50 protein-coding genes and 1 pseudogene (2 of these 51 cut by a window edge) are annotated in these 57,671 nt (G+C 46.2%); 5 read left to right on the plus strand and 46 right to left on the minus strand.

Translation table 11 applies throughout. The annotated features are described in order from the left end of the window. From GC096_RS27195 to GC096_RS27250, 12 genes are all read right to left on the minus strand, one after another. On the minus strand, positions 1–363 hold the beginning of the coding sequence (locus tag GC096_RS27195) for an MFS transporter (protein ID WP_171634578.1). The gene continues 891 nt to the left of window position 1, outside the view; only the first 363 of its 1,254 coding nucleotides appear in the window; its start codon is at positions 361–363; its stop codon lies off the left edge, out of view. Positions 364–367: 4 nt separating this feature from the next. Further along, positions 368–982, minus strand: coding sequence for a nitroreductase family protein (locus GC096_RS27200; RefSeq protein WP_171634579.1), 615 nt, complete (start codon positions 980–982; stop codon positions 368–370). A 34-nt stretch (positions 983–1,016) separates the two neighbouring features. Continuing rightward, on the minus strand, positions 1,017–2,069 hold the full coding sequence (locus GC096_RS27205; protein WP_246302993.1) for an ABC transporter substrate-binding protein: 1,053 nt from the start codon (positions 2,067–2,069) through the stop codon (positions 1,017–1,019). Positions 2,070–2,114: 45 nt separating this feature from the next. After that, the gene (locus GC096_RS27210) at positions 2,115–2,450 is read right to left on the minus strand and encodes a 4Fe-4S dicluster domain-containing protein (RefSeq protein WP_171634581.1); all 336 of its coding nucleotides are present in this window, start codon (positions 2,448–2,450) and stop codon (positions 2,115–2,117) included. Beyond that, positions 2,447–4,051, minus strand: a complete 1,605-nt coding sequence (locus GC096_RS27215) for an FAD-dependent oxidoreductase (protein ID WP_171634583.1) — start codon at positions 4,049–4,051, stop codon at positions 2,447–2,449. Before GC096_RS27215 ends, GC096_RS27210 begins: the two co-directional genes overlap by 4 nt. A 180-nt stretch (positions 4,052–4,231) precedes the next feature. Further along, positions 4,232–4,573: a 4Fe-4S dicluster domain-containing protein gene (locus tag GC096_RS27220; protein WP_171634584.1), complete on the minus strand. Its 342-nt coding sequence runs from the start codon at positions 4,571–4,573 to the stop codon at positions 4,232–4,234. Next, a complete protein-coding gene (locus tag GC096_RS27225; protein ID WP_171634586.1) occupies positions 4,570–6,165 on the minus strand; it encodes an FAD-dependent oxidoreductase in 1,596 nt (531 codons plus the stop codon). The genes GC096_RS27220 and GC096_RS27225 overlap by 4 nt, the downstream gene beginning before the upstream one ends. Before the next feature lie 22 nt (positions 6,166–6,187). Further along, complete coding sequence (locus tag GC096_RS27230; RefSeq protein WP_171634588.1) at positions 6,188–7,045, minus strand: ABC transporter permease; 858 nt, start codon at positions 7,043–7,045, stop codon at positions 6,188–6,190. Between the two features lie 42 nt (positions 7,046–7,087). Then, positions 7,088–7,900 carry an ABC transporter permease gene (locus GC096_RS27235; RefSeq protein ID WP_171634590.1) on the minus strand — a complete coding sequence of 271 codons (813 nt, stop codon included), beginning with the start codon at positions 7,898–7,900 and terminating at the stop codon, positions 7,088–7,090. A 21-nt stretch (positions 7,901–7,921) separates the two neighbouring features. Beyond that, on the minus strand, positions 7,922–8,698 hold the full coding sequence (locus GC096_RS27240; RefSeq protein ID WP_056623312.1) for an ABC transporter ATP-binding protein: 777 nt from the start codon (positions 8,696–8,698) through the stop codon (positions 7,922–7,924). 119 nt (positions 8,699–8,817) lie between these two features. Then, entirely contained in the window at positions 8,818–9,708 is an 891-nt protein-coding gene (locus tag GC096_RS27245) for a fumarylacetoacetate hydrolase family protein (protein ID WP_171634591.1), read from the minus strand. A 15-nt stretch (positions 9,709–9,723) separates the two neighbouring features. Beyond that, positions 9,724–10,926: an amidase gene (locus tag GC096_RS27250; RefSeq protein ID WP_171634593.1), complete on the minus strand. Its 1,203-nt coding sequence runs from the start codon at positions 10,924–10,926 to the stop codon at positions 9,724–9,726. A 134-nt stretch (positions 10,927–11,060) separates the two neighbouring features. On the opposite strand from GC096_RS27250, the gene GC096_RS27255 reads away from it, so the two are divergent. Further along, the gene (locus GC096_RS27255) at positions 11,061–12,695 is read left to right on the plus strand and encodes a PucR family transcriptional regulator (RefSeq protein ID WP_171634595.1); all 1,635 of its coding nucleotides are present in this window, start codon (positions 11,061–11,063) and stop codon (positions 12,693–12,695) included. A gap of 22 nt (positions 12,696–12,717) precedes the next feature. On the opposite strand, the gene GC096_RS27260 is transcribed toward GC096_RS27255, so the two are convergent. From GC096_RS27260 to GC096_RS27305, 10 genes are all read right to left on the minus strand, one after another. After that, entirely contained in the window at positions 12,718–13,428 is a 711-nt protein-coding gene (locus GC096_RS27260; protein WP_171634596.1) for a cysteine hydrolase family protein, read from the minus strand. Between the two features lie 4 nt (positions 13,429–13,432). Continuing rightward, positions 13,433–14,473, minus strand: coding sequence for an amidohydrolase family protein (locus tag GC096_RS27265; protein WP_171634598.1), 1,041 nt, complete (start codon positions 14,471–14,473; stop codon positions 13,433–13,435). A 5-nt stretch (positions 14,474–14,478) separates the two neighbouring features. Next, positions 14,479–15,519: a ring-opening amidohydrolase gene (locus GC096_RS27270; protein ID WP_171634600.1), complete on the minus strand. Its 1,041-nt coding sequence runs from the start codon at positions 15,517–15,519 to the stop codon at positions 14,479–14,481. Positions 15,520–15,541: 22 nt separating this feature from the next. Next, positions 15,542–16,339 (minus strand): ABC transporter ATP-binding protein, encoded by a 798-nt coding sequence (locus tag GC096_RS27275; protein ID WP_171634602.1) that lies wholly within the window; start codon positions 16,337–16,339, stop codon positions 15,542–15,544. Then, positions 16,336–17,163, minus strand: coding sequence for an ABC transporter permease (locus GC096_RS27280; RefSeq protein ID WP_171634603.1), 828 nt, complete (start codon positions 17,161–17,163; stop codon positions 16,336–16,338). Before GC096_RS27280 ends, GC096_RS27275 begins: the two co-directional genes overlap by 4 nt. 43 nt (positions 17,164–17,206) lie before the next feature. Beyond that, entirely contained in the window at positions 17,207–18,268 is a 1,062-nt protein-coding gene (locus GC096_RS27285; RefSeq protein ID WP_171634605.1) for an ABC transporter substrate-binding protein, read from the minus strand. A gap of 16 nt (positions 18,269–18,284) precedes the next feature. Beyond that, positions 18,285–19,799: an amidohydrolase family protein gene (locus tag GC096_RS27290; RefSeq protein ID WP_171634606.1), complete on the minus strand. Its 1,515-nt coding sequence runs from the start codon at positions 19,797–19,799 to the stop codon at positions 18,285–18,287. Positions 19,800–20,035: 236 nt separating this feature from the next. Beyond that, positions 20,036–20,884 carry a DUF2935 domain-containing protein gene (locus GC096_RS27295; RefSeq protein ID WP_171634608.1) on the minus strand — a complete coding sequence of 283 codons (849 nt, stop codon included), beginning with the start codon at positions 20,882–20,884 and terminating at the stop codon, positions 20,036–20,038. A gap of 100 nt (positions 20,885–20,984) precedes the next feature. Further along, positions 20,985–22,562, minus strand: a complete 1,578-nt coding sequence (locus GC096_RS27300; protein WP_171634609.1) for an AraC family transcriptional regulator — start codon at positions 22,560–22,562, stop codon at positions 20,985–20,987. Positions 22,563–23,146: 584 nt separating this feature from the next. Continuing rightward, a complete protein-coding gene (locus GC096_RS27305; protein ID WP_171634611.1) occupies positions 23,147–23,887 on the minus strand; it encodes an SDR family oxidoreductase in 741 nt (246 codons plus the stop codon). A 171-nt stretch (positions 23,888–24,058) separates the two neighbouring features. On the opposite strand from GC096_RS27305, the gene GC096_RS27310 reads away from it, so the two are divergent. Continuing rightward, a complete protein-coding gene (locus GC096_RS27310) occupies positions 24,059–24,634 on the plus strand; it encodes a TetR/AcrR family transcriptional regulator (protein WP_171634613.1) in 576 nt (191 codons plus the stop codon). A 132-nt stretch (positions 24,635–24,766) separates the two neighbouring features. Here GC096_RS27310 and GC096_RS27315 read toward each other — a convergent pair whose 3' ends face one another. The 7 genes from GC096_RS27315 to GC096_RS27345 all read right to left on the minus strand — a co-directional run bounded on the left by GC096_RS27315 (position 24,767) and on the right by GC096_RS27345 (position 31,225). Then, positions 24,767–25,843: a Gfo/Idh/MocA family protein gene (locus GC096_RS27315; RefSeq protein WP_171634615.1), complete on the minus strand. Its 1,077-nt coding sequence runs from the start codon at positions 25,841–25,843 to the stop codon at positions 24,767–24,769. A 12-nt stretch (positions 25,844–25,855) separates the two neighbouring features. Beyond that, positions 25,856–26,566: a metallophosphoesterase family protein gene (locus GC096_RS27320; protein ID WP_171634616.1), complete on the minus strand. Its 711-nt coding sequence runs from the start codon at positions 26,564–26,566 to the stop codon at positions 25,856–25,858. A gap of 137 nt (positions 26,567–26,703) precedes the next feature. Beyond that, positions 26,704–27,285: a nitroreductase family protein gene (locus tag GC096_RS27325; protein ID WP_171634618.1), complete on the minus strand. Its 582-nt coding sequence runs from the start codon at positions 27,283–27,285 to the stop codon at positions 26,704–26,706. Continuing rightward, positions 27,266–28,114 carry an ABC transporter ATP-binding protein gene (locus GC096_RS27330; protein WP_171634620.1) on the minus strand — a complete coding sequence of 283 codons (849 nt, stop codon included), beginning with the start codon at positions 28,112–28,114 and terminating at the stop codon, positions 27,266–27,268. Before GC096_RS27330 ends, GC096_RS27325 begins: the two co-directional genes overlap by 20 nt. An 11-nt stretch (positions 28,115–28,125) precedes the next feature. Then, positions 28,126–29,169 carry a FecCD family ABC transporter permease gene (locus tag GC096_RS27335; RefSeq protein WP_171634621.1) on the minus strand — a complete coding sequence of 348 codons (1,044 nt, stop codon included), beginning with the start codon at positions 29,167–29,169 and terminating at the stop codon, positions 28,126–28,128. Then, entirely contained in the window at positions 29,166–30,176 is a 1,011-nt protein-coding gene (locus GC096_RS27340; protein WP_312886352.1) for a FecCD family ABC transporter permease, read from the minus strand. The genes GC096_RS27335 and GC096_RS27340 overlap by 4 nt, the downstream gene beginning before the upstream one ends. A 59-nt stretch (positions 30,177–30,235) precedes the next feature. Next, positions 30,236–31,225 (minus strand): ABC transporter substrate-binding protein, encoded by a 990-nt coding sequence (locus tag GC096_RS27345; protein ID WP_171634623.1) that lies wholly within the window; start codon positions 31,223–31,225, stop codon positions 30,236–30,238. 299 nt (positions 31,226–31,524) lie between these two features. Here GC096_RS27345 and GC096_RS27350 point away from each other — a divergent pair, with 299 nt between their 5' ends. The 3 genes from GC096_RS27350 (at position 31,525) to GC096_RS27360 (ending at position 33,813) form a co-directional block, all read left to right on the plus strand. Then, entirely contained in the window at positions 31,525–31,857 is a 333-nt protein-coding gene (locus GC096_RS27350) for a PadR family transcriptional regulator (protein WP_171634625.1), read from the plus strand. After that, on the plus strand, positions 31,854–33,182 hold the full coding sequence (locus GC096_RS27355; RefSeq protein ID WP_171634626.1) for an FtsW/RodA/SpoVE family cell cycle protein: 1,329 nt from the start codon (positions 31,854–31,856) through the stop codon (positions 33,180–33,182). Before GC096_RS27350 ends, GC096_RS27355 begins: the two co-directional genes overlap by 4 nt. A gap of 109 nt (positions 33,183–33,291) precedes the next feature. Then, positions 33,292–33,813 (plus strand): hypothetical protein, encoded by a 522-nt coding sequence (locus tag GC096_RS27360; RefSeq protein WP_171634846.1) that lies wholly within the window; start codon positions 33,292–33,294, stop codon positions 33,811–33,813. Positions 33,814–34,151: 338 nt separating this feature from the next. Here GC096_RS27360 and GC096_RS27365 read toward each other — a convergent pair whose 3' ends face one another. The 17 genes and pseudogenes from GC096_RS27365 to GC096_RS27440 all read right to left on the minus strand — a co-directional run. Continuing rightward, a complete protein-coding gene (locus GC096_RS27365) occupies positions 34,152–34,355 on the minus strand; it encodes a hypothetical protein (protein WP_171634628.1) in 204 nt (67 codons plus the stop codon). A gap of 60 nt (positions 34,356–34,415) precedes the next feature. After that, entirely contained in the window at positions 34,416–35,798 is a 1,383-nt protein-coding gene (locus GC096_RS27370) for a serine hydrolase domain-containing protein (protein ID WP_171634629.1), read from the minus strand. A gap of 558 nt (positions 35,799–36,356) precedes the next feature. Then, positions 36,357–36,698, minus strand: coding sequence for a DUF1801 domain-containing protein (locus GC096_RS27375; protein ID WP_171634631.1), 342 nt, complete (start codon positions 36,696–36,698; stop codon positions 36,357–36,359). Beyond that, positions 36,695–37,156: a YciI family protein gene (locus GC096_RS27380; protein ID WP_171634633.1), complete on the minus strand. Its 462-nt coding sequence runs from the start codon at positions 37,154–37,156 to the stop codon at positions 36,695–36,697. The genes GC096_RS27375 and GC096_RS27380 overlap by 4 nt, the downstream gene beginning before the upstream one ends. After that, entirely contained in the window at positions 37,157–38,419 is a 1,263-nt protein-coding gene (locus GC096_RS27385) for an RNA polymerase sigma factor (protein ID WP_171634634.1), read from the minus strand. Next, positions 38,416–38,850 carry a YciI family protein gene (locus GC096_RS27390; protein WP_171634636.1) on the minus strand — a complete coding sequence of 145 codons (435 nt, stop codon included), beginning with the start codon at positions 38,848–38,850 and terminating at the stop codon, positions 38,416–38,418. Before GC096_RS27390 ends, GC096_RS27385 begins: the two co-directional genes overlap by 4 nt. Positions 38,851–38,885: 35 nt before the next feature. Beyond that, complete coding sequence (locus GC096_RS27395) at positions 38,886–39,698, minus strand: alpha/beta fold hydrolase (RefSeq protein ID WP_171634637.1); 813 nt, start codon at positions 39,696–39,698, stop codon at positions 38,886–38,888. 201 nt (positions 39,699–39,899) lie between these two features. Continuing rightward, positions 39,900–40,691 carry a Nif3-like dinuclear metal center hexameric protein gene (locus GC096_RS27400; protein WP_171634639.1) on the minus strand — a complete coding sequence of 264 codons (792 nt, stop codon included), beginning with the start codon at positions 40,689–40,691 and terminating at the stop codon, positions 39,900–39,902. A 33-nt stretch (positions 40,692–40,724) separates the two neighbouring features. Beyond that, positions 40,725–41,240: a DUF402 domain-containing protein gene (locus GC096_RS27405; protein WP_171634641.1), complete on the minus strand. Its 516-nt coding sequence runs from the start codon at positions 41,238–41,240 to the stop codon at positions 40,725–40,727. 12 nt (positions 41,241–41,252) lie between these two features. Then, on the minus strand, positions 41,253–41,780 hold the full coding sequence (locus GC096_RS27410) for a hypothetical protein (protein WP_171634642.1): 528 nt from the start codon (positions 41,778–41,780) through the stop codon (positions 41,253–41,255). A 57-nt stretch (positions 41,781–41,837) separates the two neighbouring features. After that, a complete protein-coding gene (locus tag GC096_RS27415) occupies positions 41,838–43,187 on the minus strand; it encodes an ABC transporter substrate-binding protein (RefSeq protein WP_246302995.1) in 1,350 nt (449 codons plus the stop codon). Positions 43,188–43,211: 24 nt separating this feature from the next. Further along, positions 43,212–45,578, minus strand: coding sequence for a bifunctional diguanylate cyclase/phosphodiesterase (locus tag GC096_RS27420; RefSeq protein ID WP_171634644.1), 2,367 nt, complete (start codon positions 45,576–45,578; stop codon positions 43,212–43,214). A 182-nt stretch (positions 45,579–45,760) separates the two neighbouring features. Continuing rightward, a complete protein-coding gene (locus tag GC096_RS38885; RefSeq protein ID WP_246303013.1) occupies positions 45,761–46,375 on the minus strand; it encodes a vWA domain-containing protein in 615 nt (204 codons plus the stop codon). A gap of 129 nt (positions 46,376–46,504) precedes the next feature. Continuing rightward, positions 46,505–47,017, minus strand: a pseudogene (locus tag GC096_RS38890) (TerD family protein); the annotation flags it as partial. Positions 47,018–47,437: 420 nt separating this feature from the next. Further along, positions 47,438–49,750, minus strand: coding sequence for a helix-turn-helix domain-containing protein (locus tag GC096_RS27430; protein WP_171634647.1), 2,313 nt, complete (start codon positions 49,748–49,750; stop codon positions 47,438–47,440). Positions 49,751–49,824: 74 nt separating this feature from the next. After that, positions 49,825–52,554 carry a discoidin domain-containing protein gene (locus GC096_RS27435; protein ID WP_171634649.1) on the minus strand — a complete coding sequence of 910 codons (2,730 nt, stop codon included), beginning with the start codon at positions 52,552–52,554 and terminating at the stop codon, positions 49,825–49,827. Positions 52,555–52,632: 78 nt separating this feature from the next. Continuing rightward, a protein-coding gene (locus GC096_RS27440) for an S-layer homology domain-containing protein (RefSeq protein WP_171634651.1) crosses the window boundary here: on the minus strand, positions 52,633–57,671 show its 3' portion. 388 nt of this gene lie beyond the right edge of the window; the window shows 5,039 of its 5,427 coding nt (coding positions 389–5,427); the start codon falls outside the window, past its right edge; it ends in the stop codon at positions 52,633–52,635.

Raw genomic sequence — 57,671 nt, forward strand, 5'->3', positions numbered from 1 at the left:
CACCATGGTGAATGGCAGGATGCCAGTGAAGCAGCCCTGTGCCAATCGCAGCAGTGCCAGCTGCCAAGGCTCGGTGGCCAATGACATGCAAGCCGTAACGAGGGTCATTCCGAATCCGGACCAGAGCATCACAGGCTTACGCCCGTAGCGATCTCCGATGCGACCGAGGAAAGGCATAAGAAGCATCATGATCATGAAATTTGCCGAAAATATCGCACCTGACCATATGTAAAGCGAATCCCCGCTCACATGCCCAATATCCTGAAGGAAGCTGGGCAAGAGGGGAACGAACATGCCGTGCGCGGTCGATACAAGCAATTGTACAGAGAGCAACGCTGCAAACTGCCGGTTCCACGAGTCCATCGAACTAGAAAGAGCCTTCGATGATACTCTCGCTCAATGCGCGTCGTCCATTCGGCAACTCACGCTGTTGAAAGTCTTCTGCCAACGTTTCACGTGCTCCACGGTAACCTAAAGCAATCACGGCATGAAGCTCATACTCCGCTGGAATTTGAAGTACTTCACGTGCCTTTTCTCTCTCATAGCCGCCAACAGCGCGTGTAGCCAGACCTAACAAGTGCGCTTGAAAAGCAATCGATGCCCAAGCTGCACCTGCATCAAACGCATGTGCACCACTAGGTTCACCATCCTGACGGAACTTGTTAGACAAGATCAGCAACAGCACAGGAGCATGCTTCGTCCACAATTGATTGTTCGGCTTAATAAACGATTGAAACTTCTGTTTCTGCTCCTCTGTTTGGGCGACTACGAATCGCCACGGCTGCAGATTCGAGCTGGATGGTGCCCAGCGCGCAGCCTCCAGAATCGTATATAATGTCTCTCGTGTTACTTCCTTCTCTTCAAAAGCACGCGACGACCAACGATTCAGAAACAGCGAATGAACAGGATAATCCGCCTTACGATTGGCCTCCACTTCAGGGGTTAAAACTGCTTGATTATCTACTTGTGCTGATACAGTCATGTCATCATTCCCTTTCCGAATAGGCGTGTCGCCTTTATTTAAGTAACCACTGATTCAAATCGAAATCCTTCTCCGCTAGCTTTTCATCAACCAAGAATTTCTTCGTTCCATCAAGCAGCTTCACACCATCATCCTTAAAATTAACCTCTTTAATCGTCTCAATCGGTGTAACCTTCTTGTTTAATTCCGGTGTGAACCCATTTAACTGAGATAAGAATTGGTAATATTCATCCGGTTTGGATTGCAGATCCTTGAGCGCTTTCTCCCTAGCTGCATTCCACACCTTCGGGAAATCAGGGAATTTCTTCAGGTAGTCCTCGGACACAACCGTAATGCTGCCTCCGATCAAATTCGGATGCTTAGTGGCATCATCAATCAATGGGAATCCATTCTCAATTTGTTTCAAAGCAAAGATCGCACTATTCGTCATCGCGTCCACTTCACCACGGGACAACGCTGCTTCACCATCCGGGCGCAGCATATGGATGAACTTCACGTCGGGCACATTTTGTTCTTTTACAAGGCCGGCAATATAGCGGTGCATGAAGGAACCTTTTTGAATTGCTATCGTTTTACCTTTCAAATCAGCAATCGTTGTTGGTCCACCTTTTTTACCAATCAAATAACCTATATTGTCTGTTGAGTTCTGGGTAATTGCTCTCGTCTTCGCTCCAGTCGAACGAGCAAGTATCGCTGGCGTATCGCCCAAGCTGCCAAAATCCAATCTGCCACTGATTAGCGACTCGCTTTGGTCAGGTCCGTTTGGGAAAGCTACCGGCTTGACCTCAGTGATACCGTACTTTTTGAGCTCCTCTTGGATAATCCCTTTATATAAGCCCCAGCCCTCTGCACCACCTGGGAAATTCAGCTTGTTCGTGCCAATGTATCCGTAATTGATCACTGCTGGTGGTTGTACCTTGGCTGCCCCGCCACTTGTCGCTGCTGCACTGGCACCAGCTGTCTTGGCGCCTCCATCCGAATTGCCACAGGCCGCTAAGAAAGCGACCATGGCTGCTAATATCATAACCAAATGTGTGGTACGGAAAAGTCCGAATCCCCTTTTACTTGTCTTCTGTCTCTCTATCATCTTTCATTCTCCTTTCAAATTGACCACGAGAGGGCACCCACTGTCTTACCCAATAGAAGTTAGTTTCGCTAATTCATACATATAAGGATGCTCGGCAACAGGCTTACGCCCTTTCCCCCAGCCAACTTTCTCCCGATAACCACCAAAGAAACCTTGTTCATCTAAACTCTCTTCACTCACATGCATTGGTCCTTCAGCATCCGGCGCTACATAGAGCGCATCCGCTGGGCAATACAGCTCGCACATGAAACAGGTTTGGCAGTCGCTTTGCCGAGCAATGACCGGAATCCCATTTTCCACACGATCAAATACATTCGTCGGACATACCGACACGCAGAGGTTGCATTCTACACATTTGGACTCGCTGACTAATTCAATCATGGTGTAACAGCCTCCTTGTTCACTTCAGCTTTTTGCGTCCATACCTGATCCAGCCCTCCGCTAATTAAACGGTACCCTTGCGCAGCATCAATCTCTGGGAAATCCTCACGTTTATGCATCCCTCTCGTTTCCGTACGTTCGCGTGCCGTGTTGTACATAAGACGGGCCGTAGCTGTCATAGCCGCCGCTTCACGATGACGAACACCTGCTATATCTAACGTCGTCACACGTTCACGTAAATCATTCCAAACTCCATCCAGACGGTTGATTGAGCCTTCCAACCCTTTCTGGGTACGGAACAAATTGCGGTCATACGGCGTGACTTCCTCTTGTACCGCTTGAATGGCTTCGCCTGTTTTGCTTAAAATCTGACCCGATCCCGACTTCGTGAAAGTTGTCGTTGAGACGCTTTTCAGTGTACGATTATCTGCTTTATCTCCAAGATCCTTAGCAAATTTCGCAGCACCTTCTCCTGCAAATGAACCGGAAGACATCGCCCAAGCCGCATTATGGCTGCCACCGCCTGTGAAACCTCCACAGATCAGTTCACGCGTCGCTGCATCGCCAGCCGCATATAAGCCTGGAACAATCGTTGAACATTGCTCATCCACGATTCGAATACCGCCTGTTCCACGCACCGTGCCTTCTAAGCGAAGGGTAACAGGGAACTTATCTTTGAATGGATCGATGCCAAGTCGATCAAAAGGCAAGAAGAAATTCGTTTGATTCACACGCAGTAAGGGACGAATTTCTTCCGGCGCTTGATCCAAGCTGGCGTAAACCTGACGGCCTTGCAGCAAATTGCGCGCAATGATTGAGCGGCCACGTTGTGATCCTGCACCTTCTACAATGGAGCCATCTTCGTAGTAGAAGGAGGCATATCGGTAGTAAGCTGTTTTGGTTACGGAAGAGAAGGTTGGGCAGATTGCGTAGGCATTCGAAAATTCCATCCCTGAGAAGTCCGCGCCGGCTTCAGCAGCCAATAAATAACCATCCCCTGTTAACACGTTCGTACCTAATGCTTTGCTCAAAAATGCACAACCGCCTGTCGCAATCACTACCGCTCCTGCACGCACCGTCCAGGTCTCCCCACTCTGCGTTCTCACGCCAGTTGCACCGCCAACGCCGTGCTCATCGGCAAGCAATTGGAGCACGGGACTGTGATCGAGGATTTTCACACCTGCTTTTTGAACCAATTTACGCATCAGCTTCATGTATTCAGGCCCTTGCAAACCGCGTTTATACGGATCGCCGATTTCATCCTTCGGAAACGGATACCCCAAGGAGCCTAGCTTATTCATGTTCTCATAAGTCCGATCGAGCACCCGGTTCATCCAAGGAACCTCTGCCAGCTTACCGCCTAACAGATAGCGACTCGCTCTGGCTTCTTCTCGCAGCTTCTCGTCCGGCTTAACATACCAAACCCCCGTACCCGATGGTGCTGTTGCTCCACTCGTTCCACAATACCCTTTATCCACCAAGATGACCTTGGAGCCATTCGTTGCAGCCGTTAAGGCCGCCCACGTTCCCGCAGGACCTCCACCAATTACCAACACATCCGCAATAAGTCGCAAATCATTATCTTCTAAAACCTTTGCCATCTACGTGACCTCCTCTAATATGAAAATAAAAAGAGGCATCCCTTATATAAAGGAACGCCTCCGTGTGTACGGTTGGACAGGATATGCAATTGTATGTCGACAAAACCAAGTTGTTTACTATGATTAAACACATAGTAGCACCGTATTTCATTGCCGTCAACACTATTTATTACAATCAACCTATCGTCTTGAAGGTAAAATGCGATCGATAAACGGGGTTGTATCCAACTCCGCCAACGTTGTTCGCCCCTTGCCCCAGCCGAGTGTTTCTCGCCAGCTGCCCAGCAGATTGGCCTCTACCAACTCCGCTTCTGTCGGCACTTCCTCCAAAGGGGAGTCAAACGGAGATACATAGAGAGCATCTACAGGACAATACGCCTCACAAATAAAACAAGTCTGGCAATCTTCCTGCCTTGCGATGCTCGGAATGCCATCTATCCCTTTATCAAACACGTTGGTCGGACACACCTTCACGCATAGCGTGCAACCCACACACCGTTCCGTACTTACGAATTCAATCATCGTGTCGCAACCCCCTGATCCGCCGTCAGCTCTTTGCGCAGCTCAATCTCATCAATACCAGAGACTATCAGGCGGTACTGCTGCGCAGGGTCTGTATCCGGATACTCCTCAAGCGAATGCAAGCCCCGCGTCTCCTTGCGTGCTAGCGCAGCGGTGTACATCCATCTCGCTGTCGCAATCATCGCAGCGACTTCGCGTGCGCGAACCCGACCCTGCACCGTCGGGTTCAAGGCCGTCCCCCGCAAGCTCGCCCACAGATCGTCCAATCGCGCCAGCGATTGACGGATCACGGGCTCACTGCGGAAATAATTGATGTCCAGCGGAAAGACCTCCCGCTGGACTGCCTCGACCAAGCCCCTCGCATCGAGGATGCGATCGGGGGCTGCATCAGGGTCGACCAGGCCGTAGCGGCCCGCTGGTCGCAAATCTCTAGCGCTGCGCCCGAGCGTCAGCGCATGCTTCGCAGCTCCGGCACCTGCCCACGTGCCGGAGGAGATCGCCCAGGAGGCGTTGAACGCGCCTCCGCCTGACTTCGCACCCGTGACGCGCTCACGGGTGGCCGCATCGCCGGCGGCATATAGGCCCGGAACCGTTGAGGCGCAGCTCTCATCGGTGAGGCGTATGCCGCCCGTCCCGCGGACGGTTCCCTCATAGCGAAGCGTGAGCGGGAACCGCTCTGTGAAGGGATCGATGCCTGCGCGATCCAAGGGCACGAAGAAAATCGCGTGCGATTTGCGCAGAATTTGCTGCTTTTCTTCCGTATCCGCGTGGTTTAGCACCGCGTACACCGGGCCTTTGCTCAGCATTTTGGGCAGAAAATCCCCTGCTCTCGGGCCACCGCCTTGCAGCACCGTGCCATCCTCCGATGTATAGGTCGCCCAGTTCAGCAAGCGGCCACGAGTCACCGTGCCGAAGGCTGCGCTAGGCGCATACTGACGCGTGAATTCCATGCCAGATAGCTCGGCACCGAGCTCCGTCGCCATCAGAACACCCTCTCCAGTTAGGACGTTACAACCTAACCCCTTGCTTAGAAAAGCACATCCGCCCGTTGCAATCACGACGGCATTCGCTCGAATTTCCCATTCCGAATCATCCAAGCGTGAAAGGCCACGCGCTCCTCCAACCCCATGCTCATCAACGAGCAGCTCTAAGGCTGGCGATTGATCAAGAATCTTCACACCTGCCCGACTGACCTGACGACGCATTAGCTTCATGTACTCCGGTCCTTGCAAGTGATCGCGCAAAGGAACACCCTGCTCATCACGGCGAAACGGATAGCCCCACTTCTCCACTAACAATAAGCTTTCATACACTTGATCTAGCACGCGGTGAATCCAGGCAGGCTCTGCCAAATACCCACTTTCTTTGTAACGCTGCTGAACTGCCTTCTCTCTCAACTCAGGATCTGGCGGCAGGTACAACAAATTCGTGCCTCCTGGTGCGGTAGCTCCGCTGGATCCTAGGAATCCTTTGTCTACGAGGATGACCTTCGCATGCTGCTGGGCTGCGCTCCAAGCTGCCCATGCCCCGGCGGGACCTCCGCCGATGACTAGAACATCGGCTTCTAATTTCGTAATTTTGCCCGAGCTCATCGCAATCCCTCCTTGATGTATCCTAACCTTGGAAGCTGTCACGCCAGCTTAGCCATCTTCTTTCTAACCAGCGTACAAGTGAATCCACGACTTTACCGATCACCGCAAAAATGATGACCCCTACGAAAATAAGCTCAGCGCTTGAATTTTGTTTACCATAGTTAATGAGGAAGCCTATACCTTCCTGCGAGCCGATCAACTCTGCTACGACGAGGCCTAGCCAAGAAATAGCAACAGATAGGCGTACACCTAGCAGAATGCCAGGTAAAGCAGCAGGGAGGATCAAGCGGAAAATTTGCTTAGACTTGCTAAAATTCAGCACTTTAGCGACCTCGAATAATTTGTGATCCACATTTCGAATGCCGAGAAAGGTATAGATATACATTGGAAAAAAGGCACCATTCGCAATGATCACGATTTTCGACACCTCGCCAAAACCAAACCAAAGTATGATTAACGGCGCAATCGCGAGATGCGGAATCATGCGCAGCATTTGAAAGGAAGGATCCAGCATGAACTCCAGCTTTTGAACAAAACCAACAAGAAAGCCGAAAAGCAGCCCGATGGATCCTCCAATTAGAAAACCTATGGCCGCTCGTTGCAACGAAATCGACAGATGCTGAGACAGCTCCCCTGAAGCGATTAATGAACGAAATTCCGCGGCAATTTGTAACGGCGTGGGTAAAAAGGACGGCGAAAACAACCCCAAATCCCCTGATACTTGCCAGATGACAAGGAGTAATACGGGCACGATCGCGCCGATGACGAAATCGTTCACTCTCTCCCACAACCATTTGATCCGAACAAACTCTAACTTCTGACTTTTCGATTTCCCAATGCCATGCGTAGCTTGGCTTAGTGTCTCGACACGATTGCTCATCCCTTCTCCCCCTTAGCTTTGTGCGGTATATCCCTTTCGTGATCAGTGCCCTTTATAGCTGTCTTGCCAGCTAAGCCATTTGCGTTCAAGCAGCCTCACAGCGGAGTCCGCAACGATACCGAAAACGGCAAATATGAGAATACCAACGAACACGACAGGTGTTTTGGAAAATTGCCGCGCATCCGACATCATATACCCGATCCCTGCGGTCGATCCCATTAATTCAGCTACAACAAGTCCAAGCCATGACACACCTAATGAGATCCGAACACCTAGTAAAATATGAGGCAGCGCTCCGGGAATCGTTAACCGGATAATTTGCTTCCATTTGCTAAACCCTAACACGCGTGTCACATCGAAAAGTTTGTTGTCCACGCCACGAATACCCAAGAAAGCATTAATATAGAGTGGAAAAAAGGCCCCTTTGGCAATGAGAAGTACCTTGGCCGTTTCACCAATTCCAAACCACAAAATAAATAAGGGCGCGATCGCCAAATGAGGCACCATGCGGAGCATTTGAACCGTAGGATCTAGCGCTTTCTCCGTTCTACGAAATAAACCAACGAGAATGCCGAAGGCAAGACCTAAAGAACCGCCAAGCAGGAAACCTGAAAGTGCCCGGAGGACACTAATTTTAATATTGTCATAGAGCTCACCCGTTTGAATGAGTCGAATGCCCGCGTTCATAATGCGAAGCGGCGTTGGAAATAGCAAGGATGAAATCACACCCAAATGGCCTAGAAGCTGCCAAGTAAGCAGTACGAGTAAAGGTACCGAAGCACCAAGAAGCACGCGATGTAAGCGTTGCTTGTATCTCTGTTGATCAACACCTGCCAATTGTCCTTGTTGGCTCATTGAGATCTCCCCCTTTCTCCCTTAAATGCCCGAACTATCTATTAGTTCTAGCTCTTCGATTTTCTCGAATTCACTAAGTACCTTAAGCCTCAGCTCCTGAAAAGACGTCGTCGTCTTCTTTCTCGGAATCGGCAGATCGATGGGCACGATGTTCCTGATGGCGCCAGGCCGCGGTTTGAGAATCACGACACGATTGGCTAAGTAGATCGCTTCATCAATATCATGCGTGACGAAAATCATCGTCGTTTTATTTTTTTGCCAAATATCAATCAACACTTCCTGCATGTGCGTTCGGGTAAAAGCATCTAGAGCACCGAACGGCTCGTCAAGCAGCAGCACTTTCGGATTGCGGAGTAAGGCTCTCGCTATGGCTACACGTTGCGCCATTCCACCAGAAAGCTCTTTCGGAAACGACTTCTGAAAGCCTTCCAGACGAACGAGTTTAATCAGTTCATCCACTTTCTTGCGCACTTCAGGGTCTCTCAGCGAAAGGTCAGCGGCAATATTCTTCTCGACATTCAACCATGGAAACAACCTTGGCTCTTGGAAAATGAAGCCCTTGTCAATGCCTGGACCTTGGATCACCTGACCGCCCAGTTGAACTTCGCCGGTATGCGTAACATCCAGTCCAGCGATGATCTTGAGCAGCGTGCTTTTGCCGCAGCCGCTGGGTCCTATGACTGTAATAAATTCTCCCTCTTTCACTTGCAGCTGAATATTGTGCAAGGCTTGAACAGACCCTTTGCTGGACTGAAAAGTTTTGTTCACATGCTCGAGTTTCAACAACGGTTGGCTCATCAGGTTCAACTCCTCTTTTAATAAAAAAAAAGACACTTTTCTCCCTAAAGAGAATAGCGTCTCCGTTTATACGGTGGTCACATTTCTAGAGTACCACTCTGGATGAAACTTCGTCAATATTATTTTCTTATATTCCTATAAGTTTTATCGGATATACAAACCATGTTCACCAATGCCTCGAAGCCATCTACATGGCACTCCACCTTATCACCGTTCCGAATCACGACAGGACCAGGGGTACCCGTCAGAATCACATCACCTGGAAGCAAGGTCATGAAGGACGAATGAAACGCTACCGTGAACCATGGACGAAACTTCATGTTGAACACACGGTTTCGATGCTGCGACTCCTCGTTTAGAATGGTCGCTACTTCTAGATCGAGAATCTCCGGTATTTCATCGGTCGTAATCATTTGGGGACCTATACTGAGGAAGGTGTCGTAGCTTTTGGCACGCGTTAGAAATCTCGGATTCCTCGCATGGATATCCGCAGCTGTCATATCTAACGCAGTAGTGAATCCTGCAACGAAGGAAGGGGCTTCGGCCTCTGTAATGTTGCGGCACTCTTTGCCAATAATGATCGCCAACTCGGCCTCAGCGGTAATCACGCCAGCATCTGTTGGCAGGATAATGGCATCTCCTGGACCGATAAGGGTCGTTGACGGCTTCATAAAACCCACTGGCTCTTCATCTAAAGCAACGTCTTTCAGTTCTTCTTCATGAAGAACATAATTCATCCCGATTCCCCAAATTTTTCCTGGGTTACGAATTAAGGGCGCAAAATTTGCCTCGCCGTAAGTAATCGCCGGCATTTGAGTGAGTTGATGTTCACCCCCCTCTCGATACCAGTCTGTTAAATCACGTAGCCTACCGCTTATTAGCAGTCCAGTGATGGTTATAGGCCAGCTCGCTTCAGAACTGCGATTGATCGTTTCGATCGTAACGAGCCCGTGAGGCGCATAAATGGCGGCATGTTCATTGTCATGAAGTCGTAAAGTCGTCAATTTCATTGGCTTTTTCCCCCCTTATACTCTGGCATGAGCAACTAGCTCAATTTTCGGGTTCTTAACGAATTCGTTCACCCATTTAAGCAGCTTTACATCTTGGTTCTTTCCAGCTATAACGGATAGACCAATAGAAAAACCACGACTCGATTCCAATGGAATGTGTAACTGGGGGAGACCACTCAAACCTGCTATGCACGTAAGCTGTAAGGTACTCAGTCTTACATGGGACAGCTCATTTTCGCTCATCCCTTTTTTCGGCGCTTCCCCTGGTGCAGTTGGAATAATAAGCAACCCGTCATCGGAAAGCAGCTTTTCCATGGCGGCTTGGATATCATCTCGCTTCCTCAGGTTAGCTTCTCGATCTCCTAGCGCTTGCTGCTTCGCCCATTCGAATCTCCCTCGAATGTCTGGAGCGAAATCAGGCTGCTCTTGTTCGATCCAGTCACCGTGATTCTGCCATATTTCACATCCCTGAATGACGCGGAACGTATTCATCCACTCGGTTATGCCATTGGCTGAAATTCGTTTCCACTCACATTGTAAACCCATCTCCTCGATGCCCTGAATCCAAGCTTCAGGCAGTCCTTCGAATCGAGGGGAGGCCAATGCCCACGCTTCTTCCGGGAATATCACACGTTGGAAAGTGGTCTCCGATCCACTCGTTTCAATTAGAGCCTCGCCTGCATGCAGCATCGTTTTGGCATCATTGGCAAACCACCCCACAGTATCAAAACTTTGTGCCAGTGGAATAACGCCTTCGGTTGATACGATCCCCTGCGTTGGGCGGAAGCCGTAAATCCCGCAATACGATGCCGGAATGCGAACCGATCCTGCCGTATCCGTCCCTAGCGCAAAATCGACTAATCCCGCAGCAACAGCTACCGCTGAACCACTGGAAGATCCGCCTGGCAGGCAATCCGGGGACCTCGGATTTACTGGCGTACCATAGTGTATATTTTCACCACTCAGGCTAAACATCAGTTCATCCGTGTTCGTAATCCCTGTCATTTGAGCACCAGCTTGAAGCAATTGCGCAATACTCCTTGAAGTACGTTCTGCTGGAGAATGGGTGCGGAGCCAATCTGGATTTCCAGCTCCCGAAACATGCCCTTTGATGGCAAATACATCTTTCACTGCGAATGTTTTTCCTTTCAGCACTCCAATTCCCGTCGGCTCCAATTGTGTTTCCCTTGTTACGAAAGCTCCGTATTCATTCTCCATATTATAAATGACCTCCTTATTCGCATCGTTAAGCCATGTTCAATGTGCACATCCAATTGAATGATAGATAGGCACGTTCAACCATAGAAATTTATGTTATATTAGTTTACATACAAAATAGTGGAGGTATTAGGATGGCAATCACGGTTGATGCAATTATGAAATTGCCTATCTTTAAAAGCACTCGCCTTGTCGGAGGATCCCTTGGATTAGGCAGAGAGGTTGCTAGCGCAAATATTGCTGATTCACCTGATATTGCTAATTGGGTCAGACCACATCAGCTTCTCCTGACAACGGCTTATCACTATAAAGATGATCCAGAAGGGTTAATCCCTTTCCTTCATCAGCTGCATGCCAACCAATGCTCCGGCTTAGCCATTAAGACCAAACGATACGTAGATACACTGCCTAAGCGTCTGATCGAAGAAGCCGATCGACTCCATTTCCCATTGATTGAGCTTCCCAATAACATGCTGCTAGGGGACGTCATTAATCAAATTCTAGAGAATGTCCTCAATGAAAAGCAGCATGATCTCCAAAAAACACTCGAGGTTCACAGCCGATTCTCTGACTTATATCTCAAAGGGGCCAGTATGTCAGATATTGCGCAAACCTTATCATTACTAATCAGAGGATCCGTGCTTATTTTAAATTCTCGCTACGAACCTACTGGTTTTTCCGATTCTATCAAACGAAAAATTAAGTCAGCTGAGTTTCTTGATCCAATTCGGATCGCTTTGAAGAATGCATCGTTCCAAGAAAATACGCTAACCTCTGTGACCTGGGACCGAACTCACTCGGCGGACATTTATCCTGTCTATATCAGTGGAATTCGCAAGAGCTTCATCTGCGTCCTTGATGCTGCCTCACGCTCTCCACACCCGTTCTACACGATGCCACTCGAGCAAGCCTCGCATATTGTGGCTTATGAGCATATGAAGCAAGACGCTCTGGCCGAGGGCGAAAAGCGGCTTCGCCGACAATTTTTCAGCGATTGGCTGGACAATCGGTTAAGCAAGGATGAAGTGCTAAATCGTGTCAAATCCTATCCCATTGTAGATAAAGCACATTATCTGATTTGCATATGCGAAGCAGATGCCACGCCTGATGGGCATCTCCTGACTGACTTGGAATTGAATGCAAGATGCGAACGCTGGCTGTTTCAAACCACCGAATTTCTAGAAGATTATCCTGGGCAAGCCATTTGCGAGATCAAAGATAAGGGCATAATCATTATCCTGCCGATCCTAATCGACAGCAGCGCATTTGATGAAAAAGAATATGTGGACATCTTCCGTAAATTACAACATCGGTTGCTTGGAGAAAATCAACATACGACGTTCTCCTTTGGGATTAGCAATCCCATCGACCAAATTGCGAAGATTCCTCAAGCCTTTCTCGAAGCCAAGCAAACCTTAGATATCGGCTATACCCTTAAGAAAAAGGAATTTATTCATACCTATCGCACACAACAAGTTACAGAGCTCATCCGTTCTGTTCCGGATAACAAGCTGCATGATTTCTACTCATCTTGTCTTGGCGAGCTCACTTCCTCCGATCAGCCAGAGCGTCAGGAATTGTTACATACACTTGAAGTTTTTCTAAATCACGAAAGCTCGATTGCAGAGACTGCCAAAACCATGTTTTTGCATCGAAACACGGTACAAAATCGAATTAGCCGGTGTGAAGCTTTATTAAATATGTCAGTCAAAGATCCAATCGACACGCTCAAGCTCCGTATCGCGCTTGTCATCCATCGCTTAATTTAAGGCGTGGATGGCAGCATGCGCATTACCATTTATCGATCCAGCCGCTCGTTCCATCAGCATGAAGTTCGATGGGCTCTGGTATACGTTCATTCTCATATTTATCCTGACGAATCCGTTCAACCCAATGCTCAAGCTCATAGGCATGACCTTGTTCAGCGAATTCAGCCGCAGTTAGAATACGCGAACCCATCCCTCTCAAATCTTCTAAATTAGCCTGCTGTATCTCAGGTGTTTTGGAAGAAGTAGCATCCGAAATGATAACAGTCTCATAATCGTAGGCATTAGCATCATAAGCTGTCGTTCGTACGCAATTCGGAGTCGTTGTACCAATGATCACGACTCCTCGTATCCCCAAACGTCTCAAGATCAAATCAAGTGATGTTTGAAAAAATGCGCTCCAACGCGGTTTATACAATAAATAATCACCTTGCTGGGGCTGAATTTCTTTGCAGTAGTCCGCCCCTTTGGGACCCGTACTGCCAGGAGCCATCGATCTGCCCGTATTCGCCCATTGTTCCCAACGCGTAATTTCAATGTCGCTGCCATCATCGCGATAAGTTCTTTTGATATAAAAAATAGGCATCTTCTCCGTGCGACAGGTATCAATCACCTGACGGCAGGCAGGAAGGCTTTCTTGCGCCATTTTGATACAGTGCGGTGAAGTAGGGTCGACAAAGGCATTCTCCATATCGATAATCAATAGTGCCCATTCGGGACGTTGAATCGCATTCATTTGTCTACCTCCTAGCTAACAAGTCTGGGGATGTTAGGATTTCTCTGCACCGCTCAGGAGCTTCGGCATGAGTTAAGAGCTCGTAAATAGAACTCGCTTTGTATTTATAAGTAAAATCATAGCTGGATAACGCCGTGTGCAAACGACCTTCTACAGGCTGAGAAATGAGCGCATCCATAATCGTCTCCACTTCCTTCGGTTCATAGAAGCGCAAGATATACGCAAGCATTTGTGCGTAGTGGAGCATATTGCCACTACCAAATGGATTAAAAAAGTCTCCGATATTATCACTGCCAAGTCGTATTTGCACGCCTTCCTGAAGCAGCATCTTCACCCTCGTTAACGATCGCGTGGCGATAGCAGTTGGGCAAATCGTCACTTTCACATCTGCCTTGGCTGTCAGTTTGGCCGCGAGTTGAGCTGCTGCCTCAGATACATTAGCAAGGGAACTGCAATGAATGGCTGTAACCCGGCCCTGCCATCCTCGCTGAATGGTGTGTTCCGCTAGAAATGGCTGCAAAAAGTGCTCTTCTTTGCCTGTTTCATCGGTGTGAAATTCAATAAATTCCGCATTCTCTGCTTCCGCTATTTCAAAAATTTTCGTGATATGCTGCTTCCCGTCTTGATCCATGGTCGTATGTCCGCCAATACCATGGGCACCCATGCGCAAGGCTTCATGCAACAAACCCTCTGACTCCGGAAAGCGGTCAAACCCTTCCTGCGCAAATGCGACAGCATCAATGGCGATTCGATCCTTATAGATCTCACGAAGCTCGAGGATCGCCTCCATGCCTTTAAGTCCTACAATCGGATCGACATCTACATGTGTTCGCAGATATACCGTTCCATAACGGATCATATTTTCAATGATTGCGGAGGCTCTTGCTTTGATATCTTCAACGGTGAAGGATGCTTTCGCCTCACGTGTCCAAGCGGCCCTCTCAGAAGCAGGAGCATCTCTATATACGAATGGTGGAACGATTCCGCCTTTATCGATATGTGCATGATAATTCATAAGCCCTTTGATCGTGATCGGATTGGACATGTTGGTCACTCCTCTTCTGCACGTACGACGACTGAAATGAGATTTGCACCTTGTGGACCTTGATGCTCTGAACCTGCCGAACAAAGAATCATCGTATCGCCAACAAAACTGCCAACCACGGAGTTCGCAACAGCTTTGGCCAGAATGCCAGCGTGCATCGAGAGAGCATCCGTGTGCATCGTATGTCGGCGATCACGTACGCTGCCAAGCGCATCTGCCCCGCAATTCACGAACACGTTAGCAACACGCGACTGTTCCTTCTTGGAAAGCATCGGATTCGCATCCAGCCCTGCGGAGCGCAGCGCAGCACCCAGCCCCTCTAAATCAAGGGAATCCGCCATCATCCCTGATCCAATAAACAATTGACTGCTCGAATGTTTCGTATTGCCCATTAGAATTACTCGACAAGCGACTTGCTCTTGACCAGCAGACACGGAAGCTTTCATTGAATATAGGGAATGGTCTGCATTGATTTTGCTTTCTGTTAGAACTTCTCGATCGACTTCTCCCAAGGCAACTGCAACTCCAAGTGCCGATGAAGCCTTAGAACGAGCGCCGCCTACACCCCATGGGCACTTGATTTCAACGCAATGTATATCAGCTAAATCAGTAATGCCTGCATCGTTCATCGCTGCGATAACAGCTTCGGATACTAGATCTGTTTGCTTCAAAGTGCCAATTTCCTCTGGCAACAGCGCTCTTGTCGAAGCTACGCCAAATGCGAACCTTTTCTCACTATGGGCGGCAGCAGCCCCCGACTCTCTACTAATAAATAAAGAATAGTGGGGTGACATTAAGCCGCCAGTCTTCCCAATCATCATCATTGGAATGCGATCGAACACGTCAGCTTTACTCCAACCCAATCTCTCAGAAAGCAGCACTTCAAATGCTAGAGTTGCATAGCCACGTGCATAGCCATCTCCCTCTGTTTGAGCAATAATGCCTTTAATTTCACTCGCTTGAATAGCGCCTGTATTCAAAAGTTTCTCAAGCTCCGACACATCTCCCGGATGAGTCATTGCACAACGAATCAAATCATAATTCATAGGATCAACACTCCTTCATCAATTAAACTTCAGATAAGATGCCTTCATTTTTGAAAATTTCACGTACATTCTGCACATATTGGGCAAACTTCGGGTTACTGCGTGTTCGAATGCCTCTAGGTTTCTCTAGGTCTATCTCAATATCTTTAACTATGGCGCCTGGGCGTTCTGACATGACCAAGACACGATCCGACAGAAATACAGCTTCTTCAATACTGTGTGTGATGAATAACACGGTAAACCCGAATTCTGCTGCAATTTTCAGCAAATCATACATCATTTGTTCACGAGTCAGCGCGTCCAAAGCACCAAAGGGTTCATCCATCAGAAGGAGCTTCGGCTCTTGAATTAAGGCACGGCAGATGGCTGCACGCTGACGCATACCGCCGGAAAGCTCGTTGGGATACTTATCTTCAAATCCCTTCAAACCAACCGATGCCAACAATTCGAGCGCCCGTGCTCGGTTCGTCTTATTCCCACTGCGATGCAGCCATGTGATGTTATGAATCTCCATAGGCAGTAAGACGTTGCCAAGGATCGTTCTCCATTCCTGAAGCAGGTCTTTCTGAAAAACAACAGCGTTGCCGCTCGTAGGTCCCGTAACTTTCTCACCATTCATCATAATCGTGCCTTCAGAAGGCGTATCGAGCCCCGCAATGAGATTCATTAATGTACTTTTACCGCAGCCACTAGGGCCAACAATGGAAACGAAGGAGGAACGTTCTATGGTTAAAGACACTTTAGATAAGGCTTGAACATTGCCTGTTCGAGTTTGGTACGTTTTATCAACGCCGTTGAGGATAATTTCTTTGCCTCTCATTCCGATTTCCCCCTTTGGCCTTTATTCCAAGGTATTGCGACACGTTCAATCAAATCCATCCCGTAGAATAAACCAATTCCTATGATTGCCAGCATGAAGAGTGTACAAAATTCAAGCGTCGTGTCCAGCTGCGAGTTCGCCATGAGTTGTAGATAACCTAAACCTTTATCCGACGCGACGAATTCCGCAACGACCGCACCTACAACGGCTAAGGTAATCCCAACCTTAAATCCGCCAAAAATATTAGGCAACGCCTTTGGAAGACGGAAGTAAAGGAAGATTTGCCACTTGGAAGCTCGAAGCGACCTTGCAAGATCATGCATTTCTTTATCCATCGATTGCATCCCCACAACCGAGTTAATGATGATGGGAAACACTGAGATCATAAAGGCGATGATGACCTTAGTCTTCATATCAAAACCTAACCAAATGATTAACAAGGGAGCCAACGACACCATCGGAATACAATGCACACCAATCAGAATGGGGTAAATCGTATTTTTAAAATATTTGGAATGAACAATCAAGATCGCGATCGGGATACCTACTGCTACACTCATCAGGAATCCGAGAAGCACCTCTTGCAAAGTAACCAAGCTATGGCGAATTAGCATCCCTGTTTCCTGACTGAAGCGTACGGCAATATCCCAGGGTGAAGGTAAGATATACTTAGGGATCGTGAAGAAGACATATAGCAACTGCCACACAATCACCATACCCATCAGGGTAAGAATAACGGAGAGCCACTGCGGAATCCCTTGCCATTTTAATTTATTCGTGGTTTTTACATGCCCAATTTGCAGGAATACTTCTTCTTTAGCCATAGGTCTGCCTCCATTCGATTCATGAGATATGTCGCCTTTATATTTACTTTTTAGGCAAATACTCATTGGTGAAATATTGGTTAATATCTACTTTTTTCGTAATAAAGCCCGTATCCTCAAGTAAAGTTAGTGTTTGCTGCATCTTCTTCTCATCCATCCAACCAATTGGTTGTGTAGGTGAAACTTCGATTAGTTCGGCTGTACGATTGATTTGTGCCAGTGTTACTTTTACATCCAAGACATCTGGGAAATGTTTCTTCAGAATTTGAACCGATTCTTCACGGTTTTTCAACGTATATTCAAACGCCTCACTGATCGCAGCAAGAAAACGTTTCGTTGTATTTGGATTTGCTTTTAGGAAATCCGTATTGGCAATCATCGTCAAACCAGGAATATCAAAGCCGTAGTCAGACAACAACAATGTATCCAACTTCTCCTCGGATTTCAGTTCAAATTTCGGATAATCATTACTTGCGAATACCTCTGCTGCCTGCACTTGTTTGGTCAAAAACAACCCGCTAATGCCAGACGAATCGACCTTCACTTGTGTAACTTTCGATGCATCGACACCTTGGCTTTCCATAAACTTTGGAAACACTTTACTGAACGTAGACGTCGTATTCATGGCAATTTTTCTACCTTCTAAATCTTTCGGCGTCTTAATCGGTGAACCTGGGAACGAAACGATCATTAGGGGCGACTTCGTCATAAAGGATCCAATCATTTGGACCTTCATATTTTCAGCCAATCCTTGTGCAGGCTCGACGCCAGAGTTAATCCCGAATTCTTCTTTCCCTAAGGAAACTGTTTTCAGGGTATCCGCAGATCCATTTCCTTCCAGCACATTCACTTTAAGTCCGTACTTTTCATAAAATCCTTTATCAATGGCCACGAAGAATGGTGCAAACTCACCTTTGATTTTCCAGTTCAAACGTAAGGTCACTTCGCTCTTTTCCGCTGGTGGAAGCTGAATCGCATTGCCGCTAATCGCTGCCGGTGTGCTCACTGGCTGACTAACTGGCTTAGCTTCCTTTCCACAGCCCACCACGATTGAAAACAAACTGACAGCAACTAAGGCACCGAGTAATTGCGTATTTTTTTTCATATGATTACCTCCTGATTTATAATCCAATTTTCCGGGGATTGCCCACCCAGTTCTCTCTCACTATGCCTCTCGAGGCTTCTGCCGACTCCTGAACTATATGAAATAAAGCACCAGCTTGCTTAAGCTTTTCTGCTGACTCCACCAATACCACATCCATGTTCTTCTGAGCTCGTTCAAGCTTGTTTCTCCACGCTCGAAGTGGAACACCATCTTTGATTTTCCAATTGCCATCGATCATGACAGCCTCTACCGAACGCCCTGTTTCGTAATACACGAGTTCTTTAAATAATTCTTCTGGAGTAGTCACTCGGAAGCTTTCGGGACGATACGCGATCCAATCTGCTGGCTCACCTACGCTCAACCTCCCTTTACCAAGAACCTCAGGAAATAAAGTAGATACTGAAATTTGACTTTCATACGCATCTTGTGCGCCCCACCAATCAGAAGCGTTGTCTCCATCTAGCCTGCTTAACCTCGCAGCCGTTCGCATTAACTCATAAGGACTGGAAGTCCCACAGTTATCTCCATCTGACCCTAAGAATACTTGTACACCATTTCTCCTATAAGTTTGCAATGGACTAATACCTGACCCTAGATGCATATTGCTTGTTGGGCAATGCACGATGTGACTGCCATTCCTAGCAATTCGTTCGCATTCCTCATCAGCTAGCCATATCGCATGCACCAGAGATGTCTTAGGACCAAGCAAGCCGTATCCATCTAGCATGGTGGGAAGACTAATATCTCGTTCTTTGCCATATGACCACTGTGTATGTGATTCCAGTAGGTGCGTTTGCCAGCCGATGTCTAACTCTCTCATCAAGCTTGCCGTCATTGCTAACGTATCCTTCGTACAGCGCTGCGGTCCATCAACCCCCAGTGCGACCTGGATATCCCTCGAGCCCTGCAACCTGACACTACTTTCTCTGAGCAGTCGCTCATAGTTGCGAATCTCGTCAGCTGGCCTAGCGCTAGCGGTTGCTCTCACTGAACTCATCTGCATCTGATTAGGCAATGTCTCCAAATAGGGAATATCTGAAAACATAGGGGCAATGACAGCTTTCATCCCGATATCTCTGTAAGCCTGGATCGCTGCTTCCATGCCTTCCCTTGTAGGAAAAGGACGCTGTGAGAAATGATCAACCGTCCGAGCATATCCCCAACTGATTAATTCAGAAGCATGAAGCAGTGTCGCATCATAAATGAGATCAAGCGAACGATCTGTTCCTAGAGCTATCACTTCTAACATATATAAATCTAATGTTCGACGATCTACGGTTCGTTTCAGTAAACCTGTGTAGGAATGCGCATGCGCATTAGTAAAGGCTGGTGTCAGATAAGCTCCCTTGGCATCCCAGGTCCTTTCTTCAGGGACCTCACCGCAACCACTAAGTTCAACCCCTCTTCCTAGTTGAACTATTTTTCCCTGATGGATCCTGATCCCACCTGTCTGGAACTCCCATTCACCATAGGCATCTTCCAACAATAGGGTGGCATTATAGATAATTGTTGTCTCTTGAGAGTCAGTCATGTTGTTCCACTCCTTGCTACAAGGATTTTATTTAATGTTATGTTTCATTACATTAATAACGTGATTAGTAGGTGTGTTCCATGTAATTACTATAGATTATTGAATATCATGTCACAATATATAACATGCACATAGATCAGTTAGATTTCATGTGCACAATGACGGTCATAGCTGGACGCAGCAAAAAGCCACCTGCAATTGTAATTGCAAGTGGCTTTCTTTGAATCCCCTTTCGTTTAATGACCCGCAGGCTCCTCCCGCATCCCCATGACTGGTTTGCCTGTTAAGCACTGCTCGAACATATCAATGATCGCCAGAAAGCGTTCCGCCTCACGAAATACGTGATCCGCCAGCAAAGGATGGATAATGCTCTTGATTTTGCAGGCTTCAATTAAATCGCGGGCTGTCTTTTTGAAATCACGCAGGGCAACGACGGATACACGATTCTGATCAAGGAACTGATCCAACAGCGGCTCGGTTTGGGATTGAGGCCTCATCCCGCTTAAATCTATGGCTTGAAAGAGGAGTTGGTCAAAATCATGACTAAAATTCCGCGCTTGTTCCACTAACTGGCGTTCGGATGGGTCCAGCAGATGACCAATAAATTTGGCGTGATCCGCCATGATTCGCAAGAAGAATATGTTTTCATCAATAATCGAGTCGGGTAACGGTTCTAAGCGTCCTGTGTTTAATTCGTGTAAACGATTCCGAAAATAGTTAGCCTCACGGCTCGTATGGTCGACTAGTAAAGGGAAGTTATTACCTCCAGGCAGCTTGCATTGGATGATGAGCCCGAGAACTTTTCGTTTGAATGCCCAAATATGTGCAGCAGCCGAAGAAACTTCCGTATTGAATCGTCGAATTTGTTCCGGGTCTGTCAACTCGTTATATGCGTGGGATCGGCCCTCGATATGCTCAAAGATATGATAATAATGATTCGCTTCTTGAATCAACGTCGTATCCTCACATCGAAAACCCAGTTTGAGAAACAAGGAATGCTCCTTCATAATACGTGACCAGAACCGAATCTCATCCAATGAACGCATCACGAACTCATTTGACAATGCAGGCACTCTCCTCACCATGATGTTCTCCTATCCCATGTATAATGAGCAGATGTTGTACATATGCTACGTCACCTCAATTAGGACAACACAAGTGCGGTATTCATTGGTTCCTATACCTTCAGACATGCCATTTCAGCAAATCATCGAGGATTTGGTTTTGGCCGCTAGGGGCCCAGCTCATACTTATCCAATTCGGAATCACGCGAACCTGATTGTTCTGCACAGCCTTCATCGCATCCCAAGAGGTCCCTTTGAACATATTCGTGTACAGATTAGCCTCCTCTAACGAAGTAAGTCGTTTATCAATCAGCAGAAAATCCGTATCAAATGACGGCATGATTTCTACCGCAAACTCCTTGGTTCTCTCGTTCAATGGGACACAACTACCAGGCTTTAACCCAAGCTCTGAATATAGTAAGTGACTTAATGGATGGTCAACTAGGCCGTGTACGCGAATTTTTTGACTATATAATCGGATGACGGACACACTTTGTAGACCAATCGTATTCCTTAACGCGTCTTTCGTGAACTTCACCCGTAGATCCAATTGACTGAACGTTTGCTGAGCTTCTTTTTCCCGTCCAACCAATTCAGCAATCCGTACAAAATACGCCCGCCAATCCATTGAATAATCCACCATGACGGTAGGTGCTATAAGCTTTAACTGATCGTGAAGCGGAAGATGCCTGTAATCTGCGATAATTAATTCTGGTCGATAGTTACGCAACTCTTCAAGTTGAACTTGTGTAAGCCTCCTATTCTCCTCGACACCTAACTCCAAATGTCGGTAGCCATTTAATTCGTAAGTGTCCTCTACCCCAAGGTCCCGCAAACAATCCTTATACCGGAAGCACGATGCTACAGCCACCTTCAATTGTTTCCTTTTTATATACATCGTAGGCGAAATCCCCACGCTATTCTTAAACATGCGGCTAAAATAAAACTCATTCCCGAATCCAACAGCTGTTGAAATATCTTTAATCGAGGGATCGGGCCGTTGCAATAATTCTTTCGAAGAATCGATACGAATGTGATTTAAATATTCGACAGGTGATATCTTCTTGGCTTTCTTAAAGCTTCTCGAGTAAGAAGTTGGCGTCAAACCTGCGATGTCTGACAATGTATCTAGTTTAATTTTGTGATTAAAATGCTTGTACATATAGGTGATGCTTTGATCAATTCCTTTGGACGCATCCTCAAGTTCAAGTGGTTCTTGCGCTTCCTCCGGCATGGCTTGGATCAGACTTTGAAATTTGAGCTGAATACTTGGATCCTTAACTGACTTAGATCGGCATTCTTCATATAGCAGAACTATGCTTTCGAGGTGCTGCTTCTCCTGTTTCAGTTGTAATTTGCCCGTCTGAAAGAGCGAAGGATCGGTTGCCGCATTAAGACAATGCCAGCTGCCTCTCTTTTTGGAAAATGTCATGCGTCTAATGATTAGGACGTAGAACTCAATAAAATCCGACTCCAACATCACTTCAAGTGGCTTGTTTCCAACTAAATAAAAGGTCTGATTCGGCCTGATCGGAATGGCTTGATTATCGACGCAAAGAATGCCTCTGCCCTGTGTTACAACAAATAACATATCGCCTGGGATATTTTTTTTATACAGCGTGTTCCGTTTGTGGAATCGACGTTTACGTAGAGATGAAAGCATTAAAAGGGAATATTCCTGTCCTTGAACCGGCAGCATATGGAGCTTTAACCCCTTTCACGGTCAGAATCTGTGGTGAGAATGATTTTCAGTAGACTTAGTATAAATGGTTTCCATTTACTTGAAAAGGGGTTATTGCTCGTCGGGGCACCGCGATTAGCTGGATAAACTACAGTTATTTTTGTGAATCCGGGTCGAAATTAATAAATAACTGGAAAAAATGTAGGTATTCCCTTCATTTCGAGCTCTTTTGGATGATATGCCGGAAAATAGCTACATAATATCCATCTAAATGATGATTTCGCCGAAAAAGTCGCGAAATAGCTGGATGAAATCCAGTTATTTCGTTGGGGCGGGCCAGCTGGGGTAGAGCGGCGGCGGGAGTCTGTGTATGGTGGTGATGGATGTGGGAGTTGTGTGGGATGAATGTGTGGGTTGGATGGATGTGATGTGTTAGTTGCGAATGATGTGCGGGATATGCGGGAAATAAAAAAAGTGACCCACAGCAAAGGGCTGAGGGTCTAAGTTTATATATTTAAAAGGGGGTCGAGTTTTATTATAGCCCTACTACATGAATACCAGATGAATATAATATTTCAATTATATTACAATTTTACTTATGTTTAAGCTAACGCAGTTGGTCTAACCATAATTTCGCTGATGAGTGTATCATCGGGCTCATTAATCGCAAACGCAATGGCTCTTGCTATACTGTTGGGAGAAATCCCTAAGCCACTTATTTGATTGGCGATCGCTTGCACTTCCGGGCTGGTAATGGTGTCAAAAAGTTCCGTCTTCGTCAGACCTGGCGCAATCACGGTCGATCTAATACCTGAAGTCGCTGACTCTTCCAGACGAAGTCCCTCCGAAATGGCTCTCACGGCAAACTTCGTGGCCGCGTATACAGCTGATGTCGGGGACACTTGATAACCGGAAGTAGAAGATAGGTTGATGATATGACCCGACCGCTGCTCCCGCATGGTAGGTAATACCGTGGCGATACCGTATAAAACGCCTTTGATATTCACATCAATCATGTGATCCCACTCGTCTACTCGTAATTCATTCATTCTGGAACTTGGCATGACCCCTGCATTGTTCACCAGTACATCAATTCGGCCATACGCACTTAAAGCAAACTTGGCCAAATTCTGCATATCTTCAGCAGAAGCGACGTCTGCTTTTACAGATACAGCTTCGCCGCCCCCCTCTTTAATTTCATTCACAATCGTATGCAAGCGTTCCTCTCTTCTTGCAGCCAATACCACCTTTGCGCCGCTTTGGGCCAACAATTTCGCTGTAGCTTCACCTATTCCGCTGGACGCTCCCGTAATAATAACTACTTTATTTTGAATGTTTTCCATGGTTATATGCTCCCCTACTTTCGATATTGAACGCGTGTTGAATATTTAACGGCCGTTGATTAATATTATAGACAGAAGCACGGATTACTCAATGGTTGATTGATGCGTAATTGTTTCATATACAACAACACTTGTAGAAATGTTGATTAACTGAAGGGGGCAACAAAAGAAATGGAGTCCGTTGGTAAGACCGACCGCCGTATTCTCCGAACCAAGCAGTCCATAACGAAGTCGTTTCTGGAGCTTTTTTCGGAAAAGGATTTTGAACAAATCACCATAAACGAAATCGCGGAGCGAGCCAATGTTAACCGCGGCACCGTTTATTTGCATTACAGTGATAAATACGATCTTTTGGACAGATGCATTGAAGACCACATCAACGAATTGATCTCATTGTGTCAAAAACGGGAGAACGATACGGTTAGTCAAGAAATGGTACAAGAGCCTCAACCGGTTTTTGAATACTTTCGTGACCATTTCCCGTTTTTCTCAGCCATGTTTTCCAATCAGAGGGCTTTTCTATTCCGGGAGCAATTGCTCAAATTTATCTCAGTCAATCTAATGGTTAAAATGGAAAGGCCAGACAGCACGCCGATTATTGACAATGAGATCAAAGCCCAATTCATGGCCTCTGCTTTTATTGGCATTGTGGAATGGTGGATACGTCATCACATGCCGCAATCCACACAATTTATGGCCGATCAGGTTCGCAATTTATTTGAAAATAACCAAGTTTACCCGAAGTAGCCTGGAATGGCTACAGAGTTCTGTCAAACTAAAATTAAAAAAGCCACGAATCTATTTACACGATTCGGGGCTATACGGCAAGCCAACTACCTGCTGGAACTCAGCTTTTCTGCTAACGCATTCGTTTGAGTCTCACTCCGCCCAGGGTTGCGTCGTCGTTGTCAGTTCCTCGCCCGATTCAATAGCGGATTGCATCATGATCGATACATAATGGTCCTGCATCGCCTCTGCCAAGTCATAACAAGATGGCCCACCCTGTACATAGTCCGCCATTCGAGTCAAACTAGTAGCAATCGCAATCTCATCATCGGATAAACGCCCGGGAACGACTGGGTTTTCGTACACCCAATCTTCACCCGCGATAATCCCTTGGTGATAATATCCTTCCAAGTTACCGTTATGACCGGTATCGACTCTACGGAAATTGCCAGTGATAGGTGTTTTAAAATCCCTCAAATACCGGAACGTTTCATCCAATAATTCGCCACGGTTTCCGCGAACAAGGACACGATTTTGGCGAATCCAAGAGAAATACTGATCACCTGTAAAATCAAACAGCGCCAGTTGGTTTCCAAAACGAAGCGTAGCGATATCCTGCACCGAGTTGCCAATCTCTTCACTTTCCGGAGGCCCATTACGCCCCGGACCTTTCACGATTTCAGAGGTAAATCTCTGTCCGCTAATAATGGCGTTCTCGAATTGAATGCCAAGCAACTTTCGGATCAGACTGATGCCATGATAACCGTGAGCGGCCGATACTTGCACCTGAGAAACGTCACCTAGTTTACCTGATCTCACGAAAGCAATACGTGCAGCATGCATCGGTTGATACACATATTGTTCGGCCACCTGTACGCGCCCCTTTAGCTTGGACACCGACTGGTACAAGTCAATCATACCCGAGATGTCATTAGCCGGAGGTGTTTCTGTCAATACGGGTATGTTCCTTTCTGCCAGCTCCAGTGTGCAGCCAGGCATGGCATCCCTCGAAACGCAAACAACCACGAATAGGAGCGGTCCGCTTGAAACGAAAGATTCCATGTCTCGGTAGGTTTTCACACCCCATTTCTCCTCGATTTCCCTGCCTCGTTCCTCATCACGGACTAGCATCGCACGGACGGCGAAACGGTGAGGCTGCATTTGCGCAATGCGCAAATAAAATTCAGCTCTCCACCCTCGCCCTACAAGTCCAAATTCGATTAAAGACATAACGGTCATCCCTCACTTTACGTTGTACACCACTTGACTTGGCAGTTCTAGACAATTCAATTGTCCACCATAAACGGCGCCACCATCGATGCCAATAATACGATTTACACCAAAATAAACATGATAATTATCCGAATCGCCGTGCAGTGTATCGGTGGATGAATGGCCGAAAACCACAATTTTTTCACCACTATACCCAGTATGAAATTCGCCACGAATCCACATCAGAGTAAATGGATCCGTTTCCGAAACAGGCACTCCTGGCTGCACACCTGCATGGACAAATATATAGTCATCCGTTTCGATATAGTGCTCCAGTTTCGTTATGAATGCCAAGTGCTCTGATAATATATCCGACTGCAGTTCTGGTTTAGTAAACGACTCCGCGTTCTCATCGAGGGCATAATCACCTTCCGTAAACCCATAGCTTTGTAAAGTCATATCGCCGCCATTGATTTGTGCCCAGCGTTTCCATGTCCGTTCATCCTGCGTCGTCAATGCTTTGATCATTAAATCCTCGTGGTTCCCTTTTAACACTCGCGCTCCGGCCTCTTTTAAAGCCATAACTCGTTCAATGACACCCTTGGCGTCTGGCCCTCGATCCACATAATCGCCTAGCAAAATCAGTTGATCTTGTTCGGAGTTGTATTGCGCGGCTGCTAGTAAAGCTTCGAACTTGGCAAGTTCGCCATGAATATCGCTAATGACAAGTATTCTTTTCATCTGTATCCCCTTGGTGTCTGGTTAAAGTCCCTTTATTATAAAAGGTCAAAAGCCGATCTGCAATTATCGAAAAACCCCCGAATCGCCTTAAGCGTTTCGAGGGTTTTTCTGGGGATGACTTTTACTATTTTCCTATCCTATTTAGAATCAATGATCGTCAACATGTCCTCCGCTGACTTACGAGGCTGAACCTTCGGAATGGAGGCTGGATATCCGACATGCAGAACGCCGACGATTTTCTCATCAGCCTCTAAGCCAACGACTTGCTGGAACTCGGCTTCATAGTTATAGTTGTTCGTTTTCCACACGACGCCGAGCCCTTGCTCCCAGGCTGCCAGTTGGAAGTTTTGGATGAGGGCGCAGACGGCGCCGTAATCTTCATCCCATTGCTTCTGACGTGTATCTTCTTTCAGAATCACAACGAGATGCGCGGGAATTTTCATGAAATCGTTCCATTTGGGTATCCCGTGTTTTTCTCTCATCTCATCATCATCATAGGATTGGAGCATCGCATCTGCTAATACCTGACGTCCATCTCCTTTGTACAAAACGAAACGCCAAGGTTGTCTGTTCCCATGATTAGGTGCCCAAACGGCTACATTCAATAACTCAAGCAGCAATTCGTCCGAAACGGGATCCTGTTTAAAATCGCGTATCGTTCTTCTTTCTTTAATTAAAGCGGTCACGGTTCCCAGTGGTTTAACTTCGGATAAGCTCATGCTTCACTTCCTCCTCTATTTTCTTAGGTATGAGCTTGTCGGATTTCCGGCCTTTTCCTTTCGGAATGCACATTGGCGTACCGAAGAACGGATCCCCGATAATTTCACATTCCATGCCAAATACATGCCGGACAAGCTCCGAATGAATGACATCCTCTGGCTTACCTTGGGCAAAGACGGATTTGTCTTTGATCGCCACGAGATGATGCGCATAGCGACAAGCGAGATTGAGATCATGGAGAACCATGACAATCGTGCGCTGTTCACGTTCATTCAGTTCAAACAACAGATCCAAAATATCAACCTGGTGAGCCATATCCAAATACGTTGTCGGTTCATCCAACAGGATGGTTTGAGTCCCTTGTGCGAGCGTCATCGCGATCCACGCCCGCTGACGCTGTCCACCGGACAAGGAATCCACCGCGGTTTCCGCCAATTCCGTTGTTTTGGTAACCGCCAAAGCCTCATTCACACAGCGCTCATCTTCATCTGACCACGATTTCAGCCAATTCTGGTACGGGTATCGGCCTTGCTTCACCAACTGAAATACCGTTAACCCTTCCGGGGCAATCGGGCCTTGCGGTAAGATCGATAAGCGCTTCGCGATTTCTTTGGTTGGAATTTCCGCGATATGCTTGCCATCCAGAATGATTTCGCCATTGGTTGGCTTCATTAAACGAGCCATCGCACGCAGGAGTGTGGATTTCCCACAGCCATTAGAACCAATCAATACCGTAATCTTACCTTTGGGAATAGACAGATTCAGCTGCTCAATAATATTTTCGTTGCCATAGGTCAAATTGAGATTTCTGGTCTCCAAGGTTGGCACGCTCTTCACTCCTATCTTGAATTTCGCTTGGTGTACAGCAAATAGATGAAAAATGGTGCCCCTACGGCTGCCGTAAATACACCGACTGGCACATCGTGCGGTAGAAAGAACGTTCTTCCCGCTAGATCAGCCAACATCACAATGGCGCCTCCGAGTAGTGCCGAGACGGGTAAAAGACTGTCAAAGCTCGAACCTACCCATTTCCGTGCCATATGCGGTGCGATTAAGCCAATGAATCCGATCGCGCCGGCTACGGAAACAGCTGATCCCGCCAGCGCCACGCTAATAAACAGCAATAATAAGCGGTTGGCCTCGACTGCGCTTCCTGCACTTGCTGCTACATCATCCCCGAGCTGCCCAATATTGACATGACGAGCTAATAGAAAAGCTATCGGAATCAAGATCACCGTCCATGGCAAGACCGTCATCACATTTTCCCAATTCGACGCATAAACCGATCCTGTCAGCCATAAGTAGGCTGTGCCGGGATCGTTCTTCGGACTAAACACAATCATCATCGTCGTCCCAGCCGACATGAGCGAAGACATCCCGATGCCGACCAGAATGAGGCGGATGGGTGTGACCCCTTTTTTCCAAGCAAGCATATACAAAATGACTGAAACAACCGCAGCACCCAGCATAGCCGACACTGGCAACCACCGAATGCTGATCATGCCATTGAAATACGTAAGGAATATGACCGCAGCTACTGATGCTCCACCGGTTACGCCCATCATATCTGGCGAAGCCAATGGATTCCGAATGATTCCCTGCATGATCGCCCCCGCCGCAGCCAATGCAGAACCAACTAACATGGAAATGACAATTCGCGGTAGGCGGAGCTTTTGGACGACCAACGCGTGATCATCGGCGCCAATGCCAATGACACTTTTGACCACATCGATCGGAGATATGTACATTTCTCCCATCCCCGTGCTTACAATCGCAATCACCACACAAACCACGAGTAACAAGAGGGATATCTTTAACGCTTTTTTTTCGACTAAATAAGAAATCTCACCGCGTCGCAATCGAACCGGAACATGACCCTTCATGATTTGATAAGCCCCCTTCGCGCAATATAAATAAAGAATGGGGCACCAATTACGGCTGTCATAACGCCTACAGGCATTTCCTCAGGAATCATTATAAATCTTGCAGCCAAATCCGCCAGGATGAGCAGAATGGCTCCTAGTACGGCACAATAAGGAATGACCCAACGATGATCGACACCGATGAAAAACCGAGAAATATGCGGTATAACAATCCCAATAAATCCGATTGGACCCGCAACCGACACCGAGCAGCCCGCCAGTACGACAATCAAAATGCCTGCGGCTGATTTGACCCAAAGCGTCTTTTGACCCAAACCTTTGGCCGTATCCTCACCCATGAGAAGTAAATTCATATCTCGCGCGATGAACCATGCAGCTACCCAGCATATCGCCATGAAAGGGATTACTGTGATCAACATATCCGGAGATCGTCCCGCAATAGTACCCGTCAGCCAGAACAACACGGTGCTAAGGACCTGCTGGTTTAGTACTAAGATGCCTTGTGTAAAAGATGAGAAGAGAGCGGTCATAGCTGCGCCTGCAAGAACAATTTTGAGTGGCGTCAATCCATCTCGGCCAAAGGAACCCAAGATATACACGGATAAAGCACCCACTGCCGCTCCGATAAAAGAGATCCACATCAATGCTTGCAACGATGAAATTTGTAAGGCAACCGCTCCAATCACAACGAACATCGTTGCTCCCGCATTAACCCCGAGTACACTCGGCGATGCCAGCGGATTGCGCGTTAACGTTTGCATCAAGACGCCCGCGATCGCTAAGCTTGCACCAATGGCAGCGGCAATACAAGCCCGAGGCACACGCGTTGTTCGAAGAATGATTTGGTCATTGATATTCTCGTCGTAATGAAAGATGGAAGCCCAAGCCGTATGCCAGTCAAACTGCGTCGCACCGAATAGAATGCTAGAAGTAAAGCTGCCTAGTAGAATAAGGACCAGCGCGAATAGTCCGGCAGTTTTCCATAAACTTGTATTCATAAGGTTCATGATGGTCTCCTTGGAATTCACAAAGGAATGAACATAACGTTCATTCCTGCGTGTTTCAACTATTTAATATCAAAATATTTGTAGAGATCCGCTAGCATCGCTTTCGCTGCCATTGAGCCCCCAGATAAGTTCCATGTAATCGTGTCTACTTTGTAATATTTACCGTTCTTCACGCCTTTTAGATTTTTCCAAAGTGGATGAGAAGTCCAATCGTTGAGCGCCTTCTCTACCGTAGGCTCATTTACGTTCAGACGTGTAATATCAAAAATGTAATCCCCATCTAACTGCGACATTTGCTCTTTCGAGGCAATATTAACGACAGCCTTGCCTTCAACAATTTGAGCCTTCGGACGCGGTAGCCCGAGTTCCTTGAAGATTGTCCCTGCAAACCCAGTTGAATAAAAACGAGCGCTGCCGTCTCTCTCAAATCGGATGATCGATACCTCGGATTTTGCCAGTTTGTCTCCAGCTTTTTGCTTAAACTCTGCAACGCTTTTATCCCAATCCGCTAGAATCTTAGCGCCTTCTTGTTCTTTATTAAGGGCATCCGCAGCCATCTTCAAATTCGCTTTCCAATCAAAGAGCTCCTCCATAATGATCGTAGGCGCAATACTTTCCAGTTGCGGATAAATTTTCTCGTGACGTGTTTTTTGACCAATAATCAAGTCTGGTTTCAGCGCTACGATAGCCTCGACATTAGGCTGATTTTCTTCACCCAAATCCTTAACGCCTTCCATTTTGGATCTCAAAAAGTTGTACCATGGCTTTTCTTCCCATGACTCAACTGAACCGACTGGCTTAACACCCAAGTCTGTAATAATATCTGTCATGCCATTGAACAGAACGACAATTCGCTCTGGTTTCTTCTTCAAAGTAACTGTACCCATCGCGTGCTTGATTGTTTTCTCTACTTCAGCTGCAGCAGTTGCTTTAGCCGCTTCTGGTGACGCCGTCGTACTACTGGCATTTCCGCCTGTTGTTGCCCCGCTGCCACAAGCCGTAACGGCTAGTGCTAGCAACAGCACGATCATCATTTTTAAAGATTTCATTCGATTTCTTCCTCCTTGTACAGCAGAGCACACACTGGTGATGAACAAGCCATCTATTTAGAATGCTAATGCTGACTCCCTATTTTATAATTGATAATAATTCTCAGTCTCAATTATAAAGGGCTGAAAAAACATTGTACATATCCGATTATATCCGATTCGTGTACTGAATTTGTCTTAGCTGGGATGTTCAGAACTAAGATATATGGTAAAAGTTGCTAAATATTGATTTCCGTTTTATACTCATACATAGATATACGATGCATAGATATTCAATACATATGGTAAGGAGCATCTACATGAAAATCAGTAAAGAGCTTATGAAAGGAAGCACTGTCATTCTGATTCTTACTCTTTTGGATCGCAAAGATATGTACGGCTACGAGATGACCAAAGAGATGGAGAAACATTCGGATGGCGTATTCACATTAAAAGAAGGCACACTCTATCCTATTCTTCACACGTTGGAATCCGAAGGCTTTGTTGAAGCCTATTGGGACGAGAAAGACGGACGTAAGCGAAAGTATTATCGCCTCACGAAGCAAGGTAAAGGTGAGCTCAATATCAAGAAGCAGGAATGGTCGCTTTTTCGCAATACGGTAGATCGTGTACTTGGGGAGGGAGGCGTATGAATAACTTTCGTCATCATGAGGAGATCACTTCGTTCTTGAAACAGGTTTGTCGCAAAATTAAAGCGAAAGAGGTCCATCCCGAAGTTCGTCTGGAGCTGGAGAGTCATTTACAGGAGTTAATTGAGGAGAAACTAAGTAGTGGAATTGATTTAGATACGGCCGTTAGAGAAGCTATTTCTCAAATGGGGACGCCTGATGTAATCGGGCAGCAGTTTCATCTTGCCCATCGGCCTCGTTTTAATTGGGGATTGCTTGCTATTATCGTAGTACTTATGGCAGTCGGGTTAGTAGCTATATTTTCTGCACAAACCGCCTCTTATCGTCAAAATCTCAGTTCACTTGCTATGAAACAGGTACTGTTTTTTAGCATAGGCTCATGCTTGATGTTGTTGATCGGCTTTAGCAACTATCGTAAATTAGCTAGATACTCTTGGCTCCTCTATATAGGTACAATTTCTTTACTTTTCTATGCATTACTAACTATGAATGAGGCAGGACTTAGGGGATTTGTAGGTTGGCGATCTATTCAATTGAATATCTCTTCGTTAGCTCCCTACTTGCTTCTCATCGCTATAGCTGGTATCTGGAGCACACCACAAAGAATTGTTGCGAACGAATCTGAAGTGCGGACATTCCTTCTGAAAAGTTGGATCAACGTAGGAACCGTTTGGCTGCCAAGCTTGCTCATTTTATATACACATTCTATAGCAAATTTCGTTCTATTCATTATTGGATGTCTGAGCTTGTTACTGGTTTTGAGAAAAAGAAGAACTATCCTCGCTGCGCATTGTAGCATTCTTGCCGTTGCCTTTTGTTATTTCTTGTATAGTCAATCCTATAAAATAAATCGACTTTTGGCTTTTATCCATCCAGATGAAGATCAACGAGGAATCAATTTTCAGCTTACGCAATCCAAAATGGCTATCCAATCCGCTGGTTGGTGGGGACACGGATTTGGTGCGCCATTTAGCATGTTGCCTACCCTTCAGACCGAAATGATGTTTCCTTTTCTCATCTACTGTTTCGGTTGGGGCGCTGGCATTGTATTGGTAATGATGGTAGTCCTATTCGTCCAGCAAGCCATTAGCGTTTCACGAAAGGTAAAAGATCCTTATGGAAAAGCTATCGTATCTACCCTATTGGCTTTGTTTACAACGCAATTTGCGTGGAGTATGCTGATGTCGATCGGTCTAGCACCCTATAGCTCATTTCAACTTCCATTCATCAGCTATAGCGGATTACTAGTTATTCTTCAATTTGTAGCCATCGGTCTCATGCTTAGTGTATATCGACGTAAAGACCTCGGGGCTTGGCAGCTTACATAGGCGTGCAGCTCGCAGTTCTTTTTTTCGACCACTCAGCAACTATCCCTTACCAATTTGTCCTACAGACATATACTTAAGAGAATAACCTATGGGGAGGTTCTGTGTGACTATGAAATCAGACCGTCTCACCATCATTATTGAAAAAGGAAAAAAACGTATCATTACGCAATCGCCGATTCATGGCATCGATAGACTGGTATTCGTTATCAACCATCAATTTACAAATGCCCCGAACACGACGCAGCTCGCAAGTGGTGCAGGCCGCAGCAGTGCCGCTGGCAGTAACGCCGCCATTAAATCACCGCACAGTCAACAGCAGCAAAGCGTTGGGGCCGGTGGCAAAGCCAAGAACCGGATAGGCGCCAAAGGCAAGTTATCCAGCAGCAAAGGCCTCGCCGAAATCCGTCGCAAAGGCAAAGAAATCATCGTTGTCATTAACGATCAAATCGTTAAACTCCCCAAACATGCTGCAAATGCATCAGCCACTCAAGTGGCAAGCGGAGCTGGCAAGTACAGCACGAGTGGGACTAACTCCGCCATCGAAAGTCCGGGTACGAAGCAGCAGGATGCCGTCGGTGGGAACGGGAAGGCTTCTAACACATTGGCTAGCAAGCGTAGGAAGAAGAAGTAGCTAAAAGGAGCTAAGCGACTAGCGCTTAGCTTCTTTGCTGTGTGCTGCTAGAGCGGGACAGTTTTATGGGCCCTTGGCGCGCTCTAGCAGCACAGATTAATTCGAATTTGCCGAACTAATCTCACTGTCCACGTCTTTAAATATGAATTAGTCCGAAAAAACCCAACTAAACCGCCCCAAACAACGCTCTAGCGAAGAAAACGGCTAATTAGTTCGGCAAATTCGGACTATTAGTCTCTTTTTACAAGTAATCCTCGTTTTAATTCGGAAATATCGGACTAAAGCAGCTTCTGTCTGGCGATGAGCTAAAGTGGTCAGCAGTCAAGTAGGGAGGTTAATCATCTATTCAGAAAATAGTCATAGTAAGCACCTTGGATTAGCAGCACAACATCCCCAAATACGCCCACACTAAAAAACAAGAAATAGTATGTCGCCTTTGATATTTCTTTGTTAAATAGCTCCTTAAAAGCTTGAATAACCAATCTTTCGAATTTGAACCAACTTAGTATCCAGCCTACAATAAGAAATGTCATAATTGTCATTGGTCGTGTAACCTCCTAGTAATTATTGTTCCAGCCATCCCTACTCCTTTCCACGCACGCTTAATTCTTACACCCAAATGTATCCCCACAAGTGCCAATCTCCGATCTTTGTCCCAGTAATAAAGCCTCTTCTAGATTCTTAAGTTGACTGTTCGGAGGTAGAGGGTTCTGTGATTGGATCGACTTGATAACTGCATTCTCCACCATGAGTAAGGGTAATAAAAAGTCAATATTTCTAATGGACAAGTGACTTTGAAAAACGACGACGATATCCTGCTCTGGAAGAACGCATATATATTGCCCAAACATCCCTTTAGCCGCATATCCGCCAAACGTATTCATCCACCATTGATACCCGTATCCATTTGATTCCTGGCCGACATTTGTATCTATTTGTTTAGATGTGGATGTTTTCACCCAGTCCAGTGGGACAATCTGTCGGTCATTCCAAACACCATTATTCAAAAATAAATAGCCGAACTTCGCCACATCCCTAGCTGTAAGCCGCAAATTCCCAGGTACACCGTCACGTAATGTATCCCATTTGTAGTTACGGATCCCCAATGGTTCAAAAAGCTTCTTAGCTGCATAAGTATCTGTACCCATGCCTGTTGACTTGTTAATGATTTCTGAAAGCAGGAGCGACTCTCCTGTGCTGTAATTAAATACGCTTCCCGGTTCATTCACTATCGGCTTATCTAACAAGAACTTTACCGGTTCTAGACTACGGAACATTTCGCCTGCTGGATCAAGATCTGTAGACGGATTATTCCACTCATCCCATTTGAAACCACCTGACATCTTGAGGAGATCCCCGACGGTAATCGATTCTTTCTTCTCATCTATGGGTTGAGTTCGATACTCAGGAAAGAAATCCATGACCTTCGCATCTAATCCAGCTATATACCCTTCATGAATCGCAATACCAACCAAGGCGGAAATGACGCTTTTCGTCGCTGAATAAAGGTCATAATAGCCATCTTTCCCCTTATTCGGCGCATACAATTCTGTAATTAAATAACCATTCTTGATGATAAGCACGTTATCAAAAGTACTATGTACACTCTGTTTGTAGCCCATGGTTTGTTTCATCGTTTGGTACAAATAATTAGAATCCATGCCTTGCTCTTCCGGCGTCGAGATCCGCCACTCATCCCCTGGCCAATACTTGGTTGGAGGAACAGTTGTTGGATGATCCCAAGCCACATACAAGCATAACCCTGCTAGCACATAAAACGTAACGGAAACCTTCACTAGCCTTCGTAATTTTATCGCATATGTGCAAAAAAAGATCGCCGCAGCGACTTTAGCTACACTTTGAACATTCGACGAAAACCCAGAACCACTAAAGACAATTGAAATAACCAAGGTGGTTAAGACAAGTATTTTAAACCATAGTGGCTCTTTCAAAAATTGCTTATACATGAACTTAAAGCGCTGCATGATCGCGAATCCCCTTCCTCTCATGGAATTCACCTTACTAGGCATCACCCATTTACCTAATTATGCCATTACCTCAAGCATGAAAGCTACAACTACTTCCAATATTTGCTACTCTGCTAGAACTACTTCTACTTCTACTTCTACTTCTACTTCTACTTCTACTTCTTCTTCTACTTCTACTTCTACTTCTACTTCTACTTCTATTTCTATTTCTACTTCTACTCTCACTTCCACCATACCCCCTGCAGCAACCGAGCCTCTGCCCAACTCTCTACGTCGGCCAAATCAAATTAAATGGATTTTATGTAGCTATTTTTGCTGTTTCTACTCATATAGCAGTAATAGATGGGTTTTATGTAGTTAATTTCCGCCAAAAGCCTGCATACCGCTAGTTCTGCTTATATTAACTGTACATTTTCCATCTATTCACGGAATCTCAGGAAATTCGGCAAAATTAACTGTAGGTTTTCCATTTATCCCCTACATTGCCGCCCAGTTGGCCCCACAAAGTAAAAAGAAGCCGCCGCGCAGCGCGAAGCGAGCTCCTTTTTGGCGAAACTACAGTGACGCGGCCGCCTGGCTTAGCAGCGACTGCAGCTGCTCGGAATCAAGCGATTGTCCTTGGCGCAGCTTCACGGTCTTTCTTTCTGGAGGACCTTCAAACAAGGCCTCCGGAAACGCGACTCCGCTAGCGTTAAAGATCGTAAAACTTACGGCATCCTTGGATGTGGAGATGACAGCGGCATATTTGCCATTTTTCAAAAAATGAGGCTTCTTGTATTGTATACGTTCCGTCGCATCCGGTATGGACTGCAGCACAACCTCACGCAATTGCGTGGACAGTTCCTGCTGCCATGGTTCTTTTAGCATGTCGATAAATTCGGTTACTTCCTGGTTCATTTCGCATTCACTCCTTCGAATTTTTCTCTCGTTTGTAGTATGTACCGTAGATCTTGTAAATCAGCCTCCATGACCTGCCGACTAGGCTCCCTTATGAAACTGGAACGCTCTTCGAGCTTCCGCAATTCGAGCTCATACTTGCCACGGTCCGCAGGAATCGGCATTTGGAGCGCCCAGTGCAGAGCATCTTCCTCCGAGCTGACATCGATCAGGGTATATTCCGCTAGGAGCTCTTGATGAATGGGAAAAGGTCCCACCAGTAGCTCCGGCTCCCCGCCTTGTGATGGATAACAGATGCGAATTCCAGCCCAGCTTGGCTGAAGCTCCTCTTCTGCAAGCAGCACGCCCGCCATGGCTAATGACTTCTTGTAGGCCTTCATTTGATCAATGTAGGTTTGGCTTTGTTTGACTCTCGCTTCCGAGAATCCTGTTGCCTTCACCATCAATATATAGCGCAACTAGCGTTCCCCTCCTTCACATTCGGCCGCCCGCTTCATTAAAACAGAACGTTCTCGCTCATTCCTCGTCATAGATGCGGCTCGTTCAAATTCCACCCGGGCTTCGTCCACCCGCCCCAGCTTCACTAGAAGATCACCGCGTACGCTCGGCAGCAGATGGTACCCTTGTAAGGAAGGTTCAGCCTTCAGTTCATCAACTAGCTGCAATCCAAAAGCCGGTCCAAACGCCATCGAAATCGCGACTGCTCGGTTTAATTCGACGATTGGCGAAGGAGCTACGCGCGATAGCGCTTCGTAGAGAGCGGCAATTCGGACCCAATCCGTCTCTGCTGCAGTCACCGCCTGCGCATGGCAGGCGGCAATAGCAGCTTGGAGCGAATAGGGGCCAAGGGGCCTTCCGATCTTGCGGCTGCGATCTAGAGCAGCCAAACCACGGCGGATCAGCAGCTGATCCCACATCCCCCGATTTTGATCCATAAGAAGGATGGGTTCCCCCTTGGCGTTTACCCTGGTTTTTAACCTCGAAGATTGAATCTCCATTAAGGCAACCAGTCCGTGAACCTCCGGTTCCATCGGGCTAATCTCGGCAATCATGCGTCCCAGTCTTAGTGCCTCCTGACACAGGACCGGACGAATCCACTGTTCCCCGGAGGTTGCCGAGTATCCTTCGTTAAACATCAAATAAATAACCTCTAGTACAGCAGTCAGACGGTCTTGGCGCTCTTCCGCTGATGGCACCTCGAAAGGGACTTTCTCGGCACTCAGAGTTCGCTTCGCTCGGACAATTCGCTGAGCAATCGTGGCTTCAGCGACAAGGAATGAACGTGCGATTTCATCAGTGGTTAGCCCGCATAGAAGCCGAAGCGTCAGAGCCACTCTAGCGTCCTGAGATAACACGGGATGGCAGGTCATGTAGATGAGACGAAGCAGATCGTCGCCGATCTCACCGTCCAAAGCCTGATCAATGTCTTCAATCGTATATAAATCCATACTTTGTGCGATCTCTACATACTTCTGATCACGTAATTTATGCCTGCGCATATCATCAATCGCGCGTCGCTTGGCAGTCGTCATCAGCCAAGCACCAGGCTTGTCTGGAATTCCGATGTCCGGCCATCGATCGAGGGCAATTAACAGCGCATCTTGCGCAAGATCCTCCGCTAGTCCCACGTCCCGCGTCATTCGCGTTAACCCTGCGATAATTTTAGCTGACTCGATTCGCCATATCGCATCGATCGTTCGATGTGTAAGAGATAAGCTCACGCCTTGTTCTGCTCCTGCGCTTGCTTGCGAAGTGCTGCATCTTTCTCTCGCATTTCCAGATCATCCGTAATCTCCTCCATTTCGAACACCTGTCTGAGTTCAATTTCACCTTGCCCGAATCCGTGGGGATCTGGCATGCGAAGTGCCCACTCTATCGCTTCTTCCCTTGATTTGACTTCAATCAGCGTATAGCCCGCGATCATTTCTTTCGCTTCTGTAAACGGACCATCCACTACCTTCGGTTTGGCCCCCGGCTCCGGATAGGAAATCCGTATTCCGCTCGAGCTAGGTTGTAGTCCATCAGCAGCCAGTAAAACACCGGCTTTCACTAATTCCTCGTTATACTTTTGCATCGCCTCAATAAGTTCCTGGCTTGGTCTAGCCCCTGCCTCTGAATCTGTTGTTGCTTTCACGATCATCATAAATCTCATCTGTGTTCTCCTCCTATTATTGTGATGTACTACGCTTATTTTCCGCCTAAAAAGAAATCCTTAAGAGCCATCGAAATGAGTTTCGCATTGAGTTTCTTCGTATGTCCAAGCCCTTTCTTACTAAGTAGCTGCGCATTAGGCAGTACGTCTGCCAGTTCCTGTGCGCCGTGGCGCAGTGAAGCTGGACTCTCAATACCTTCGAGCACAAGCGTTGGCATCGTGACGGTTCGCCATACTTCTCTTGGCAGTGGCTTTCCCTCGAAATAGCCGTCCAACAAAGCCGCATCATAAGGAAGTGTGTGTGCCACAGCCATGAGATTGGACCATACGGATCGCATCATTCGCATCATACTCACAACGAACGAAGGAGCACCCATCCCCTGTGTCATGAAATACTTGATAGCCTCCGCCCGCTGATTAGCAGCAATGAGCTTCGTAACGTGCTGCACGAAATCTTTTGGCGCTCTACGATCCGTGGCTTTCACTACAAATGGGGGTTCATGCAACACTAATTTCGTTATCTTGGCCCCCCTCGCTGCTGCCTGAAGCGCAAGCACCGCCCCAGAGGACAATCCCCATACATACGCAGAACCGCCAGCCTCATCAATCATCGCCTGCAGATCTTCGAACTCCCTCTCCGTCTCATAGGGCTGGGTATCTCCGCTATCCCCACGACCACGACGATCGTAGTTATACACGGTGAAGTGCTGCGAAAGCAACTTCGCCAGCTCCACCTGGCCGGGGAATTTGCGGTAGCTGAATGCACCTGCTACCAAAATGAGCGCAGGGCCTTGCCCCTCTCTGTCGTAAGCGATTTTGGTGCCGTCCTTCGAAGTCGTTATGTGCATGTTCAACCTCCTTTTCTTTCTAACAAATTTGCTCTCTATATGGACGACGAATAGATTTCGATGAAATCGACACAACGAAAAACTTTTTTTGAAAAATATAATTAAATTCTCTAAGTAACAGGAAAACCCTTCCTATTCTCGCCTAAATTAAAAACAGCCTAAGACACCTAAGTGCCCTAGACTGCTTCTATTTCATCTTTATCAAATCCGCTGAACCGCAAGCGGGCACTCAATGAAAGTAACTTGCACCTCAGGAAACGCCTCGCGTACCATCTCTACGACGGTCTGCATCCCTGCTTCTTCGCTCTTCTGGTGCCCCGTTACGATCAGTGCCTTCGCCAGTCCCATATCCGCGGCGTCCCTCACATATTCGTTCGTTTCCCATTCATTGGCCTCGCCAACAATCAGCAACTCGATATCCTGACTTCCAAGGAACTTGATATGAGAATGACCACCGGACGCTCCTGGCAGTAGGCCCATACGTTTTACGGACAGATCCGGATCCCCGGCCACTAGCATATGTTCTATGCCTAGTTTACTTTTCAGATGAGCAACAATGGTGCGTACGGTATGCACTTCATCAGGAGGCAATATCAGCAGCTTCATATTCTCAGGACTTGCATACGATTCCCATTCTAACTGCTTCAACATGCCTACCTGAATACCGTCTGGTCTATAGCTATGTACGTAATCGTGCAAGCGAAAAATCGCAATACCCGATTCCTTGATGAGCGCGCGCTTCTTTTCATACACAGGATCCCCGCTTAACCACTCGCCTTCATCCAAATGGTTGTAATACGTCGGTTCGTGGGTGATGATGAGATCGACACCTGTTTCGACAGCTTGCTTAATTGCCGCATACGTCGTCATAAATACAACAGCCACTTTCCGAACTTCCGCATCCATCCGTCCGCTTTTCAGCGTATCTACTGTCTTCTCTAGTTGTCCAACGGGTTCAATCAGGCGATCTAGCACCATTTCCACCGTAATCATGATAAGTGAAACCTCCCCATCGTTTCGTAATCCTTACCTGCATGACCTAGGAATACAATTCATGAACTTTTCGAGATAACCATCAAACGGAAATTCCTTTTTCTGGGCCTTTTCCTTCAATGCCACTAGCTCTTGCTCGGCTTGCTGAATCAGATCAACGGGATACCCGAATTGAATCGCATGGGCTGCGAATTCATCTTCATCAACTACCTGCCAGACACCATTTCTTCTCACGTAATCTAAGTCCAAATCGACAAAAGAAACGGTGTTCCCCTTCATCACTGCCGGCTGATTGATATTACAATAAAACTGTTCTAATCTGCCGTCAACAACTTCAGCACTAACTGTAAACCAAGAATCAAAAGAGAAAAATTCAATAGACCAATTATCAATCGTAAATACACTTTGCTTCGTGTAATGATGCAGCTGTCTTCCATACTCACCGAGAACAACAATATGCGAATCTGTCTTTTCTAGTAAGGTTGTGTTCCATTCGTAATGGAGACGATTGCCATATTTTAATGCCTGAATCGTGATTTGATTTGCCATTGTTTCATCCTTTTACGTTTCGATCAGCGATCTGATTTCCCCCATGATCGGATCAGGGAGCGGTTCATTCATCAGTCTGATAAGAATGTCTTTATTAGCACCGACTTCTTTCAAATAGGACAGCAATATCGCCGCCTTCGCACTCCTATTCATCAGAGCATAGGCAACGAACCAGACTTCAGGGCTGCCAACTTGAATACCGTTCCACGTAGCGCTCGGAATGGAGGGAAGTCTGCATAGACCTAAATCCGTGTAGATCGAGAGCCTTCCTATAATCTCTACCTGAGGTGCATCACTATGTACGACTAGCTTATAGTCCGTGCCAAATGGGTAATCCCCACTCGTTATTTCTTCGATGTGCTCGTGCTGCAACGCATTCTTGACCTGATCTTTCGGGGCATCAACCATGACATCCCAGTCACCCACCGTGTTGGTTAAACCAAGGCTTAGCATTAAGCCGCTGCCACCTAACGAGTAACGAATGCCGGATTGATCTAAGGTTTGAGTTACAGTAACTAGGTTCCCTATATCTGGAATCACTTGTGGCTCTCCTTTTTAAAAAATAACCGAATACACTTTCTTCTATTCTACCACGTTTCACTTCTTGTTCAATTCAATCCCCGTAGTTCGCTTCTGTTCCTTCCAAAAAGCATCCCACTTACTTAGCGTTTCCTCGATCGTGGCATTCCCTGACAGCAGTGCCTGCCCCGATTCCATCGCTACCTTGTCCCAGTTGCTGTTGCCTGGATATTGGTAAGGCGGTTTGAAGAGAAGGAAAGTATCTGGCTTGAGTGTCATATCGAGCAAGGTTTTATAGGGACCCGTTTGAAAAAATGCATCAGAAACCGCGGAGGTGTGAATCGGTATCAGGCCGTATTTTTTGGATAATTCCGTATTTTGCTTAGCTCCGGAAAGAAAAGCAATCAGCTTCCATGCTTCCTCTTTATGTTTGGAATACGAGGCAATTCCCCAGCCGGCTCCGCCTACACTGACAAGCGCATTCCCTTTAGGGCCTATTGGCAGGGGGGCCGTGGCCCACGTTCCTGGCTGCATTTTATCTTGTATCGTTTGAATAACATCCGGATCCTGGAGCAATATCCCTGTCACACTTGAGGTGAACGCCTCCACCTGTTCTTGGAATCCCCAATAAATCGAATCGGGTGGCGAAGCTTCCTTATACAGGTTCAGATATAATTCCATCGCTTTCACCGATTCAGGTGTGGTGTAAATCGTCGACCCGTCATTCAGAAATTGACCATCCTCCAGATTTACGCGATCACCATTATAAGCCCGGATCAACGTATCTGAGATAGAAATCGACCCTTTCGCGCCACGAAAAGAAAAGCCATACTGATTCTTAGCAGGGTCTGTTAATTTTTTACTCGTTTCATACATCTCTTCCCAGGAAGAAGGTGGTTTAAGGCCCGCAGCCTCCAGCCAATCCTTCCTGTAAAACATTTGGCGTTGATACAAGCCGTTCGCTATAAAGTAATTCTTACGTCCCACAACTGAGATCGACTTGGCTGCATTCGACAGCGTATTGAGTTCATCCCAAGTGGACATGTAGGTGTTTAAAGGATCAATGTAGCCTTGGCTCGCCAAATCAGCGACATTAATATCTCTGACTTCCATAACGTCGAGCTCTTGCTTCACATTCAGCATCGTCTTGATGGTAATATCCGCCTGCGAAAATGGAGGTGATATTAGTTCCACACGGATATTGGGGTTTTGGCTTTCGAATTGGGTAAGTAAGCTTTTTAAAATCACCGTTCGACTCGGATTCGTCAAGCTCTCGATCATGCGCAGCGTTACTTTCGTGTCGCCCGATGGTGATGAACTTGGCAAGGGATGCTCCTGACTGGAACACCCCATTACGAAGATCATAAGTACAATCCAACTCATGGCAATTAACCGATTCTTCCTTTCCCGTTGTTTCATTCTCATCATGGTTTCCCCCTCACGCTCAAATGGTTAGCCATTATGTAATAATTCCCCAGTTGTGTCAAACACCTTTCTCTCTGCCAGCAGTTCTGCACATTCGCTTGTCGGAATGGGACGGCTGTATATGTAACCCTGAATCTCATCGCAATTGCAGGCTTGTAATAAAGCTACTTGTTCCATAGACTCAACGCCCTCGGCTGTCACTCGCAAATTCAAACTGTGCGCCATAATGATGATCGCTCCGACGATAGCACGTTCTTTCTCATTGCTTACAATGTCATCCAGAAAGGATTTATCAATTTTCAACCGTTGAATCGGGAAGTTTTTCAAATAATTTAAGGAAGAATAGCCTGTACCGAAATCATCAATTGAAATTTTCACCCCTAAGGCATACAAGCCCTGCAAGGTTAAAATAACCTGCTCCACATCTTGCATCGCAATAGATTCCGTAATTTCCAACTCCAAATATTGCGGCTCCAAGCCTGTTTCCTCCAGGATCTGTGCAACGGTTTGGATAATCTCTGAATTCTGGAACTGGTGAATCGATAAGTTGACAGCTACATGCACCTTAGGGAGTCCTGCATCCTGCCAGGCTTTGTTTTGCTTACACGCTGTGTATAGAATCCATTTGCCAATGGGCACGATGAGCCGTGAGTACTCAGCAATTGGAATAAACTCCGATGGTGGAATGAAACCATGCTTCGGATGCTTCCATCTGGCTAGTGTTTCAACCCCGATGATACACCCCGAATCTAGTTCGATTTGAGGCTGATAATAGAGTGACAACTCATCCCGTTCTATCGCATGGCGTAAATCTCTTTCTAAAGAAAGTTTCTCATATGTATTTTTTTCCATCGCGGTGTTATAAAACTTATGATTATTTCTGCCGCTTTCCTTCGCACTGTACATCGCAGTATCCGCGTGCTTGGTTAGACTTTGGATATCTTTTCCATCCTGCGGATACATACTAACCCCTATACTAACAGAGACATGAAGCTCTTTCTCTTCATAATAGACAGGCTTCTGAATCTGAAAGGTGATCTCTTGGATAATAGTCAATATCGCATCTGGATCCCCAGCGTTCGGTATCAGCACCAGAAATTCGTCCCCGCCAAACCGAGCGACGGTACATGATTTATCCAGCGTAACTTCTAGTCGGCGCGCTGTTTCGATGAGCAGTTTGTCGCCAGCTTCATGACCAAATGTATCATTAATAATTTTGAACCTGTCCAAATCCAGAAAAAGAACGGTAAATTCCAGCTTATGTTGTCGCGCTAACTGAATTTCTTTCTCAATAATCTCCATAAACAACTTCCGATTTGCTAAGTCCGTCAAGTGATCGTGGTAAGCCATATATCGGATTTTCTTCGCATTCCGCCGCCTCTGCAAGTAGTAGTTAAATAAGTAGGTAATGATCGCAATTCCGATCATACTAATCAACATACTATTGCCAATGGTGTTCGCATCTTTAAATAATTCAGAGCCCGGGATCACAGCTTGTACAGTCCAATCACTGGCCGCTAATTTCTCAGCGACGACCAGTTGCATCTCTCCATTCACCTTGACCGTTTTACTTTCGGAAGGATGTCCCGCTTGAATGGGATTCGCTTCGAACAGATTAGGAATTCGATAGAAGTCTCCTTCAATTTCTGAGTTCGTCCTCGTCAACAATTGATTATCTGGATTCAGAATGACCATCTCTCCACTTGGTATATCACCTATGGAACGCTTCAATACCTCAGAGCTGATCTCAATGAGAAGCACATATTTCATACCTGAACTCAATTTAATGAGCCGATTGATAGCAAACGAGGGTTGTCCTAAATCCGAGTAACCGTATCTTTTCGTAGGGAGCCATCCAATTTCACCATTGGCAATAACCGCCCTCTGGAACCACGCTTCCTTACTATACTCGATTAATTCCGCATGCAGCGTATCCGTTGTAATTTCCTTCAGCTTCGGATCCACCGGGATCACGTGAATATTCGTGATATCACTTTTGCTAAAGAATCGAATGGAGAAGCTCTCCACAATTTTATTCCTAGCCACGAATTTCTCGTTCTGACTTGTCGCTGCACTCCCATATATGCCCAGTTGATTCAACATTTCCTCATCGGTCAAAATATTAAAGGTTAAATCCTCGTAATTTCGAAAAATGATATTTAACGTGTCTCTGGATTGCGCAACCGTTTGCTTGGTGGTTGAGGTCACCTTGTCTATGACAATTTGCTGCGAATGGGAGTACGAAAAAAAACTGAATCCAACAAAGAGGATCGCTGTGCCGCCAACTGCCCAGACTAACAGCTTCAGACCCACCGACTGTACGCCCGGAGCCTTGCGGAACAAGTTAAAATCACGCCGCCATTGTCTAGCGAGCCTGGATAATAATTGTATCAAAAGGAAAGTCAACTCCTGTCTACTCTACCGTTACTGAACTAGAACCTTAACTAGAACCTATCATAACCTATAAATGTTTAATATCTATATAGAAAATCATTAATAATGTATTAGCTACATGCAAAAAGGACCACCCTGTGTTGGGGTAGCCCTTGAAATTGCGTTGTTAGGGTCCGGTTCCGTCAACTCCGAATAACCCTTTTATCCTTCGCTGCCTTAAGCCATAATGGAAATTCATTCAGCAGCTGATTGTATAAATCTTCGTCCGATATCTTAGCAATATCCTTGATGTGAATGAAATTAGCGTTGTCTACGATTCGACCTTCCATCGTATCCAGCTTCTTCAAGACTTCGAAATCGGAATCTCCAATTCCGACAAATTGCCAAAACAGTGGTTTGAGAGAGGCTTCCACTATTACTTTTTTAATTGATTTTACAACGCCGCCATCATTAATAAAGATAACAAATGCTGGAAGCGGCGAATCCTCTTCGACGGTATATTTACGAATAACATCTTTCATGACAGGAGGTTCGTTATTACGACCAAACTTATGGATATCTCTGTTATTCAAAATATTTTTTAACACATATTGATCAAAATCCCGCTCCGTTGCAGCAGACAATCGACTAAATTCGTTGTCATACACCCAAATGTCCAGTGCCGCATTATCATCAAATTTACATGCTACCGCCAGTATCCGTTCTACAACCTCCTGAACTGTCCCGTTCTTATACAAGTGTTGCATAGATCCAGAGATGTCGAGCACTAAACCAACTCTTGCAGCAACATTGTTCATTTTTTTCTTCTCTAATGTGATTTGGACAAGCTTCTTGCGTAGATCGATAGTTGAAAGGGCAGGTTTCTTTACGATTTCAACCGTTTCTTTCACTTCCTCCTCCTCGATCACTAAACCAAAGTTCGTACATAACGCCGCTAATCCGCCAAAAAAACCACTGCCAATCGCATTAAACTTCCATTCCCCATTGTGCCTATATAACTCCCCAACGACTATCGCTGTTTCTTTGGACAAGTCTGATCCATATTCATACCGAAATAATTCCTCGTTACGATCGGCATCTATTAATCTTACATACCTATTGGAGACATCTTGCATGCTGTATCCGAACTTTTCACCTTCATGAATGGTTAATGAAAAAGCAATTCTTGCCGTACTTTCTGGAATCTTCGACAAACATAAAGAGATCGCTTCTTTGTCTGGTCCACTAGCTTGACCATGCGTCACTCCCCCGTTTAGCGCAGCCGGATTCCCGTAAAAAATAAAGTCTTCATCTTTTTCGCACCGGTTATTTGCCGATAGTACAAAACAGGAAGAATCTATGCTCAATTTGGAATCTGCTGACCATCCAAATTGCAATGTTAAGTTTGATAACCCTTTTCCCTTGGTTACATCGATCTTTTGTCCTTTTGACAGAAGCATGTATGTATCTCCTTCACACTGAAGAGTGTAATCATATTTTCAACAGTACCATACAATAGTGAACTCTCAAATACTATTTATTCTGTGCTAGGGTAGCATAACAGACGCTAGATAGATTAACTGGAAAACCTCCATCTATTTTCGGCGCATTTTGCTCATAATTCGATTTAAATGGAAAACATGTAGCTAATTCTTCTCATTAAGCTCAATCCGCACAATACGGAACAAATTAGCTGTAGGAAATCCATTTATTTGGTAAATTCGCCGAGATTCGGCTGAATTAACGACATAAAATCCATCTAGTTTGTGGGGGAGGTCGAGTTAACGGGGGTGAGGATATCGCAGGGCGGGGGACGGAGGTGAGCGGGTATCGTATGGGTGAAACAAAGAAGCCACGATGCTAGCATCGCGGCCACTTCATTAAACAATTTGCGACGGTTCTCGCTTCAACATGTGTTCTCGATACTCGGTTGGTGTTAATCCTGTGTATTTTTTAAACGTCCGCAGGAAGCTCCTCGTATTCGCATACCCCACTGCATCCGATACATCATTTACTTTAATCGACTTATCTTTCAATAGCTCCATGGCCGCCTTGATGCGAATCTCAATCATATAATCGATAAAATTACTCTCTGTGTGATCCTTAAACAATCTGCTGATATAAGGCGGAGTCAGATGAAACATGCTGGCCAGTCGTTCCAAAGACAGATCATGCTCTTGATAATGCGTACGAATATACGCTAGCATTCGCTCAATCGTCTCATTCTTCCCGCGTTGGCTGCGCTTTTCCTCTATTTGTGAGGCCAAGCCCTCGAGAATATCGCCGACCAGTTGTTCCGCTTCCTTCCAGTTCTCACACTTTGCGATACGCTCATAAATGCTGCTTAATGGCCCCATCGATATTTCCGGTTCAATGCCAATCGCACTTACGGTTTGCAGTGACTTCATCATGAGATCGTAACACAGCTGCCTGATCAGCTCCGGTGGAAGATTACTTTCGACAGCTGCACGGAACGTATCTGACAAATAAGTAAGCATCTTACTGCGATCGGTCTGCCTTAAAGCTTCCATGACTGGGTCAGACATGCGGCTGAGCTTGTAATAATCTTGTCGGTCTGGTGGCTGTAAATCGTCTACAGATATCACCGAGTGCTTACCAAAAATCATTTTATAGAGTAGTGCCTTTTGTGATTCATCGAACGAACGTGGTATCTCCTGCATATCCATACGGCATGTGCCTACGCCAACCGTCACTGACAAACCGAATTGTTTTTTCATAATATCGAGAATCAATTCAAGAATGACCAATGTCCGCAAATGATTTTGCTCGGGGTCACCTTCAGCAAAGCTTAACAAGACAGCCGCCCTGCCGCCTCCTAAGTCAATAGCTGCTCCCGCATGCTCTGATCGAATCAGCTCTTCCGTAACATTACAGAACATATAGGTGTACAAGGCTTCGTCACGTGGTGACAGTTGTTCGCCATCTTTGCTAATTTCTGCTGTACACACAAGGAAGCGCTCCGGGTACATGCGTATCCCCTGAAACTCCAAATGATGATACACCGCATGGAAATCAGAACGACTGCCATTCAATAGCTCCATCATGATCTTCCATTTGAGCATTGGCTTCGAGTCCCTTACATGCTGCTCCAAGTGCTCACGGTCTGTTAGGATTTCATCGAAAATATGCTCTAAGCTGCTGAGTCCAATGCTCTCGGTCCCCTGCCCTCTTCCCTGCTTCATACCGGACATCTTGCCTGCTAATCGGTCTAACGGCTTAAAGGTCCAGCGATTCACATAGAATAAGGCAGACAACGCGAGGCCGAACATGATAAGGGCAAAAATGAGCAGCAGATTGCGTGTAACTTTAAGGGGTTCAAATACCGTCGATTCCGGCATAATGCTGACAACTTTCCATCCCGTATATGCACTTGTCCGATAAAAAACAGACTGCTGCACGCCATCCAATTTAACGTTAAACGAACCGCTATCCGAATCTGTTAGTATCGTAGTGATATAGGGTAACGACTTCATATTGCGGTAAAGCTGAGTTTTATCGTCATGCGTAACGACGTTCCCTTCTGCATCCAGAATGAAGAAATGACCAGGATGACCATCCTCATAGATCGTCTTAATCATTTGGAACAATTCATTCTCTTGAATACTAATGGCCATGAGACCCTTCCTAAATCCGGGACTGCTGAGAGCAGGGAAACTGCGGACCAAAGTAATTACATCCTTTGTTTTTTGACCATCCCATACTTTCTGCGTCGACAACCACTTGAAATATTCCGGCATATCCAAATATTGCGCTAACCAATTAAACTCTGTCGAGGCTTGTTTTAAAAAGGTTGCTTCGGTCATTAAGTCTCCGCTGACATGAGAATAAGCAAAAACTGAGGAGTAATTCGGATTATTCGCGATAAAATCCTTCAGCCTTGTCGTCAGTGTGTAATGGATACTGTATCTTTGTGCATCATCACTATAGCTATTATTCATAAAATAAATAAACTCCAACCCCTCGGCCATGGAGAGCAAATCCTTTTCCGTCTGACGGAAGGCACCCTCGATCTTAGAGTCGACTTGTTTCAATAGTGCCAGATTCGTATCTTTCAAATCCTTTTGCAGCCTACCCACTGTCCCCGTATAGGACAGCCAGAACGTTAGGCTGATAATAAAGAGGAATACGATGCCATAAATCATCATGGCCTTTGCAGAAATACTGTTTCTCATGGCAGGCCTCCATTCGGTCGTGCACTTGTTCTTATTGTATCATTAACACGACCTTTAGGAGGGATAATCATCCATTAATTGATGGAATTCACAGTTACGTTCACCAGAGAGTAGATAAACAAAGGTGCCCCTGTAAGAGGTACGCTTACAACTCCCGAAACTGCAGCGACATATTTATAGCTTCCATCAATGCCAACAATTGTTACTCCTGGTTCAGTCGTCTCAATAACGGCTGTTCGTGAATTGGTACTTGTCGTTTGCCAACTGGCATCCCATAAAGATGTGATGTATCTATTCTTATTCTCATCCCAGAATTGATAGCCATAGTAAGGATTGGCAATGCCCGGTACCACACCTAAATAGTTTGCATCTTTTAACACTCTAATCAATGTATAGTAACCGTAATAACTCTCCTTAGGCTTACCATTCCAGTCGATCAATCCTAAGTTATGCTCCAAGTTATTCGTCTCCGTGCCATCATCGGTAAAATCATACCAGTGCATAGTACGAATGCCGTTTGCAATGGCATGCATATAAGCTCTGGCCAAATAATTACGTTGGGTCGCACGATCTACTTTTTTCAAGTAGCTTCCGCCTGTGTAAGTGCTCCACCCTAGCTCTGTAATAACGATTGGTTTGTCTCCATCACCATGGCTCGTCATCGTGTCTTTCAATTGCTGCAGCGTGTCGAGCAGCTTCTCCGGAGTACCTTGATCAAGTCCAGGTACAGCTGGATATTCATATTTGACATAAGGATGGACATCCATGACATCGAAATAGGTCTTCACTAAAGCACCATTCTGCCCATCGGAATTATAGAAATCGTCCAGCCAATTCAAACCTTTGGTGGCATCTAAACGATCGAGACCCGCAAGTGCAGGCTCTACAAGTAAGCTCTTGCTGCTGATAGCTTTCAAGCTATCATGGTTTATTTTGAGTTGATTTGCTACAGAAGCCGGATTTCGATTGGCAAGATCAGGTTCATTATAGGTCGAGAATGTATAGACGCCTCCATTATTATCCGCCTCAACATAGCTCGGTCCATGATAGAAGTAGTGGAAATTCAATCCACTTTTACCATACAAGGTTTTCATCGCAGCACTGTGATCCCACCATCTGTTCTTGTTGATACCTCCAAGATCTCTAAGCAAACGCAATTTCGTCATCAAAAAGAGATCTTCCGTCTCACCATGATGCATATAGTTTCCTCCCCCATAGGGAGCATCATTGATGGCGAATATATCTCCGACTTTGTCACCTCCAAGCACAGATGGTGTTGTTATTTTCAACGTCTGCACATCACGCCTTTCAACGCCCGTCGATTGGAAGGGGGTCACTGCTACATAATAGGTCGTCTCGGGCTTCAAAGCGAAATAAGGTAGAAATTTGCCTAATTGTTCAATGGACTTTGCTTCAGCTGTAAACTTAGGCTTTAATCCCAATGTACTAGTAAAAGGTGAGGTCTCCACGTAGACACCATATTTGTTCACATTATTAACCACACTGTTGTAACTGGACCAATCGAGATACATCGTGCTGTAATTTTTGAGATTAGCCGTGAACTCTACTTGGTCCGGTGTGGCCTGCTTAGGAAGTGACGCATCATAAAGCTTCCACCCCCAGATGGCGATTTCTCCCACCGTCAGGATTTCCGAATTATTCGCGTTATGCATAATGATTTTGACATATTTGGCAAACTGACCAGGAACGCCGTAGCTTGGTGTATTCACGAACACATTGGCCGTACGGCTGCTTGTATTCGTAGTGTAACTGAGGGATGTGTAATTCACACCATCTGTGCTGACGAGAACTTCATACCCGTCCATGAACTTATTGCCCCCCGATGCCAAGGTCCATACGTCAATTTTCCCGATTTGATACACATCGTTTAAGTTAAATACAACCGCACCGAATTTCCCTTTGGAGCCCCAGGTCGAGTTGGTCGTTGAAGCTGCATCGGATTCCGTGCTAGAGCCGTCGATTAAATCCGGCTGTCCCCCTACCGTGTCATTCTTGGATCCATCGTTATCAAACTTGATTAAATCGCCATCTGTAATGAATGGATACTCGGTTAACCACGTGTAAGAAGCACCTGTTGCAATTTTCGGCTTGGACGTATTGTAGGTGCCGGAAGCTCTCAAATAGTTATTGCTGAGTATCGCCATAGGCTCAAGTGCATCTCCATAAACCGCCACTTCACCTAACCTCATGACTTGCTTGTTCGGATTTTTATGCATAATAACTTTGATATATTGCGCATTGACTATAGGCTTAATGGCAAGTGAAACAGGAGCAAAACCAGAATCTTGCGCATTCGTGTTCTCCTGAATCCCGACCCGATTGTAAGTTAAACCGTCATAGCTGGCGTATACCTCGAACTGATCCATATAACTTTGATTGTTCGTGTCTGCCCATACGGTAACTGAGGATACTTTAAATACGGATTTCAAATCATATATCAGCGTTCCGTAAACCGCCGCTCCTACAACACTCCCAGTTGAATTGCTGGCATTCTCATCTGGGCCGTTACCACCATCCGACATATCCGGTGATGCTAATTCATCCGAGGCAAGGAGACCTGGATCTGTCGCATGGGTCCCTTCGGACAGCCACGTATAAGACGCACCTGTTGCAATGGCTGGCGTATCTGCCGGAAACAATTCACTTCCAATTGTGTTCCCACTTAGCAGCTTTTGATTGACTGCCGCCTGTACGGTTTGACTAGCGGGGAACACTGCGGAAACCGAACCAAGAAGAATCACAAAAGCACTTATCAGAGCACAACTCTTTTTCGTAATACGCATGGCAAAGCTCCTTTCAGGATGGTTACATTGTGGGTCGGTATCCCCTCTGAAAACGATGGTTACCGACCCCATTCAAAATTACATAAATAACAGCCCATAAATGATTTTTGCAGCTTGTGCACGTGTCGCATTCCTATCCGGTGCGAATCGATTTTCAACTAATCCGTTAATGATACCAGCCGCTTGCATCGACTTAACCGCTTCCTGAGCATAAGAGTCAATGTCTAGCTGATCATCGAAACTCACAGGATTGATCAATGTCCGCAGCTCAATCTCTGCTAACGTAATTACTCTAGATGCCATAACGGCCATATCTTGTCTTGATATGGGTTGATTGGCACCAAAAGTCCCATCCTCATACCCTTGGATGATTCCCAACTTCTGAGCGCTTGCCACTGCTTTGAAGAACCAATCGTCTTTATTCACGTCGCTGAAACTCGTTGTAGCATCCGCTTCTATAAGATCGAAGGCATTCATCAGCATCTGAATAAACTGGGCTCTCGTAACCTGTTCATTCGGAGCAAACCGATCACTTTCAATACCATTTACAATTTCTCTTGCTGCCAATGCTTCAATACTGTTTTGCGCCCACACGGCATCCTGAAGATCGGCGAAGGTCACATGCGTATACAAAGCTGTATATGTGCTAAGATGATTTGTCGTAAAAGTGACTTGGCCTGTTGCGGCATCATATTTCCCATTCTTCACCACTTCAAGCGTCTGACCATCTCGGATGTGGTACACAATGACTTGATCGCCGTTCTCGTCAGGTGCGAGCGTATAGCCCATCGAGATCTGAACCGCGTCTCTCCGGAAAAACGAATGAATGTTAATCCCGTCAAGGATGACCTTAAAATCATATAGTGCTTGGTTTCCTATGCGGGAACCCGCTGCTCCAGTAAGAGCATCTGAATGAACCGCCTCCACTACAATCTCCAAAATAGCTGAGTTCGGCTTCACTTGGTTAAATAGCGCATCTGGAGTCAACGCTATCGTCGCCAAACCTGTTCGGAATTGGATGTTTTCGATATTATTCTTGTGAGCTGTGTCAAGGATGGATGCAGGGAGCTTAAGCTGAAATTTCTTAGCACCTGTCACTTTTCCAATATCGATGACAAGCGTTCGATCCGAAGATAATGCTCCTTCTATCGCTTTCTCCAAAGAAGTCATAGGTACTTCGATCTCCACGGTTCCGTCTTGTTTCAGCACTGGGTTTGTAAAGCGGATCGTTCCAGCCTGAACCTCAGGAAGATCTGGCGCTGGCATCCATGTTCCCCCGCCTGAAGGCACGTTACTTTCACCTGAAGGTAACTGAACGGTTACTCGACTAGTCGCCGAATAGCTGCCATCGACGGTCGTCACACGAACCGTTGCCGTTCCAGCTGAGACGCCTGTCACCGTAGCTTGCAAGCCATAGACCTCTTGCGATACGCTGACCACCGCTGGATCGCTGGATGTAAACCGAACCTGTTTGTTGGTTGAATCACTCGGAAGTACAGTTGCATTCAGAACCATGGATTGCCCTTTGTTCAAAATCACTGTCGGTTGGTCAAGCTTCACGCCAGTAACCTTTACTTCTGGCGCATTGATTTGGCTGAATATCAGATCCCCAAATAATTGCGTGTTCTTACTGGAACCAATACCGCTCATGTATTCAAGCCAACCTCGGCGGGTTGTTCCATCGTTCTCATTAATGAGCATGGAAAAGCCAAAAATGTCTTTGTCCGTCACCGTTCGTCCTGGAGGCAGCAGCTCTGTCCAAGGAATCGCGAGCTCATAGGTCGTAGCAATGGCGCTTCGATAAACAGCTGACTGCACAGTCGTCATTTCCCCAATTGGCTTGCCGTTTGCCGCGAGCCATCTCCAAACCATTGGGCCTTGTTCTCCAAGTGCAATCCCGAACTCATTGTTGGCTGAGCTACCGACTCCGCCTTCTCTTCCCGTATCAATGGCGAATTGGATGCTATCCCCTTGCCACAGATCACCGCCAGCTCCTACTTGATAATGCTTGTCATCTTGAACTTCCATACCGATGTATAGCTGATTCATATCCCACTTCAGGAAGCCCTTGCCGCTTAAATCAGCCTCACCGCCCCAGTTCACTATGTTTTTAATTTGATCTGGTCTGTTTATGACGATGGGCATGCTATTACTCCAGCTTTCCTCAGATAGCTTGCCATCTATAATTGGCACTGTCTGGTCGTTTACAGCTGCAATAAAATTAAACGGTCTTTCCACAATCTTCGTAAATCCGCTATCCAAATCAATGGATAATTTCAATTTAGCTCTTGCTTGTTCCGGAAGAGCGGTAATGGGCATGGTGATCTTCGTAATTTCACCTGGCAATAAGTGATTCAAAGTAATTGGATTTCCTTGTCCTAGGGCTAGATATACCGCCTCCGTAACTCGAACGGTACCGTTTAGCTCTTTGTCAGCAGTTGCATTCTCTACATAGATTGCCGCATTCCAATCATTCCATCTTCCAGGCACTGCAACCTCAGGCACAATACGAACTTTGACGGTCTCTAGTACGTTGACCTTCAATTTCATGGCCGCAACGAGTGACGTACCCGAGATAACTTGAACCGTAACCTCGTGGACCTTCTCTTCCGCGTTAAGAGGGATGGGGATTGCAACCGGAATCGCCGTTGTTCCTGCAGTAAAGCTTGCTTCACCTTCGAGTTTCCAATCACCGGATGGACCCATGAGTTGAATCTTTCCATTCAGTTCTGCTCCCAAGCCAGAACGTTGAATAACCGTATGGAGCGTATCGCCACGTCTTACATCCACTGAAGTGTTTTTTAATACAAAGGAATCATCAATCGAAGAGATTTCCAAGCCCGTGCTCGAGTATATGAAAACAGGAGCACCACTAATTGTTAAGCTCGCAATCCCATCATTAACCGGTAAGTAAGAGTAACTCCCATCAATACCTACAACAGTAAGGCTGGTATCCTTCGTTTGGAAAGTGGCTGTTTTGGTCGATTCATCAGCAGCCCACAGCGATGTAATGTACTGATTTTTCCCTTCATGCCAATATTCATATCCATAATACGGATGATCAACATTCGCTTTGGGTCCAATAAACTTGGCGTCTTTCAAAACTTTTGCCATCGTATAGTAAGCATAGTAGCTTGGCTTCGGAACGCCATACCAGTCGATCAAGCCCAGATTATGTTCCAGATTCGTCGGATCGACTCCGTCATCTTGGAAATCGTACCAATGCATGCGCTTAATACCGCCAGCAATTGCATGCATATAGGCTCTAGCTAAGTAATTGCGTTGAGTTATCTTATCTACAGGTCGAAGATAGCCGCTTCCTGTATAGGTGCTCCATCCAAGTTCACTGAATATGACGGGCTTAGACTGATCGCCATATTTTGCTTTCAGCGCATCGATTTCATCTATTTTCCCGATTAACATTTCAGGGGCACCTGGAACGAGACCTGGCAGACTACCTTCATGATTTTTCACATAAGGATGCACATCAAGAACATCAAAGTATGTTTTTACTAAAGCGCCATTTTGCCCATCGGATTTGTACAAATTCTCAAGCCAAGTCATACTTGCTGGCTCAGTCCCGCCTAAAGCAGGCTCAATAAGTAAATTTCGGTTGTCCACTGCCTTCAGGCTCTCATGGTTTTGTTTAAACTGTAAGGCTAGTGCAGAGGGATTCGTCCCTTTCAGATCGGGCTCATTAACGGTAGAGAAGGTCCACGTCCCTTGCTTATTTTCCATGGGTACATCTTGAGGTCCGTGGTAAAACGTGTGGAACCCGATTCCGTATGTATTAGAGAATGTTTTAACCCAAGAATCATGGATCCACCACCGATTAAAATTAATCCCTTCAATGCTTCGCATGAGCATAAGCTTACTGATGATATTCTCTTCTTCTTTATCTCCGTGATGAACATAGTTTCCTCCACCGTAGGGTGTATCATTAATGGCGAAAATGTCCCCAATCTTCTCCCCGCCAAGGACACTAGGCGTCGTTATTTTCATTGTGCTGACATCCTTACGCTCACCCGAAGTTGTGCTCGTTGGCGTTACAGCTATGTAATAGATCGTCTCTGGCTCTAAGGATGAAACCAGAAGGAATTTCCCCTTCTGTTCGGCTGACCCATTTTCGGCTGTCACCCGAGCGGTTAGCCCATTCGTCGATGTAAAGTCATTCTTCTGTATATAGATACTGTACTTATTTACCTTATTGACCACCGAATTGTAGGCTGACCAATCCAGATACAACGTGTTGTAATTTTTGATTGTAGTGGTGAGGTCAACTAGATCTGGCATGTCTTTCTTGACAAGTGTCGCATCATAAAGTCTCCAACCTTTAATCGCAATCTCTCCAGCAATTAACCGATCGGAATCGTTGGCGTTATGCATGACGATTCTGACATATTTGGCGTGCTTGCCAGGGATGCCGTAGGAGGGCGTATTGAGCATCGCATCGGAGTATCGATTGTTCGGATTAGCCGTATAACCGCTGGAGAAATAGTTGATGTTATCTAGGCTTAACAGAACCTCATAACCATCCATGAAATTTCCGCTGCTCGCTTTGGACCAAACATCAATCGAAGAGATTTGGTATACGTCATTCAATGTAAATGTGACGGTTCCGTATTGACCTTGCGAACCTGCAGTCATGCTGGCTGTTGTATCCGCTGTCCCCTCGGTGCTCGAGCCATCAATCAGATCAGGCAAACCGCCTGCACTCCCGTCATTCTTCGCACCAGCCTCATTATCCGTTGCAAGTAATCCTGCCTGTGTCACAAAAGGCTGCTCCGTATTCCATCTATACGTTGCTTTCGTATCTAACTTCGGCGTCCCCGCCCCGTAGTAACCACCGGTCTTTAATTGATTATTGCTTAGAATCGCCGGCTCCTGAACAGCATCACCCCAAATGGCAATTTCTCCGATGCTCATCATAAGCTTGGCTGGATCTTTATGAAGCACAACCTTTACATATCTTGCATAGGGGGCAGGTTTCATATCGCTGCTCACAGGCACAATACCCGCATCATTCCCATAGACAGTCTCCGTTACTGCAACACGATTGTAATTGATGCCATCGAGACTTGCATGAATCTCTACCTGTTTCAATCCGCTTGCAGCTG

The sequence above is a fragment of the Paenibacillus plantarum genome (assembly GCF_013141695.1).
Lineage (GTDB): Bacteria > Bacillota > Bacilli > Paenibacillales > NBRC-103111 > Paenibacillus_E > Paenibacillus_E plantarum.

Bases quoted from the DNA above. Each gene is read 5' to 3' on its own strand.
- GC096_RS27200 (WP_171634579.1), bottom strand. From the start codon at position 982: ATGACTGTATCAGCACAAGTAGATAATCAAGCAGTTTTAACCCCTGAA.
- GC096_RS27205 (WP_246302993.1), bottom strand. From the start codon at position 2,069: ATGATAGAGAGACAGAAGACAAGTAAAAGGGGATTCGGACTTTTCCGT.
- GC096_RS27210 (WP_171634581.1), bottom strand. From the start codon at position 2,450: ATGATTGAATTAGTCAGCGAGTCCAAATGTGTAGAATGCAACCTCTGC.
- GC096_RS27215 (WP_171634583.1), bottom strand. From the start codon at position 4,051: ATGGCAAAGGTTTTAGAAGATAATGATTTGCGACTTATTGCGGATGTG.
- GC096_RS27220 (WP_171634584.1), bottom strand. From the start codon at position 4,573: ATGATTGAATTCGTAAGTACGGAACGGTGTGTGGGTTGCACGCTATGC.
- GC096_RS27225 (WP_171634586.1), bottom strand. From the start codon at position 6,165: ATGAGCTCGGGCAAAATTACGAAATTAGAAGCCGATGTTCTAGTCATC.
- GC096_RS27230 (WP_171634588.1), bottom strand. From the start codon at position 7,045: ATGAGCAATCGTGTCGAGACACTAAGCCAAGCTACGCATGGCATTGGG.
- GC096_RS27235 (WP_171634590.1), bottom strand. From the start codon at position 7,900: ATGAGCCAACAAGGACAATTGGCAGGTGTTGATCAACAGAGATACAAG.
- GC096_RS27240 (WP_056623312.1), bottom strand. From the start codon at position 8,698: ATGAGCCAACCGTTGTTGAAACTCGAGCATGTGAACAAAACTTTTCAG.
- GC096_RS27245 (WP_171634591.1), bottom strand. From the start codon at position 9,708: ATGAAATTGACGACTTTACGACTTCATGACAATGAACATGCCGCCATT.
- GC096_RS27250 (WP_171634593.1), bottom strand. From the start codon at position 10,926: ATGGAGAATGAATACGGAGCTTTCGTAACAAGGGAAACACAATTGGAG.
- GC096_RS27255 (WP_171634595.1), top strand. From the start codon at position 11,061: ATGGCAATCACGGTTGATGCAATTATGAAATTGCCTATCTTTAAAAGC.
- GC096_RS27260 (WP_171634596.1), bottom strand. From the start codon at position 13,428: ATGAATGCGATTCAACGTCCCGAATGGGCACTATTGATTATCGATATG.
- GC096_RS27265 (WP_171634598.1), bottom strand. From the start codon at position 14,473: ATGTCCAATCCGATCACGATCAAAGGGCTTATGAATTATCATGCACAT.
- GC096_RS27270 (WP_171634600.1), bottom strand. From the start codon at position 15,519: ATGAATTATGATTTGATTCGTTGTGCAATGACTCATCCGGGAGATGTG.
- GC096_RS27275 (WP_171634602.1), bottom strand. From the start codon at position 16,339: ATGAGAGGCAAAGAAATTATCCTCAACGGCGTTGATAAAACGTACCAA.
- GC096_RS27280 (WP_171634603.1), bottom strand. From the start codon at position 17,163: ATGGCTAAAGAAGAAGTATTCCTGCAAATTGGGCATGTAAAAACCACG.
- GC096_RS27285 (WP_171634605.1), bottom strand. From the start codon at position 18,268: ATGAAAAAAAATACGCAATTACTCGGTGCCTTAGTTGCTGTCAGTTTG.
- GC096_RS27290 (WP_171634606.1), bottom strand. From the start codon at position 19,799: ATGACTGACTCTCAAGAGACAACAATTATCTATAATGCCACCCTATTG.
- GC096_RS27295 (WP_171634608.1), bottom strand. From the start codon at position 20,884: ATGGTGAGGAGAGTGCCTGCATTGTCAAATGAGTTCGTGATGCGTTCA.
- GC096_RS27300 (WP_171634609.1), bottom strand. From the start codon at position 22,562: ATGCTGCCGGTTCAAGGACAGGAATATTCCCTTTTAATGCTTTCATCT.
- GC096_RS27305 (WP_171634611.1), bottom strand. From the start codon at position 23,887: ATGGAAAACATTCAAAATAAAGTAGTTATTATTACGGGAGCGTCCAGC.
- GC096_RS27310 (WP_171634613.1), top strand. From the start codon at position 24,059: ATGGAGTCCGTTGGTAAGACCGACCGCCGTATTCTCCGAACCAAGCAG.
- GC096_RS27315 (WP_171634615.1), bottom strand. From the start codon at position 25,843: ATGTCTTTAATCGAATTTGGACTTGTAGGGCGAGGGTGGAGAGCTGAA.
- GC096_RS27320 (WP_171634616.1), bottom strand. From the start codon at position 26,566: ATGAAAAGAATACTTGTCATTAGCGATATTCATGGCGAACTTGCCAAG.
- GC096_RS27325 (WP_171634618.1), bottom strand. From the start codon at position 27,285: ATGAGCTTATCCGAAGTTAAACCACTGGGAACCGTGACCGCTTTAATT.
- GC096_RS27335 (WP_171634621.1), bottom strand. From the start codon at position 29,169: ATGAAGGGTCATGTTCCGGTTCGATTGCGACGCGGTGAGATTTCTTAT.
- GC096_RS27340 (WP_312886352.1), bottom strand. From the start codon at position 30,176: ATGAACCTTATGAATACAAGTTTATGGAAAACTGCCGGACTATTCGCG.
- GC096_RS27345 (WP_171634623.1), bottom strand. From the start codon at position 31,225: ATGAAATCTTTAAAAATGATGATCGTGCTGTTGCTAGCACTAGCCGTT.
- GC096_RS27350 (WP_171634625.1), top strand. From the start codon at position 31,525: ATGAAAATCAGTAAAGAGCTTATGAAAGGAAGCACTGTCATTCTGATT.
- GC096_RS27355 (WP_171634626.1), top strand. From the start codon at position 31,854: ATGAATAACTTTCGTCATCATGAGGAGATCACTTCGTTCTTGAAACAG.
- GC096_RS27360 (WP_171634846.1), top strand. From the start codon at position 33,292: ATGAAATCAGACCGTCTCACCATCATTATTGAAAAAGGAAAAAAACGT.
- GC096_RS27365 (WP_171634628.1), bottom strand. From the start codon at position 34,355: ATGACAATTATGACATTTCTTATTGTAGGCTGGATACTAAGTTGGTTC.
- GC096_RS27370 (WP_171634629.1), bottom strand. From the start codon at position 35,798: ATGCAGCGCTTTAAGTTCATGTATAAGCAATTTTTGAAAGAGCCACTA.
- GC096_RS27375 (WP_171634631.1), bottom strand. From the start codon at position 36,698: ATGAACCAGGAAGTAACCGAATTTATCGACATGCTAAAAGAACCATGG.
- GC096_RS27390 (WP_171634636.1), bottom strand. From the start codon at position 38,850: ATGAGATTTATGATGATCGTGAAAGCAACAACAGATTCAGAGGCAGGG.
- GC096_RS27395 (WP_171634637.1), bottom strand. From the start codon at position 39,698: ATGCACATAACGACTTCGAAGGACGGCACCAAAATCGCTTACGACAGA.
- GC096_RS27400 (WP_171634639.1), bottom strand. From the start codon at position 40,691: ATGATTACGGTGGAAATGGTGCTAGATCGCCTGATTGAACCCGTTGGA.
- GC096_RS27405 (WP_171634641.1), bottom strand. From the start codon at position 41,240: ATGGCAAATCAAATCACGATTCAGGCATTAAAATATGGCAATCGTCTC.
- GC096_RS27415 (WP_246302995.1), bottom strand. From the start codon at position 43,187: ATGATGAGAATGAAACAACGGGAAAGGAAGAATCGGTTAATTGCCATG.
- GC096_RS38885 (WP_246303013.1), bottom strand. From the start codon at position 46,375: ATGAACAATGTTGCTGCAAGAGTTGGTTTAGTGCTCGACATCTCTGGA.
- GC096_RS27430 (WP_171634647.1), bottom strand. From the start codon at position 49,750: ATGAGAAACAGTATTTCTGCAAAGGCCATGATGATTTATGGCATCGTA.
- GC096_RS27435 (WP_171634649.1), bottom strand. From the start codon at position 52,554: ATGCGTATTACGAAAAAGAGTTGTGCTCTGATAAGTGCTTTTGTGATT.